Origin of the sequence: Flavobacterium sp., from assembly GCF_017985075.1 — a bacterium.
Lineage (GTDB): Bacteria > Bacteroidota > Bacteroidia > Flavobacteriales > Flavobacteriaceae > Flavobacterium.
In genome coordinates, this window is sequence record NZ_JAGNYF010000008.1 from 1 (window position 1) to 55,858 (window position 55,858).

Annotated in this window: 70 protein-coding genes (1 of these 70 cut by a window edge); 6 read left to right on the top strand and 64 right to left on the bottom strand. The window is 31.9% G+C overall.

Features of this window, described 5'->3' with window-relative positions; translation table 11 throughout:
- Positions 1-631: 631 nt before the first annotated feature.
- Entirely contained in the window at positions 632-1,864 is a 1,233-nt protein-coding gene (locus tag KA468_RS02950) for an FtsX-like permease family protein (RefSeq protein WP_291241458.1), read from the bottom strand.
- Positions 1,865-1,875: 11 nt separating this feature from the next.
- Here KA468_RS02950 and KA468_RS02955 point away from each other — a divergent pair, with 11 nt between their 5' ends.
- Positions 1,876-3,108, top strand: coding sequence for a DUF1343 domain-containing protein (locus KA468_RS02955; protein WP_291241459.1), 1,233 nt, complete (start codon positions 1,876-1,878; stop codon positions 3,106-3,108).
- 1 nt (position 3,109) lies between these two features.
- Here KA468_RS02955 and KA468_RS02960 read toward each other — a convergent pair whose 3' ends face one another.
- Positions 3,110-3,604 (bottom strand): YkgJ family cysteine cluster protein, encoded by a 495-nt coding sequence (locus KA468_RS02960; RefSeq protein WP_291241460.1) that lies wholly within the window; start codon positions 3,602-3,604, stop codon positions 3,110-3,112.
- Positions 3,605-3,688: 84 nt separating this feature from the next.
- Here KA468_RS02960 and KA468_RS02965 point away from each other — a divergent pair, with 84 nt between their 5' ends.
- Entirely contained in the window at positions 3,689-4,396 is a 708-nt protein-coding gene (locus KA468_RS02965; protein WP_291241461.1) for a class I SAM-dependent methyltransferase, read from the top strand.
- Positions 4,397-4,567: 171 nt separating this feature from the next.
- On the opposite strand, the gene KA468_RS02970 is transcribed toward KA468_RS02965, so the two are convergent.
- The 48 genes from KA468_RS02970 to rpsL form a co-directional block, all read right to left on the bottom strand.
- On the bottom strand, positions 4,568-5,200 hold the full coding sequence (locus KA468_RS02970) for a 7-carboxy-7-deazaguanine synthase QueE (RefSeq protein ID WP_291241462.1): 633 nt from the start codon (positions 5,198-5,200) through the stop codon (positions 4,568-4,570).
- Positions 5,201-5,338: 138 nt separating this feature from the next.
- Positions 5,339-7,030: a hypothetical protein gene (locus tag KA468_RS02975; RefSeq protein WP_291241463.1), complete on the bottom strand. Its 1,692-nt coding sequence runs from the start codon at positions 7,028-7,030 to the stop codon at positions 5,339-5,341.
- Positions 7,031-7,040: 10 nt separating this feature from the next.
- Entirely contained in the window at positions 7,041-7,937 is an 897-nt protein-coding gene (locus KA468_RS02980) for a PstS family phosphate ABC transporter substrate-binding protein (RefSeq protein WP_291241464.1), read from the bottom strand.
- Positions 7,938-7,941: 4 nt separating this feature from the next.
- On the bottom strand, positions 7,942-8,448 hold the full coding sequence (locus KA468_RS02985) for an energy transducer TonB (RefSeq protein ID WP_291241465.1): 507 nt from the start codon (positions 8,446-8,448) through the stop codon (positions 7,942-7,944).
- Between the two features lie 227 nt (positions 8,449-8,675).
- A complete protein-coding gene (locus tag KA468_RS02990) occupies positions 8,676-9,494 on the bottom strand; it encodes an energy transducer TonB (RefSeq protein ID WP_291241466.1) in 819 nt (272 codons plus the stop codon).
- Positions 9,495-9,510: 16 nt separating this feature from the next.
- The gene (locus KA468_RS02995) at positions 9,511-10,080 is read right to left on the bottom strand and encodes a biopolymer transporter ExbD (RefSeq protein ID WP_291241467.1); all 570 of its coding nucleotides are present in this window, start codon (positions 10,078-10,080) and stop codon (positions 9,511-9,513) included.
- A gap of 19 nt (positions 10,081-10,099) precedes the next feature.
- Positions 10,100-10,741: a biopolymer transporter ExbD gene (locus KA468_RS03000; RefSeq protein ID WP_291241468.1), complete on the bottom strand. Its 642-nt coding sequence runs from the start codon at positions 10,739-10,741 to the stop codon at positions 10,100-10,102.
- A gap of 38 nt (positions 10,742-10,779) precedes the next feature.
- Positions 10,780-11,604 carry a MotA/TolQ/ExbB proton channel family protein gene (locus KA468_RS03005; protein WP_291241469.1) on the bottom strand — a complete coding sequence of 275 codons (825 nt, stop codon included), beginning with the start codon at positions 11,602-11,604 and terminating at the stop codon, positions 10,780-10,782.
- 388 nt (positions 11,605-11,992) lie between these two features.
- Entirely contained in the window at positions 11,993-13,342 is a 1,350-nt protein-coding gene (locus KA468_RS03010) for an NAD(P)/FAD-dependent oxidoreductase (protein WP_291241470.1), read from the bottom strand.
- A gap of 51 nt (positions 13,343-13,393) precedes the next feature.
- Positions 13,394-14,473, bottom strand: coding sequence for an agmatinase family protein (locus KA468_RS03015; RefSeq protein ID WP_291241471.1), 1,080 nt, complete (start codon positions 14,471-14,473; stop codon positions 13,394-13,396).
- 44 nt (positions 14,474-14,517) lie between these two features.
- Positions 14,518-14,877 carry a four helix bundle protein gene (locus KA468_RS03020; protein WP_291241472.1) on the bottom strand — a complete coding sequence of 120 codons (360 nt, stop codon included), beginning with the start codon at positions 14,875-14,877 and terminating at the stop codon, positions 14,518-14,520.
- 58 nt (positions 14,878-14,935) lie between these two features.
- Positions 14,936-16,213: a kynureninase gene (gene kynU, locus KA468_RS03025; protein WP_291241473.1), complete on the bottom strand. Its 1,278-nt coding sequence runs from the start codon at positions 16,211-16,213 to the stop codon at positions 14,936-14,938.
- A gap of 121 nt (positions 16,214-16,334) precedes the next feature.
- The gene (gene queA / locus KA468_RS03030) at positions 16,335-17,384 is read right to left on the bottom strand and encodes a tRNA preQ1(34) S-adenosylmethionine ribosyltransferase-isomerase QueA (protein ID WP_291241474.1); all 1,050 of its coding nucleotides are present in this window, start codon (positions 17,382-17,384) and stop codon (positions 16,335-16,337) included.
- 256 nt (positions 17,385-17,640) lie between these two features.
- Complete coding sequence (locus tag KA468_RS03035; RefSeq protein ID WP_291241475.1) at positions 17,641-18,927, bottom strand: citrate synthase; 1,287 nt, start codon at positions 18,925-18,927, stop codon at positions 17,641-17,643.
- A 299-nt stretch (positions 18,928-19,226) separates the two neighbouring features.
- A complete protein-coding gene (gene eno, locus KA468_RS03040; RefSeq protein WP_291241476.1) occupies positions 19,227-20,519 on the bottom strand; it encodes a phosphopyruvate hydratase in 1,293 nt (430 codons plus the stop codon).
- 99 nt (positions 20,520-20,618) lie between these two features.
- Positions 20,619-21,728, bottom strand: coding sequence for a glutamine-hydrolyzing carbamoyl-phosphate synthase small subunit (gene carA, locus KA468_RS03045; RefSeq protein ID WP_291241477.1), 1,110 nt, complete (start codon positions 21,726-21,728; stop codon positions 20,619-20,621).
- Positions 21,729-21,879: 151 nt separating this feature from the next.
- Positions 21,880-22,368 (bottom strand): 50S ribosomal protein L17, encoded by a 489-nt coding sequence (rplQ, locus tag KA468_RS03050; protein ID WP_291241478.1) that lies wholly within the window; start codon positions 22,366-22,368, stop codon positions 21,880-21,882.
- 61 nt (positions 22,369-22,429) lie between these two features.
- Positions 22,430-23,422 (bottom strand): DNA-directed RNA polymerase subunit alpha, encoded by a 993-nt coding sequence (locus KA468_RS03055; protein WP_291241516.1) that lies wholly within the window; start codon positions 23,420-23,422, stop codon positions 22,430-22,432.
- 21 nt (positions 23,423-23,443) lie between these two features.
- Entirely contained in the window at positions 23,444-24,049 is a 606-nt protein-coding gene (gene rpsD, locus KA468_RS03060) for a 30S ribosomal protein S4 (RefSeq protein WP_291241479.1), read from the bottom strand.
- An 87-nt stretch (positions 24,050-24,136) separates the two neighbouring features.
- Positions 24,137-24,520, bottom strand: a complete 384-nt coding sequence (rpsK, locus tag KA468_RS03065; RefSeq protein ID WP_291241480.1) for a 30S ribosomal protein S11 — start codon at positions 24,518-24,520, stop codon at positions 24,137-24,139.
- 8 nt (positions 24,521-24,528) lie between these two features.
- Entirely contained in the window at positions 24,529-24,903 is a 375-nt protein-coding gene (gene rpsM, locus KA468_RS03070; RefSeq protein ID WP_291241481.1) for a 30S ribosomal protein S13, read from the bottom strand.
- 2 nt (positions 24,904-24,905) lie between these two features.
- Positions 24,906-25,022: a type B 50S ribosomal protein L36 gene (gene ykgO / locus KA468_RS03075; protein ID WP_002987490.1), complete on the bottom strand. Its 117-nt coding sequence runs from the start codon at positions 25,020-25,022 to the stop codon at positions 24,906-24,908.
- Between the two features lie 70 nt (positions 25,023-25,092).
- The gene (infA, locus tag KA468_RS03080; RefSeq protein WP_091314296.1) at positions 25,093-25,308 is read right to left on the bottom strand and encodes a translation initiation factor IF-1; all 216 of its coding nucleotides are present in this window, start codon (positions 25,306-25,308) and stop codon (positions 25,093-25,095) included.
- A gap of 6 nt (positions 25,309-25,314) precedes the next feature.
- Complete coding sequence (secY, locus tag KA468_RS03085; RefSeq protein ID WP_291241482.1) at positions 25,315-26,658, bottom strand: preprotein translocase subunit SecY; 1,344 nt, start codon at positions 26,656-26,658, stop codon at positions 25,315-25,317.
- An 11-nt stretch (positions 26,659-26,669) separates the two neighbouring features.
- On the bottom strand, positions 26,670-27,122 hold the full coding sequence (rplO, locus tag KA468_RS03090; protein WP_291241483.1) for a 50S ribosomal protein L15: 453 nt from the start codon (positions 27,120-27,122) through the stop codon (positions 26,670-26,672).
- 11 nt (positions 27,123-27,133) lie between these two features.
- On the bottom strand, positions 27,134-27,313 hold the full coding sequence (gene rpmD / locus KA468_RS03095; protein WP_091314305.1) for a 50S ribosomal protein L30: 180 nt from the start codon (positions 27,311-27,313) through the stop codon (positions 27,134-27,136).
- A gap of 11 nt (positions 27,314-27,324) precedes the next feature.
- Positions 27,325-27,849, bottom strand: coding sequence for a 30S ribosomal protein S5 (gene rpsE / locus KA468_RS03100; RefSeq protein ID WP_091314308.1), 525 nt, complete (start codon positions 27,847-27,849; stop codon positions 27,325-27,327).
- Between the two features lie 3 nt (positions 27,850-27,852).
- On the bottom strand, positions 27,853-28,203 hold the full coding sequence (rplR, locus tag KA468_RS03105) for a 50S ribosomal protein L18 (protein WP_291241484.1): 351 nt from the start codon (positions 28,201-28,203) through the stop codon (positions 27,853-27,855).
- An 11-nt stretch (positions 28,204-28,214) separates the two neighbouring features.
- Positions 28,215-28,757 carry a 50S ribosomal protein L6 gene (gene rplF, locus KA468_RS03110; protein ID WP_291241485.1) on the bottom strand — a complete coding sequence of 181 codons (543 nt, stop codon included), beginning with the start codon at positions 28,755-28,757 and terminating at the stop codon, positions 28,215-28,217.
- 18 nt (positions 28,758-28,775) lie between these two features.
- Positions 28,776-29,174 carry a 30S ribosomal protein S8 gene (gene rpsH, locus KA468_RS03115; RefSeq protein ID WP_291241486.1) on the bottom strand — a complete coding sequence of 133 codons (399 nt, stop codon included), beginning with the start codon at positions 29,172-29,174 and terminating at the stop codon, positions 28,776-28,778.
- 104 nt (positions 29,175-29,278) lie between these two features.
- On the bottom strand, positions 29,279-29,548 hold the full coding sequence (gene rpsN / locus KA468_RS03120) for a 30S ribosomal protein S14 (protein ID WP_091314321.1): 270 nt from the start codon (positions 29,546-29,548) through the stop codon (positions 29,279-29,281).
- A 3-nt stretch (positions 29,549-29,551) separates the two neighbouring features.
- Positions 29,552-30,103 carry a 50S ribosomal protein L5 gene (rplE, locus tag KA468_RS03125; RefSeq protein WP_291241487.1) on the bottom strand — a complete coding sequence of 184 codons (552 nt, stop codon included), beginning with the start codon at positions 30,101-30,103 and terminating at the stop codon, positions 29,552-29,554.
- Between the two features lie 2 nt (positions 30,104-30,105).
- Positions 30,106-30,420 carry a 50S ribosomal protein L24 gene (gene rplX, locus KA468_RS03130; protein WP_091314328.1) on the bottom strand — a complete coding sequence of 105 codons (315 nt, stop codon included), beginning with the start codon at positions 30,418-30,420 and terminating at the stop codon, positions 30,106-30,108.
- Between the two features lie 11 nt (positions 30,421-30,431).
- Entirely contained in the window at positions 30,432-30,800 is a 369-nt protein-coding gene (gene rplN / locus KA468_RS03135) for a 50S ribosomal protein L14 (protein ID WP_091314332.1), read from the bottom strand.
- Between the two features lie 2 nt (positions 30,801-30,802).
- Positions 30,803-31,060 (bottom strand): 30S ribosomal protein S17, encoded by a 258-nt coding sequence (rpsQ, locus tag KA468_RS03140; protein WP_291241488.1) that lies wholly within the window; start codon positions 31,058-31,060, stop codon positions 30,803-30,805.
- A gap of 17 nt (positions 31,061-31,077) precedes the next feature.
- Positions 31,078-31,269, bottom strand: a complete 192-nt coding sequence (rpmC, locus tag KA468_RS03145; protein WP_291241489.1) for a 50S ribosomal protein L29 — start codon at positions 31,267-31,269, stop codon at positions 31,078-31,080.
- Positions 31,270-31,281: 12 nt separating this feature from the next.
- Positions 31,282-31,701 carry a 50S ribosomal protein L16 gene (gene rplP, locus KA468_RS03150; protein ID WP_291241490.1) on the bottom strand — a complete coding sequence of 140 codons (420 nt, stop codon included), beginning with the start codon at positions 31,699-31,701 and terminating at the stop codon, positions 31,282-31,284.
- Positions 31,702-31,721: 20 nt separating this feature from the next.
- Positions 31,722-32,462, bottom strand: a complete 741-nt coding sequence (rpsC, locus tag KA468_RS03155; protein ID WP_166077005.1) for a 30S ribosomal protein S3 — start codon at positions 32,460-32,462, stop codon at positions 31,722-31,724.
- 8 nt (positions 32,463-32,470) lie between these two features.
- Positions 32,471-32,881 (bottom strand): 50S ribosomal protein L22, encoded by a 411-nt coding sequence (gene rplV / locus KA468_RS03160; RefSeq protein ID WP_091314353.1) that lies wholly within the window; start codon positions 32,879-32,881, stop codon positions 32,471-32,473.
- A gap of 6 nt (positions 32,882-32,887) precedes the next feature.
- Positions 32,888-33,166, bottom strand: a complete 279-nt coding sequence (gene rpsS, locus KA468_RS03165) for a 30S ribosomal protein S19 (RefSeq protein WP_091314356.1) — start codon at positions 33,164-33,166, stop codon at positions 32,888-32,890.
- A gap of 6 nt (positions 33,167-33,172) precedes the next feature.
- Positions 33,173-33,997, bottom strand: a complete 825-nt coding sequence (gene rplB / locus KA468_RS03170; RefSeq protein WP_291241491.1) for a 50S ribosomal protein L2 — start codon at positions 33,995-33,997, stop codon at positions 33,173-33,175.
- Positions 33,998-34,006: 9 nt separating this feature from the next.
- The gene (rplW, locus tag KA468_RS03175) at positions 34,007-34,297 is read right to left on the bottom strand and encodes a 50S ribosomal protein L23 (protein WP_091314362.1); all 291 of its coding nucleotides are present in this window, start codon (positions 34,295-34,297) and stop codon (positions 34,007-34,009) included.
- 8 nt (positions 34,298-34,305) lie between these two features.
- Positions 34,306-34,935, bottom strand: coding sequence for a 50S ribosomal protein L4 (rplD, locus tag KA468_RS03180; protein ID WP_291241492.1), 630 nt, complete (start codon positions 34,933-34,935; stop codon positions 34,306-34,308).
- Positions 34,935-35,552 (bottom strand): 50S ribosomal protein L3, encoded by a 618-nt coding sequence (gene rplC / locus KA468_RS03185; RefSeq protein ID WP_291241493.1) that lies wholly within the window; start codon positions 35,550-35,552, stop codon positions 34,935-34,937. Before rplC ends, rplD begins: the two co-directional genes overlap by 1 nt.
- A gap of 204 nt (positions 35,553-35,756) precedes the next feature.
- The gene (gene rpsJ, locus KA468_RS03190) at positions 35,757-36,062 is read right to left on the bottom strand and encodes a 30S ribosomal protein S10 (protein ID WP_091314374.1); all 306 of its coding nucleotides are present in this window, start codon (positions 36,060-36,062) and stop codon (positions 35,757-35,759) included.
- A gap of 11 nt (positions 36,063-36,073) precedes the next feature.
- Complete coding sequence (gene fusA / locus KA468_RS03195; protein ID WP_291241494.1) at positions 36,074-38,230, bottom strand: elongation factor G; 2,157 nt, start codon at positions 38,228-38,230, stop codon at positions 36,074-36,076.
- Positions 38,231-38,241: 11 nt separating this feature from the next.
- Complete coding sequence (rpsG, locus tag KA468_RS03200; protein ID WP_091314380.1) at positions 38,242-38,718, bottom strand: 30S ribosomal protein S7; 477 nt, start codon at positions 38,716-38,718, stop codon at positions 38,242-38,244.
- A 26-nt stretch (positions 38,719-38,744) separates the two neighbouring features.
- Positions 38,745-39,131: a 30S ribosomal protein S12 gene (gene rpsL / locus KA468_RS03205; protein ID WP_091314384.1), complete on the bottom strand. Its 387-nt coding sequence runs from the start codon at positions 39,129-39,131 to the stop codon at positions 38,745-38,747.
- Positions 39,132-39,363: 232 nt separating this feature from the next.
- On the opposite strand from rpsL, the gene KA468_RS03210 reads away from it, so the two are divergent.
- Together KA468_RS03210 and rlmB are read left to right on the top strand one after the other, a co-directional pair.
- A complete protein-coding gene (locus KA468_RS03210; RefSeq protein ID WP_291241495.1) occupies positions 39,364-41,019 on the top strand; it encodes a hypothetical protein in 1,656 nt (551 codons plus the stop codon).
- 35 nt (positions 41,020-41,054) lie between these two features.
- Positions 41,055-41,792, top strand: a complete 738-nt coding sequence (gene rlmB / locus KA468_RS03215; protein ID WP_291241496.1) for a 23S rRNA (guanosine(2251)-2'-O)-methyltransferase RlmB — start codon at positions 41,055-41,057, stop codon at positions 41,790-41,792.
- 28 nt (positions 41,793-41,820) lie between these two features.
- Here rlmB and KA468_RS03220 read toward each other — a convergent pair whose 3' ends face one another.
- Positions 41,821-42,597, bottom strand: coding sequence for a rhomboid family intramembrane serine protease (locus KA468_RS03220; RefSeq protein WP_291241497.1), 777 nt, complete (start codon positions 42,595-42,597; stop codon positions 41,821-41,823).
- 110 nt (positions 42,598-42,707) lie between these two features.
- Here KA468_RS03220 and KA468_RS03225 point away from each other — a divergent pair, with 110 nt between their 5' ends.
- Positions 42,708-43,985, top strand: coding sequence for a replication-associated recombination protein A (locus KA468_RS03225; protein WP_291241498.1), 1,278 nt, complete (start codon positions 42,708-42,710; stop codon positions 43,983-43,985).
- A gap of 47 nt (positions 43,986-44,032) precedes the next feature.
- Here the strand turns inward: KA468_RS03225 and KA468_RS03230 are convergent, their stop codons facing one another.
- From KA468_RS03230 to radC, 7 genes are all read right to left on the bottom strand, one after another.
- Positions 44,033-44,758 (bottom strand): hypothetical protein, encoded by a 726-nt coding sequence (locus tag KA468_RS03230; RefSeq protein WP_291241499.1) that lies wholly within the window; start codon positions 44,756-44,758, stop codon positions 44,033-44,035.
- Entirely contained in the window at positions 44,758-45,444 is a 687-nt protein-coding gene (locus KA468_RS03235; RefSeq protein ID WP_291241500.1) for a YjjG family noncanonical pyrimidine nucleotidase, read from the bottom strand. Before KA468_RS03235 ends, KA468_RS03230 begins: the two co-directional genes overlap by 1 nt.
- 1 nt (position 45,445) lies before the next feature.
- Entirely contained in the window at positions 45,446-45,934 is a 489-nt protein-coding gene (locus KA468_RS03240) for a hypothetical protein (protein WP_291241501.1), read from the bottom strand.
- Positions 45,927-47,219: an FtsX-like permease family protein gene (locus KA468_RS03245; RefSeq protein ID WP_291241502.1), complete on the bottom strand. Its 1,293-nt coding sequence runs from the start codon at positions 47,217-47,219 to the stop codon at positions 45,927-45,929. The genes KA468_RS03240 and KA468_RS03245 overlap by 8 nt, the downstream gene beginning before the upstream one ends.
- The gene (locus tag KA468_RS03250; RefSeq protein ID WP_291241503.1) at positions 47,216-47,845 is read right to left on the bottom strand and encodes an ABC transporter ATP-binding protein; all 630 of its coding nucleotides are present in this window, start codon (positions 47,843-47,845) and stop codon (positions 47,216-47,218) included. Before KA468_RS03250 ends, KA468_RS03245 begins: the two co-directional genes overlap by 4 nt.
- An 89-nt stretch (positions 47,846-47,934) precedes the next feature.
- Entirely contained in the window at positions 47,935-48,405 is a 471-nt protein-coding gene (locus KA468_RS03255; RefSeq protein WP_291241504.1) for a hypothetical protein, read from the bottom strand.
- Between the two features lie 116 nt (positions 48,406-48,521).
- Complete coding sequence (gene radC, locus KA468_RS03260) at positions 48,522-49,205, bottom strand: DNA repair protein RadC (protein ID WP_291241505.1); 684 nt, start codon at positions 49,203-49,205, stop codon at positions 48,522-48,524.
- Positions 49,206-49,306: 101 nt separating this feature from the next.
- Between radC and KA468_RS03265 the strand changes: the two genes are divergently transcribed.
- A complete protein-coding gene (locus KA468_RS03265) occupies positions 49,307-49,957 on the top strand; it encodes a DUF1287 domain-containing protein (protein ID WP_291241506.1) in 651 nt (216 codons plus the stop codon).
- A gap of 67 nt (positions 49,958-50,024) precedes the next feature.
- Here KA468_RS03265 and KA468_RS03270 read toward each other — a convergent pair whose 3' ends face one another.
- The 6 genes from KA468_RS03270 to KA468_RS03295 all read right to left on the bottom strand — a co-directional run.
- Positions 50,025-51,380 carry a Mur ligase family protein gene (locus tag KA468_RS03270; protein ID WP_291241507.1) on the bottom strand — a complete coding sequence of 452 codons (1,356 nt, stop codon included), beginning with the start codon at positions 51,378-51,380 and terminating at the stop codon, positions 50,025-50,027.
- Between the two features lie 72 nt (positions 51,381-51,452).
- The gene (locus tag KA468_RS03275) at positions 51,453-52,127 is read right to left on the bottom strand and encodes a tetratricopeptide repeat protein (protein WP_291241508.1); all 675 of its coding nucleotides are present in this window, start codon (positions 52,125-52,127) and stop codon (positions 51,453-51,455) included.
- Between the two features lie 77 nt (positions 52,128-52,204).
- Positions 52,205-53,350 (bottom strand): 8-amino-7-oxononanoate synthase, encoded by a 1,146-nt coding sequence (locus KA468_RS03280; RefSeq protein WP_291241509.1) that lies wholly within the window; start codon positions 53,348-53,350, stop codon positions 52,205-52,207.
- Between the two features lie 53 nt (positions 53,351-53,403).
- Positions 53,404-53,886 (bottom strand): DUF1761 domain-containing protein, encoded by a 483-nt coding sequence (locus KA468_RS03285; protein ID WP_291241510.1) that lies wholly within the window; start codon positions 53,884-53,886, stop codon positions 53,404-53,406.
- Positions 53,887-53,937: 51 nt separating this feature from the next.
- Complete coding sequence (locus tag KA468_RS03290) at positions 53,938-54,291, bottom strand: metal transporter (protein ID WP_291241517.1); 354 nt, start codon at positions 54,289-54,291, stop codon at positions 53,938-53,940.
- Positions 54,292-54,301: 10 nt separating this feature from the next.
- A protein-coding gene (locus tag KA468_RS03295) for a TonB-dependent receptor (protein WP_291241511.1) crosses the window boundary here: on the bottom strand, positions 54,302-55,858 show its 3' portion. The gene runs 714 nt beyond the window's last position; only the last 1,557 of its 2,271 coding nucleotides appear in the window; the start codon falls outside the window, past its right edge; its stop codon occupies positions 54,302-54,304.

The window sequence follows — 55,858 nt, forward strand, 5'->3', positions numbered from 1 at the left end:
CTAATTATTTTATCGACGATAATCATTTTGCTAGGTATTCAATTCTTTATAATACTCGAAAAAGATATTACTCTTATTCTTATATGCTGTCAATCCAATATGTCTATGAACTTGTTCTCTTATTTTTGCCTTCACTTCAATTACTCTCTGAGTTAGCGGGTGCAAAAGTAGAACCTTTTTTTTTATTACCAAAACTTTAATACACTTTTTTTTGAGAAAATTTTATCTCCGTTTTGCTAACCAATATATAAAAAGAACTATTCCTCTTGCGGGGTGCAAAGATAACAACTTTATTTTTTAAATACCAAATCTTTTTTATCCTTTTATCAAAAATAAAATTCGTAGGATATTGGTACTAATTAATAAAGAACGTCGCTCTCAATGCGGTGCAAAACTAGTAACTTTATTCGGATTTCCTAACCTTATACTAATCTTTTTTTAAAGTATTTTCTTAACTATTGAACTACAAGACGTTACATAACAGAATTTCTTGATAAAAAAGTTTTGCAGGGGAATTCAACTGAAAAAATAAGGCCCTAGCCCTGATCGTAGCGGCATCCTTTTTGTATAGTGGGCTTTATTTTCAAAGTCCACTATACAAAAAGATATAGCGGAGAGCAGGAAATAGCTGCTAAAAAAACTTCAACGCCTTAATTGGAGATATTTTTGTAATTAGGTAAGATGGAATTAATAAAATCAAGACACAAATAAGAATTGTTCCTGCATTTAAAAGTGCGATATGCAGAAAATTAATATCAACCGGAGCCGATGACACATAGTAACTTTCTGGATTAAGCGTAATAATTTCGAACTTCTTTTGGATAAATAATAATATAATTGCCGTTCCATTTCCCCAAAGCAAACCTCTTGAAATTAAATGTGCTGCGTTATATAAAAATATTTTTCGAATGGACCAATTGTTAGCGCCAAGTGCTTTTAACATTCCAATTAGTTGGGTGCGTTCGAGAATTAAAACCAAAAGTGCTACCACCATATTTATGGTTGCAACGGCAATCATTATGATTAAAATGACTAAAATATTGAAATCGAAAAGTTTTAGCCATTCGAAAATACTGAAATATTTTTCGGAAATGGATACACTGTTAAATGTTGGCGGAATGGATTTGTAAATTTCTTGTGCGCGCTGGTCTAATTTTGAAAAATCGTCTATAAAAATTTCATACGCTCCAAATTGAGAAGAATCCCATTTATTGATACGTTGCAAATGTTGTATATTACCTATTATATAGGAAGAATCGAATTCTTGAAAGCCAGAGTTATAAATTCCGGAAATGGTGAACTTTCGAACACTTGGCAATTTACCTTGTGTTTTCATGAAAAAGGTAGTAAACGAATTTCCTACTTTTAATTTTAATCGATTGGCTAAAAACTGAGAAATCAATACTTGATTGATGTCGCCTTCTTTATAGGTAGAAATTTTTCCTTCGACTAAAAAATCTTCTATATTTTTCCATTGATACGATGTATCTACTCCTTTAAAAACAACGCCTTCAACATCCGTTTTAGTTCTAATTAATGCGCCTTTAGTGATGATGGGCTGCACATGAGTAATGTATTTGTTTTTTCTTAATTGCGAAATAGGCAATATTTTAGAATCGAAGGGTTCGGCAGTAACTTGAGATTGGTTGTCATCAAAATTTGATACGATTATATGCCCGTTAAACGCTGCGATTTTTTCGCGTATTTTTTGCTGCAAACCAATACCTGTTGCTACTGAAAGCACCATCATAAAAATACTTAAAGCAATAGCCCAAATAGCAATTTTTATAATTGGTGAAGAAACACTACTTTTATAACTTTTAGAAACAATAAGTCGTTTCGCAATAAAATATTCTAAATTCAAAATATATACTTATGAAATTTGAGTTCAAAAATACGTTTTTATTTATTTTAATACTATTATTTTCTTTTGGATGTTCAACTGTGAAAAAATCAAAAGTCGAAAGTCAAAAGTCAAAAGCAATAGCAACCGAAACATCAAGTCATAAACTCAAAAATTCAGCCCTAAAAACAGGTGCTGAAAATTATGTCGCCTATTTACCATTATTGGCGAATAAAAAAATTGGGATTGTTACGAATCCGACTGGAATTGTTGAAAACAGAAAACACTTGGTGGATTTTCTTTTAGAAAAAAAAGTTGCTTTACAAAAAATATATGCTCCAGAACACGGATTTAGAGGAACTGCTGATGCCGGGGAAGTAATTAAAGATGGGAAAGACACCAAAACCAATTTACCCATTATTTCATTATACGGAAATAACAAAAAGCCAAAGCCCGAACAATTGACAGATATTGATGTTATTGTTTTTGATATTCAAGATGTAGGTGCTAGATTTTACACCTATATTTCTACGCTACACTATATAATGGAAGCTTGCGCAGAAAACAATATTGAACTTTTAGTTTTAGACAGACCCAATCCGAATGGCACTATAGTGGATGGGCCGATTTTAGAAATAGAACATACAAGTTTTGTAGGCATGCACCCCATTCCTGTTTTACATGGTATGACTATTGGGGAATATGCTAAAATGATTAATGGAGAAAAGTGGCTTGCAAACGGAGTCATTTGTAATTTAACGGTAGTGCCCTGTACCAATTACAAAAGAGATATGCCGTATAGTTTACCCGTAAAACCCTCGCCAAATTTACCAAATGATCAATCGATAAATTTATATGCTAGCTTGTGTTTTTTTGAAGGCACGAATGTTAGTGTGGGAAGAGGCACGGAAAAACAATTTCAAATATACGGTTCGCCATTTTTACTGAAAACAGAATTTTCATTTATGCCACAACCTAATTTTGGAGCAAAAGAACCGATGCATAAAGACATTTTATGTTATGGAGAAGATTTAAGTAAAATCAAAAAAGTGAGTCGTTTAGAGTTGAAATGGCTAATAAAAACATATGCCAATACTTCCGACAAAACTGTTTTTTTTAATGATTTTTTTACGAAATTAGCAGGAACCAAAAAACTTCAAGAGCAAATAATTGAAGGTGTTTCTGAAAAAGAAATTAGAAAAAGTTGGGAAGCTGATTTGAATGCTTTTAAAGAAATGAGAAATAAATATTTAATTTACAACTAAATTACAAAGGCATTTTCACTTTCATTTTCTCTACAATATTAAACGCAGCTGGACAAATCGCAACATTCAACAAAGTCAAATCGGTAATTTGATTGAACTTTTTTCTATCTGTATGCGGAAATTCTCTACACGCTTTTGGGCGCACATCGTAAATAAAACATTTATTGTCCGACTCTAAAAACGTACACGGCACTGATTTTAACACATAATCATTATCTTCGTCTATTCGTAAAAACTGACTGATAAACTGTTGTGGTTTTTGCTTAAAATGTTTTGCGATGCGTTCCACATCAGCATCTGTAAATAATGGCCCAGTAGTTTTACAACAATTCGCACAATCGAGACAGTCGGTTTTTTTAAATTCAGCATCGTGTAAATCTTGCATTACATAATCTAAATTTTTTGGAACCCGTTTTTTTAACTTATCGAAATATTTTTTAGTTTCAATATGTGTATCTTTGGCTAACTTTTGAATTTCGTTTAACGATGGCTTCATTATTAATTTGTCTGAATGAACTACAAAGTTACGATTTTGAACATAGATTTAAGAATAACGAATGTTGAATTTTGAAATATAACGATGAAAGACCTTTTTGGAAAAGCCATATTAGATTACCAAACGAATAATTCCCCAGAAGATTTAGTTACTGAAACTTCGATTTCAGAAGCTGATGAAATGCCGGTTTCTTATTTGTTTAGAACCTATAATGAAATGCCAGAATTGGAACAAAAAGCGTTACAATTAGCAAAGGGAAGCGTTTTAGATGTAGGATGTGGTGCTGGAAGTCATACTTTAGCATTACAAAACGAAAGAAAACTGGATGTTACTGCTATAGATATTTCGGAAAATGCTGTGAAAGCTTGTCAACTTCGTGGCATAGAAAATGTGAAAGTTGCCAATATTTTAGATTTAGATGTAAAAAATAAATTCGATACGATTCTTCTTTTGATGAATGGAACTGGGATTTTCGGCACCCTAAAAGAAACTGACAAGTATTTACAGAAATTAAAATCGTTATTGAAAGATGAAGGTCAGATTTTAATTGATTCCTCAGATTTAATTTATATGTATGATCAAGATGAAGATGGCGCCTACTGTATTCCTGCAGAAGGATATTATGGCGAATTGACTTTTACTGTTCAATATAAAGGAGATACGGAAGATACTTTTCCTTGGTTGTATTTGGATTACAACACACTTCAAAATGCAGCTATTGCAAATGGTTTAAAATGCGAATTACTTTTAGAAGGTGAACATTTTGATTATTTGGCAAAACTTTCAATATAAATTTCAAAAATTAAATTCCAAATTCCAATATTTAAAATCCCAAAAAACACAAAATCTATTTTTTGAAACACAGATCAAAGAAATTTTAAAAATCTGTTAAATCCGTGTTGAAAAATAGTAAATAATTTAAGTTTCAATTTTGGGATTTGGAATTTTTAACATTGGAATTTATTACGGTATATTCAAATATTTATGAGTTTGCAAAGAAACTCGCCATTTTGGGTTATTCATAACATACTCTACAATTAACGGTGTCATTTCTTCTTTTTTGCTCCATTCGGGTTGTAAGAATAAAATGGCATTTTTATTTGTTTTTTCTGCTTGTTCTTCTGCGAAAATAAAATCGTGTTTGTTGTGTATTATAACTTTCAATTCGTTGGCGATGGCATAAGCTGAAGGTACTGGCAATTTGTTTTTCTTAGGCGATAAACAAAACCAATCCCAAGTTCCTGTTACCTCGTAAGCACCAGAAGTTTCAATATGAACATTTAATCCTGCATTTTTTAATTGTGTTGTTATTGGATTCATATCCCAAGTTAGGGGTTCGCCTCCGGTAATTACAATGGTTTCTGCATAAGATTTTGCATTCGAAACTATTTTCTCTACAGCTGTTGGAGGATGTAAATCCGCATTCCAGCTTTCTTTAACATCACACCAATGACAACCTACATCACAACCACCTACACGAATAAAGTAGGCTGCAGTTCCGGTATGAAACCCTTCGCCCTGTATGGTATAAAACTCTTCCATCAAAGGAAGCATTTCGCCTTTGTCTACTAATATTTGGGTGTCTTTGTTAAGCATATATTTTTTATTGAGTGCAAAGGTAATTTATTTAGGGTAAAAGGTAAAGGGTAAACGGTAAAACTTTATGAGTTGAAAATAGTGCATAAAAAAACCGATAACTTTCGCTATCGGTATTTAAAATTTTAATTGTGTTTTTTATTTATTTAATGCTTGTAAAGATTCTTTTACGAAAACATCATTTGGATTAATTTCAGCTGCTTTTTTGAAATTTTCTATTGCTTTAGCTTTATCAGTAGTAGCATAATTTGCGCCAATAAATGAATACGTTTCAAATAAGTTTTCTTTTACTGCTGCTTTTGCCATTTCTGTTTCTCCTTTTGAAGTTACTGTTTTTACATAACCTTCATAATCTAAAACAGCTTGTGCATTGGCTTCTGGAGTTCCAATAACTCTGTTTAATTGTCCTTTGTAAAAATAAACATCTTGTGTGTTTGGAGAGATTCTGATTGCTTCTGCATATGCGTTATTAGCTTTTACAAATTCCGCAGTTAATGTTGCTTTTTGAGCTGCTGTTTTACTTTCAGCATAGAACAAAATTGAATTTCCTAATAAAAAATTATCGCGGCTGTAACTTTTTGAATTTGTGTTTTTAACTGCTAATTCAAATAATTTTGCAGCTTCTAAATACGCTTTTCCAGAATATAATTTAATTCCAATTTCAGTAAATTCTGTATTTAAATTTGGATTTAATTCTGCTGCTTTTGTTAAATCTGAAATGGCTTCATTAAACTTAATTTGATTAGAAATAATACCTTTATCGTCCATTGAAGTAGCTAATTTTGCTTTTGCTAAATACAAATAATCTTTACCATTAATTTTTTTAGCATCAACTTTTGTCATATAGTCCGTTAATGACTTAATAGCCCCTTCAGAATTTCCGTTTTCAGAATAAGCATATCCTAAATATTTAAATACTTTTGGATTCACTTTATCTAATTTTTGAATCGCCAAAGCTTCCGCTTCTAATTCTTTCCATTTTTTTGATAAGATTAAGAAATCAGCATATTTAATTTTAGCATCTGTAGAAACATCAGTTAAACTCATATACTTTTTATAATCTTCTAAAGCAGCAGCAATTTTTTCTTCGAAAAGTGATTTTTTTGCATACGCCCAAGCCAAGTTGGTTTCTGCTTTTTCACGAAAAGCTGGTCCGTAACTTGGATTAATTGCTAAGATATCATTAAATGCTTTTAATGCTTCTGGAAAAGCTTGTGCATTTCTTGTGATAATTGCCAATTGCAAAGGCGCTCTTAATGATGTTTTATCTAATTCTCCAGCTGTTCTGTATGCTACATATGCATCATTAATATTTTTGTTTGCTACTAATGCATCTCCCAAAGCAATTTGCGCTAATGCCGATTTTGGATCACTTGCTACAGCTAATTTTGCTGCCGCTAATGCTTTTGAAACATCTGGGTTAGTCGCTTTTAAATAAGCTTGCGTAATAAAAATTTGTTCTTCCGTATTTTTCTTTTTAGCTATTGCTAATGCAGAAGTGAAATTAGTTTCTGCTGCAGATGAATTCCCTTCTAATAAATTTAATTGCCCTAAACCAATTAAATTTAGATGTCCTGCATCTTTAGCTACTTTACCTTTTTCAAAATATACTTTTGCCGAATCTTGTTTTTCTAACGCTAAATATACTTGACCAAGATAAAAGTAATTTTTACCTTTATCTGGCGCTGTTTCAACCATTGACTTTAATGATTTTCTAGCTTCTGAAAATTTTTCGGCATCGATAGTTTTTTTAACTTGCTCTAAATCTTGAGCATTTACTGCAACTGCAGATAAAATAGTGACAAAACTTGATAAAATAATTGTTCTCATTTCTTCTTTTTTATTTCTTTTTATTACTTTTTACAATTCTTATTTCTCGGGTTGGTATTTTTACTGGTGCTAATCCTGATTTAAGAATGATACGCTGACCAACCTCGCTTTTTACAAAAGAAGCAAATCCCATGCCTAAACCTGTTCTACCCTGATAATTTAACAAATAAATTTTTCTTGTAAATGGATATTCTTTTGTTTCAATATATGACTGAGTAGGTTTTACTGCTTTTTGTATGCTTTCGCCAACAGCTAAAACTTTAACATTTTTTATTGTACTTTCCAATTCAATTGAAGGATTCAGGAGCCAATTTACTCCAACAAAACCTATTGAATTATTGTTTTCGGAAACAAATTTAATAACTTCTAAATTACTTTTTAATGCCGTTATATTTTTTGAGAGTGATTTAACACTCGCTTTATTCATTAAAAAACTTAATGTACTTGAATTTTGATTATCAAAAACAAATTGAACCTCAGAATTTTTACCTTTCAGTATATCAAAAACTTCAGATACTGTAATTGCAGTTTTTGAAGATTTTTGATTTACCACTAGCGCAATAGCATCTGAACAAAAAGGCGTGATTTTACCAATTACATCAAAAGCTTTTAATTTATCTTCTTGTGATTTAGTCAATTCGTGTGAAAGAACGGCAATGTCAATTTTACGTTGTAATACTAAATTTACTATATCCGAATCTGATTTTGGAATAAGTGTTATGTCAGCTTTTTGATATTTACTTTCAAAAACCATTTCTTGATCTTCCACAATTGGCAATAAAGATTCATCAACATAAATTTCAGCTTTGCCTTTTACGTAAGATTCGTCTTCATTGCTATTTTCAGATTTTTTACAAGAGAAAATTACTAAAATCAGTAGAACTAATATGTAAATTATTTTTTTCATTAAATTAATCTTTTTTAGGTGGCGCTTCAGTTTCTTGAATTGGCTGAACAACTTTATCTACAGGAGCTATTTGTAATGAAATTGGAATGGTATAATATTGTTTTATACTTCTACCATTGTATTGACCTGGAGTCCATTTTGCAGAATTAGTTAATACTCTAACTGCCTCTTTTCCCAAACCTAAACCTACAGGATTTTCTTTAATAATATTAATATCTCTAATTGAACCATCATCCCAAACTACAAATTTCACAATTATTGTTCCAAGTGTTTTCTCAGAAACTTCTGGTAATCTAAAAGAAGAAGCAATATATTTTCTAAAAGCATTCATTCCGCCTGGAGGAACCGCTTGAACTTGTACGGAAGTATATATTTGATCATAATCCGTTTCATCACTTTTTTCAGTTGTGTTTTCTTTAATCAATTTTGCGTCTTCTTTTGGTGCGTCATTATTCTGTCCAAAACCAACTGCCAAACTTAAAAACAAAAGTATTATAAAACCATTTTTCATCTTATTCCTCTTCTTTATTTATTAATCTGTAAAATCTGAAACTAGCGTATAAAACTAATAAGCCTCCAAATATTCTTCTTCTTATCATCGATACTTCTAGTGGAAAATTATCCCAAAAAGTAACCAAATAAGCCAAAACTAAATAAAAGCAAAATATTAAAAGTCCTAAAATAAACAGAAATCGCTGTTTGGGCGATTTCTGTTTTAAATTATTTAACCAGTTCATATTATTCTGAAGCAGTAATCTGAATTGAAATAGGTAATGTATAGTATTGTTTTACACTTCTACCATTGTATATACCTGGTGTCCATTTTGGAGACTTAGTTAAAATTCTTGTAGCTTCTTTTCCTAAACCTAAACCAGCAGGACTTTCTTTTACAATTACAATATCTCTAATAGATCCATCATCCCAAACTACGAATTTAGCTACAACAGTTCCTGTAGTTGTTTCATCTACTTCTGGCAAACGGAATGAACTTCCAATTTGCTTTCTAAAAGCATTCATACCACCTGGAGGTGATGCTTGAACTTGAACTGAAGTAAAAATTTGATTGTAATCTGTATCATCTCCTTTTTGTTCTTCTTGCGCTAATTCACCAGTTTTTTCAAGACTTGCATTTGCATCCCCTTTAGCTGTTTCTGAACCCGATTTTTTATCTGGATCAACTGGAGGGATTTCATTTTCAACGGTTTTCTTATTTACAACAACTGGAGGCACATTTTTTACAATGTCAACCACAGATTTCACTTTTTTAATAGGTTCCACCTTTTTTTGTTCTAAAATTTTCTTTTCCTCCTTTTTAATAGGAGTTTTTACTTTCTTAAGTTCTACCTTGGTGATTTTGGTTTCCTCTTTATCTTTACTTTTCATTGAAAGATATAAAGCAAAAACCAATCCGATAAAAAATATTGAAGAAATAATTAATGCTAAAACAGTTCTCTTTGAACTATTTGTTCTTAATTCGTATGCTCCATAACTTTTATTACGTCCTTCGAATATATTGTCAATTAAACTAGCGTCGCTAAGGTTTACATTTCCACTCATTTTTCTATAATTAAAGTTATTTTATCTTTTTGTCTTCAAGCATTTTTAAATCGCCTGGAGTTACATCAACAATTGAATACGAAAATGGTTTAACAATTGCCATTTCATCTAGAATATCAACTAAATTTTTATAATTAGCTGATTTACTTGCTTTAATAAGCACCATCATCCCTTGTGTTTTTTGATTATCCACATGATCCATCACATATTTATTATGAGAAATAAGTGCTTTTCTGATACCTTTACCTCCATAGTTCTCCAATTTTGGAACACCATTTATTTCGGCATCAACATAAGGTTTGTCTGTTGTACCAATATAATATACTAACTTATCATTTTTACCTAAAACAACAGTTAAAGTCCTCCAAGCTGGAGTTTCTGGTGGGTTAGGATCATCCTGTTTTGTATTATCTGGTAAAGCTAAATCCATAGATTGTGGCTTAGACAATGTGGTTGTTAGGATAAAGAAAGTAATCAACAAGAAAGCTAAATCTACCATTGCTGTTAAATCAACACCTGGATTCGATTTTTTACTTCTTACTTTACCGCCTTTACCGCCACCGCCACCGGTATTTAATTCTGCCATGTTATTTTTTTTATTTTAATTAAAAATCTTCATCTCTTAGTGAAGTTACTAAATAAAAATCATTCATGTTTTGCTTTTGAAGGATATCAAAAACATTCTTAACAACTGGATATTTTTCTTTAGAACTACCTTTTATAGCTATTTCAATTTCCTTGATTTTCTCTACACCTTTGGCTTGTTGTTCCATAACAACCGCTGCATTTGCATAATAAATCCAGTAAGACAATTCATTTTCAGAAATATCTCCTTTGAAAGGAATACCAGATTGCGTACCTGGTTTATTTCTTTGAGCATTTTTTAAAGCTAATAAAGACTTTAATTGCTCCAAAGGAACACCGAATGAATCTAATAAAGAAAACTCATTTATTTCTTGAGGCGTGAAAGCAATATCATATTTTAACGACATAGCTTCTAATGCAGCAATTCTGGTTTCTCTTTCAGACATTCCAATATATACTGCACTATCACCAACTGTAATAGTAAGTAAGTTTCTTTCTGGCAATTTAGCTTTTATGGTTGACGCAGGCGTATCTACTGGCTTAGGCTCAGGTACTTTTGATGTTGCTGTCATGATAAAAAAGGACAATAACAAAAACGCAACGTCACACATGGCCGTCATGTCGATTCTTGTGCTTTTTTTAGATGTTTTTATATTTGCCATTTTACTTTATTTTAACTTTATAATTATTTTATGAAATCTTAGTTGCTTCCTTTAGCTCTTTTGTAAGCTTGAGAAATTGCGAAACCAGCTTCGTCAATAAAATAAGTTAAAGTATCAATTTTTGAAGTAAAATAGTTGTATGCAATAACTGCTAAAGTAGAAGTTGAGATACCAGTAGCCGTGTTAATTAACGCCTCAGAAATACCATTTGCTAATTCTGCTTGATCTGGAGTACCTTCTGCTAATCCAGCGAAAGCTTTAATCATACCAGATACTGTCCCTAATAAACCTAATAATGTACCAATAGATACTAAAGTAGAAATAATAGTTAAGTGTTTTTCTAACATTGGCATTTCTAATGATGTAGCTTGCTCTACTTCTTTAGTAATGTTTTCGGTAGCTGTATCAACATCTAAACCGTCTTTTTTAACTTGCTCAGATTTTAATAAACCTGCTTTTATAACATTTGCAACAGAACCTTCTTGTTCATCACAAGCAGCAATAGCTCCTTGAACATCTCCAGTTTTAATTTGAGATAACACTCCTTTTACGAAATTATCTAAATTTCCTTTTCCAGCTGCTTTTTTCAAAACGATAAATCTTTCTACAGAGAAAACGATAGTCATTAATAATAATCCCATTAACACAGGAACAATCATACCTCCTTTAAAAACCATACCTAAATAGTTTCCTGGTAAAGGTTGTCCAGCTGGATCACCTTTAACGAAGTTTGCTGGTGCTCCCATTACAAATTTCCATAATAAAGCTCCAATAACTATACAAATAACAATAGTTAAAGATGCAAAAACACTACTTCCTTTGCTTCCTTTGTTCTCTACAGAAACGTTTAAATCCTGTCCCATTTTTTTAAAATTTTTAGTTTGAATTGATTAATTATTTGATTTCAATTTTATTTTGATAGTCGCAAATTTATGTGAATTAGATTTGAAAAAAAAACTAATTTAATAAAATTTACATTAACTTTTTGAAATTATGCAACAATCATACCAAAAAAGAGATATAGTAAGATTATTTTCAATATTAAACGTTATTATTTAATAATTATTCAATAAAATTATGATATTTATTGTTATTCTAATGTTAAGAGATTGTAAAGTTTTCCCGATTTTGTTTTATTTTAATGAAATCAAATACATTTAATGCTAAGAAACAATGTAATGAAGCTTGTTTTTACGCTTTGAAAACAGAAAAAACGTTTTCTGAAAATGATTTCTGAAAAATCGGAAGAAATTATTTTTTTAATAGTTCAATAATTTTATTTTCAACAATATGGCTGTTCCAATTTTGGTCAATATTTTCCATTTTCAATACTTCTTGCATAATTTCGTTTTGTCTATCTCCAATAGCTAATGCTTCTGAATAAGGTTGGTGACTAAACGTAACACGAGAATATAACGGCACCCATAATTGAGGATGTTTGTCTGAAAACCATTTTTCGATTTTCTTTTGCAATAAAAAATTGGTATCTGCTGTTTTTGAGCTCATTTCCATAAAATTTCTGTATGAAAGTTCGGCAATTGCATCTGCATTTGGTTTACGAGAATTTTCGTAATCATTTAATAAATTAGCCCAATCATCACCATATTTTTCAAACATTTCCTCCAAAACGGTAATATCCTCAAAGCCCGCATTCATTCCATGACCATAAAAAGGTACTATTGCATGACAAGCATCGCCAATCAACGCTACTTTATCACTAAATGTCCAAGGAAAACACTTCATGGTTACTAAATAACTTGTAGGATTTTTAAAGAAATCTTCTACTAAATTTGGAATAACTTCTTTTGTATCAGGAAAGTGATTCGCAAAGAAACCAACCAATTGTTCCTTGCTTTTAATGGATTCGAATGAATTTTCTCCATCATGCGGCATAAAAAGTGTGCAAGTAAAACTTCCATCTAAATTAGCCAAAGCCATTAACATAAAATTACCTCGAGGCCAAATATGCAAGGACTTTTTATCTAATTTATGTGTACCATCTGGGTTGGCAGGAATATTTAATTCTTTATAGCCAATATTTAAAAATTCTTGCGAATAATTAAACATACTCTGGCGTTGCATTTTATGTCTGATTCGAGAAAAAGCACCATCGGCTCCAAAAGTAATATCATAATCATGTGTAGTCCATTCGCCTTTTTCAGAATCTCCTATTGAAATCGTTGCTGTTGTCAAATCGACATCCCAAACTTTTTCTTCAAAGAAAAAAACAACTCCAGCTTTTTCAGCTAAATCGACCATTTTTTTATTCAACAAACCTCTTGAAAGCGAATAAATTACTTCGCCATCTTTTCCATAAAACTGTTCATTAACGGTGTCTTTTTCGGTATGAATGGCACGTTTTTCAACAGGAATTCCTATACTTAAAACTTCTTGGTCCAAACCAACATCGCGTAACGCTTTCACACCTCTATCAGACAAAACAAGATTAATAGAACGTCCTGTAAAATTCATTTTTCGAATATCCGGACTTCTGTCGTACACATGAACGGTATGACCTCGTTTTCTTAGATAAATTCCTAATAAAGTTCCCACTAATCCAGAACCTACTATTGCAATTTTTTTTGGTGTTTGATTTGACATAAACTATGTACTACATATGTAGTTTAAAAAAATTTCGTTTTTGTTTGATTGTTAAAACTGAACTCGATTTCCAACATTCAGTTTTTGAGATTTAGCAAGAATTCCGCACATATGAAATAACATTCTTGCACCTACATTTCCATCCCAATCGTCATTTTCTCCTGGCGCTACTTCCACTAAATCAAAACCAATTATTTCTTTACCAGAATTAGCTAATAAATTAAATAAATAAGTAGCTTGTTCGAATGAAAAACCGCCCGGAACAGGTGTTCCTGTATTTGGACAATACCATGGATACATTCCATCAATATCAAAAGAAATAGTGACTTTTTGTGGTAACTGCGAAATGATTTCTTCACATTGTTGTTTCCAAGTTTGTCCTTCAAACGCTTTTGCTTTCATATCAGCATCTGTATGGACAAGCACTCTACCATTTGATTTTTTTACGACAGCCACTTCTTGTTCGCAAAAATCTCTAATTCCAACTTGAATAATTTTTGATACTTGAGGAATTTGTAATGTATTATACATTATAGAAGCATGAGAATAGGTGAATCCTTCATAAGCCACTCGCAAATCCATATGAGCATCCAAATGCAGGATACCAAAATCATCGTGTTGTGTAGCTAAAGCTTCATAATAACCAAGTGGCGTGCTGTGATCTCCGCCTAAAAGTGCTACTTTTTTTCCTTTATTTTGCCAAAATAACACTTTTTCTTTCACTTCCGTATGAAGTGTTCTACAAGCTGTATTAATTTTATGCAAATCTTCCATTAAAGCAGGAAACGTTTCTACATCTTCGCCATTTTCAAGAGCTTCAATAATAGGTTGTGCTATGTTTTTATATTTTTCAGAGTTTTTTGCCCATTGTTCAGGCGCTTCATCCATATAAATTCCAAGTTTCCATAATTCTGGAAAATCTTGATGTAATAAATCTACTTGAAATGAGGCATCAAAAATAGCAGCAGGACCTTCAGAGGCACCCGCACCATAACTCACTGTTACTTCCCAAGGTACAGGAATAATAATAATTTCAGATTCTTCGGCTGTAAAAGGCAATCCAAAAATGGTAGCATCTGCTAAACCAGGTTGTGACGGATCGAAATTTTCTATTTTTTGTTGTTTGCTCATTTTAGATGTTCGGATATTTGATATTCAGATTTTAGATTATTACGTTATAATTTATTCTGAAGATATTTTATAAATTTAATGATCATTTTAATAATTTGAGTTAATTCTTCAGATAACAAAATTAAATCATCTGATGAAATATAACCTAATTCTGATGAAACTAATAACTGCGTCTCTATTTCATAACAAGAACCTAAAGCGTTTTCTAAATAAATTATGAAATGCTTATCCGATGATTTCGAAGAACCTTCTGCAATATTTGAAGGAACCGAAACCACGGCTCTATTTAATTGACTTACTAAACCAAATTTTTCTTCTTTTGGAAATGTATTTGTTGTTAAATAAATCTTTGGACAAAACTTTACTCCTAATTTCCAAATCTCTAATTCTTTATAATTATGCATATTGTAAATCTGTTTTTTCTGAAAATCCGAAAATCTGAAAATCCGAAAATCAATATTTCTATTTTAAAATTCCTTTTTTCAAAATTTGTCCAAAATTATAAATATCTTCAAAAGACGTATAAAATGGAACGGGTGCTAAACGAATAACATTAGGCTCACGCCAATCTGTAATTACTCCATTTTGCATTAAATAAGTGAATAATTCTTTGCCTTGTCCGTGTAAATATACTGATAACTGACAACCTCTTTCAGATTGATTAGAAGGCGTGATAACTTCAAAATTCGCTTGTGGAATTTCTTTATCGATTTCATGTAGAATAAATTCTAAATAAGAAGTGATACGATTTCTTTTCGCAATTAGTTTTTCCATACCTACTTGAGCAAACATTTCAACAGTTGCTAAATAGGGTGCTAAAGATAAAACGGGTAAATTACTAACTTGCCAACCGTTAGCGCCTTCAACCGCATCAAAATTTGGTTCCATTAAAAATCTACGGGATTTATTATGTCCGTACCAACCTGCAAATCGATCTAAATCTTTGTTAGTATGATGTTTTTCGTGGACAAAATATCCAGAAGCATTTCCTGGTCCTGAATTCATATATTTATAACTACACCACGCGGCAAAATCGACATCCCAATCGTGTAAATTTAATTTAATATTTCCTGCAGCATGAGCCAAATCCCAACCAACAATTGCCCCTGCCTTATGCCCGGCTGCCGTGATGGTTTTCATATCGAAAACTTGACCTGTATAATAATTAACACCACCAATAAAAACAAGTGCTAACTCGTCTCCTAATTCTTCAATTTTTGCTAAAATATCTTCTGGTCGGGTAGTTAATTCACCTTCTCTTCTTTTGATTTCAACAATTGCATCTTCTGGATCAAAACCGTGAAATTTCACTTGACTTTGCAACATATATTGATCGGAAGGAAATGCTTTTTCTTCGCATAAAATTTTAATTCTCTTGCCTTTTGGTTGGTAAAAAGAAACTAAAAGTAAATGTAAATTGACTGTTAATGTATTCATCACACCAACTTCTGATGGTTTCGCACCAACAATTTTTGATAATGGTTCGCAAAATCTTTCATGATAATCCCACCATGGTTTTTCTGAATAAAAATGACCTTCTACAGCCATATTTGCCCAATCATCCATAATGTCATCAACATATTTTTTGGTGATTTTTGGTTGTAAACCTAATGAGTTTCCTGTAAAATAAATTACATTTTGATTGTTATGTTGTGGAAAATAAAATTCGTTTTTATACGATTTTAATTCATCTTGAGCATCTAAGCTTATTGCGAATTCTTTAGTATTTTGAAAGTTCATTTTTAGTAGGTTTTAAAGCGTAAAAGTAACAAAAAAATAAGATATAAAAAAACCCAACTACATGTTGGGTTTATATTTTAAGAATCTGAAATAGGTTCAGATAATCAATTATTTAATTTGATTATAAAATTAACATCGCATCACCATAAGAATAGAAATTATATTTTTCTTTTATGGCAATTTCGTATGCTTTTTTCATTAAATCGTGTCCACAAAAAGCAGAAACCATCATTAATAAAGTTGATTTTGGTGTATGGAAATTAGAAACCATCGCATCCGCTAAACTAAAATCGTAGGGTGGATAAATAAATTTGTTTGTCCAACCTGAATATGGATTTAACGTTCGCATAGAAGAAACTGTACTTTCCATGGCACGCATAGAAGTAGTTCCGATACAACAAACTTTATTTTTCTTAGTTCTGGCTCCGTTGATAATATCACACGCTTCTTGTGTAACTACCATTTCTTCCGAATCCATTTTGTGTTTAGATAGATCTTCTACTTCAACAGGATTAAAAGTACCTAAACCTACATGTAAAGTAACTTCAGCAAAATTAATTCCTTTGATTTCCAAACGTTTCATTAAATGCTTAGAGAAATGTAATCCGGCAGTTGGTGCTGCTACAGATCCTTCTTCTTTTGCATAAATAGTTTGGTAACGCTCCGCATCTTCTGGAGTAACTTCACGATTAATGAATTTTGGGATAGGCGTTTCACCTAATTCTATTAATTTTTCTCTAAATTCTTCATAAGAACCGTCATACAAAAAACGTAATGTTCTTCCACGAGAAGTTGTATTATCGATAACTTCGGCAACTAACGAATCGTCATCACCAAAATATAATTTATTTCCAATTCTAATTTTACGCGCTGGATCTACTAAAACATCCCACAAACGTTGTTCCGCATTTAATTCTCTTAATAAGAAAACTTCAATTCTTGCACCTGTTTTTTCTTTATTACCATACAAACGAGCTGGAAAAACCTTAGAATTATTAAGCACCATTACATCTCCATCATCAAAATAGTCAATAATATCTTTAAACATCTTATGTTCAATTTCACCTGTTTTTCTGTGAATCACCATTAAACGAGATTCATCTCTGTTTTCTGAAGGAAATTCGGCTAATAATTCTTCTGGCAAATTAAACTGGAAGTGTGATAATTTCATATTTTGAGTTTAAAAGTTTAAGGTTTAAAAGTTTATGCTTTTCAAACCGTGTGCAAATATACGATTGTGAGATAGGCGTTGTCAAGTAAAAACGTATATATTTTTAAATTCATCGCAAAGACGGCAATTCGCAACGTATTTTTAATGAATAAAGTAAGAGAAACTTTAAGAAACTCAAATTTTACCTATAAACGACTCCTTAGAAATTACAAATAAGTTGAAATAAAAAAGTCCCGAATAATCGGGACTTTTAATTTTATTTTCTGTCTTCAAACTTTACAAAGTCTCTTAACGGATGACCTGTATATACTTGTCTTGGACGACCAATTGGTTCTTTATTAACACGCATTTCTTTCCATTGAGCAATCCATCCTGGTAAACGACCAATTGCGAATAAAACAGTAAACATATCTGTAGGAATTCCTAATGCACGGTAAATAATACCTGAATAGAAGTCAACGTTTGGATATAATTTTCTTTCTACGAAATACGGATCAACTAAAGCAGATTCTTCTAATTTTTTTGCAATGGCTAAAATTGGGTCATTTACTCCTAATTCTGCTAAAACTTCGTCTGCCGCTTTTTTGATGATTTTTGCTCTCGGATCGAAATTTTTATAAACTCTATGTCCAAAACCCATTAAACGGAATTCGTCATTTTTATCTTTTGCTTTTGCTAAATATTTATCGGCATCACCACCATCTTTTTGAATGGCTTCTAACATTTCCAATACGGCTTGATTTGCACCACCGTGTAATGGACCCCAAAGTGCTGAAACTCCAGCAGAGATTGAAGCAAATAATCCGGCATGTGAAGAACCTACCATACGAACTGTTGAAGTTGAACAGTTTTGCTCATGATCTGCATGTAAAATAAATAATTTATCTAAAGCAGCCACTACTGTAGGATTCACATTGTATGGTCCTGTAGGTAATTTAAACATTAATTGCATGAAATTATCTACATATCCAATAGTATTGTCGTAATAATTTAATGGGAATCCCATACTTTTTCTGTATGTCCAAGTTGCTAAAACTAAGAATTTACCCATAGTTTTACAAATCGCTTCATACATTTCTTTTTCGTTTTCTACATTTACTACTTTTGGATTAAAAGCAGTAAGCGCACTTGTTAATGCAGATAAAACGCCCATTGGGTGAGCTGTTTTTGGAAAACCATCAATGATGTTTTTCATTTCTTCATTAACTAATGTATATTTTCGGATGTTGGTTTCGAAATCCGCTAATTGTACTTTTGTTGGTAATTCACCAAAAATAACCAAGTAAGAAACTTCTAAAAAGTCAGCCTTATCTGCTAAATCTTCAATAGAATAACCACGGTATCTTAAAATTCCTTCTTCACCATCAAGAAACGTAATATCACTTTTACATACTCCTGAATTTTTATATCCTGGATCGTAAGTAATTGCACCTGTTAAATCTCTTAATTTACTAATATCAATAGCTGTTTCATTTTCACTTCCCACCATAACAGGAAGTTCAAATTTGTTACCATTAATTTCTATAATTGCATTTTTCGACATGATAATATGTATATTTTGTATGTGTAATAATCTTAGTTGCGAATTTAATAATTATTTCTTGAATTTTAAAATTAATGTATAGATAAATTGCACAATAGGTATATATAAAATTTATAGTGAATATAGAACCTAAGAAACTTTTCTAACAAATTAAAATATAAACAAATATAACATTCTAAAATACTTAATATCCCGTAAAAAAAAGTACAAAAAAAACACCTAATTGGTTTTTGAAACCATTCAGGTGTTATATTTAATAAAATTATGAAATACTAAACGAGTTCAGTATGACAAAAGTATTATTTTACTTTAAAAGCATTTGCGCCTGGAAAGTAAGCTACTTCGTTTAATTCTTCTTCAATTCGTAATAATTGATTGTATTTTGCCATACGATCTGAACGAGAAGCTGAACCTGTTTTAATTTGTCCACAGTTTAATGCTACTGCTAAATCTGCAATGGTATTGTCTTCGGTTTCTCCAGAACGGTGAGACATTACTGAAGTATAACCTGCATTATGTGCCATATTAACAGCTGCAATAGTTTCAGATAACGTACCAATTTGGTTTACTTTTATTAAAATTGAATTAGCTATGCCTTCTTTGATACCACGAGAAAGTCTTTCTACATTCGTAACAAATAAATCATCACCAACTAATTGTACTTTATTACCAATTTTATCGGTTAAGTATTTCCAACCTTTCCAATCATCTTCGTACATTCCATCTTCAATAGAAATAATTGGATATTTTGAAGCCAATTCAGCTAAATAATCTGCTTGTTCTTCAGACGTTCTAATTTTTCCACCAGCACCTTCAAACTTTGTGTAATCGTATTTTCCGTCTACATAAAATTCCGAAGCCGCACAATCTAAAGCAATCATAACATCATCTCCAAAAGAATATCCCGCTTTCTCAACCGCTAATTTAATTGTATCTAAAGCATCTTCCGTTCCACCGGCTAAATTAGGTGCAAAACCACCTTCATCACCAACAGCAGTTGATAAATTTCTATCGTGTAATACTTTTTTCAGGTTGTGAAAAATTTCAGTACCCATTTGCATAGCGTGCGTAAAAGAAGTTGCTTTTACTGGAATAATCATAAATTCTTGAAATGCAATAGGCGCATCTGAATGTGAACCACCATTGATAATATTCATCATTGGAACGGGTAACGTATTTCCAGAAACACCACCAACATATCTATATAAAGGCATACCTAATTCGTTTGCAGCAGCTTTCGCGACAGCTAAAGACACACCTAAAATGGCATTAGCTCCAAGATTTGATTTATTTGGCGTACCGTCTAATTCAATCATCATTTTATCGATAGCGTTTTGTTCAAAAACGGACATACCAACTAATTCTGATGCAATAGTTGCGTTTACATTTTCAACGGCTTTTAAAACACCTTTACCCATATAGGCTTTTCCTCCGTCACGTAATTCAACTGCTTCATGTTCACCAGTAGAAGCGCCAGATGGAACTGCTGCTCTACCTAAAATTCCATTTTCTGTAATTACATCTACTTCAACAGTAGGATTACCTCTTGAATCTAATATTTGTCGTGCGTGAACTTTAATTATTATGCTCATATTTATTATTTTTTTAATTCTAAATTATTAACTAAACAAAGTTAAATATATTTTATTTCGAATTTCGTAATTACGATAAAACTTATAAACGATAACGTTTTAGTTTTTAGAAGTTTTTATGTTCGTAATAAAATCATCGAATAAATAACTAGAATCATGTGGTCCAGGACTTGCTTCTGGATGATATTGTACTGAAAAACAGTTTTTTGTTTTCATTTTCATTCCAGCAACAGTAGCGTCATTTAGATGAACATGTGTTAATTCAAAATCTGGGTGTTTTTCTAATTCTACTTTATTTACAGCAAAACCGTGATTTTGAGACGTAATTTCGCCTTTACCTGTTACCAGATTTTTTACAGGATGATTAATTCCTCTGTGTCCATTAAACATTTTATACGTTGAAATTCCATTTGCTAAAGCAATTACTTGATGACCTAAACAAATTCCGAATAATGGTTTGTTTTCAGCTAAAATATTTCTTGCCACTTCTTGCGCTGATGCTAATGGATCTGGATCTCCAGGGCCGTTTGATAAAAAATACCCATCCGGATTAAACGCTTTCATTTCGTTAAAAGTAGCATTATAAGGATACACTTTAATATAACAATCACGTTTTGCTAAATTTCTTAAGATGTTTGTTTTGATTCCTAAATCTAAAGCTGCAATTTTATATGTAGCATTCTCATTTCCGAAAAAATAAGGTTCTTTAGTCGAAACCACAGAAGCTAAATCCAAACCTTCCATATTAGGCGTTTGACCTAATTTCACTTTTAAATCTTCAATTGAAGTTCCATCAGTAGAAATAATTGCATTCATAGCACCATTATCTCTAATATAACTAACTAAAGCACGTGTATCAACATCTGAAATCACAATTAAATTTTGTTTTTCAAGATAATCATACAAACTTTCAGATGCATCTTCGCGAGAATAGTTCATACTAAAATTTTTACAAACTAATCCAGAAATTTTTACAGAATCTGATTCCACTTCTTTTGAATTTACACCATAATTTCCAATATGCGCATTGGTTGTAACCATAATTTGCCCATAATAAGATGGATCTGTAAATATTTCTTGATAGCCAGTTGTTCCGGTATTAAAAGCAATTTCCCCAAAAGTTGTACCTGAAATTCCAATTGATTTTCCGTAAAAAATAGTTCCGTCTTTAAGTAAAAGAACTGCTTGTTGTTTGTTGTTGTATTTCATCAGTTGTTGTAGTTTTTAAAAAAGAGATAAGCATCAAATTTTGAGTTACCTTATTTATATTGCAAAATTACGTTATAGTATTTATAAAAAAAAAGGATAAACAAAAATTTGTTTATCCTTTTTTAATTATTTTAAATCAATCGTTTCATGATTATTCAGAAGCTTCTGTTGTATCAGTTGATTCAGCAGCAGGAGTTTCCGCTACAGTTTCATCTGCTTTTTTAGATTTACCTCTACGAGTAGATGCTTTTTTAACTTCTTTTTTAGCAGTTGAATAAATAGTATTAAAATCTACTAGTTCAATCATAGCCATATCAGCGTTATCCCCTAAACGGTTTCCTAACTTAATAATACGAGTATAACCTCCTGGACGATCCGCTACTTTATCAGCTACTTCTCTGAACAATTCAGTAACAGCATATTTACTTCTTAAATAAGAAAAACAAATACGTCTGTTGTGCGTTGTATCTTCTTTTGATTTTGTTACAAGAGGCTCAATAAATTGTTTTAAAGCTTTTGCTTTTGCAACAGTTGTATTGATACGCTTGTGTTCAATTAGAGAACATGCCATATTAGCAAGCATTGCTTTTCTATGACCTGTTTGTCTACTTAAATGATTGAATTTTTTTCCGTGTCTCATGACGTAATTATTTTATCTTCATCTTGCATCAATCCGCTTTGGAGAGCAAAATATGAATGAATTATTCTTTATCTAATTTGTATTTTGCTAAATCCATTCCGAATGTAAGGTTTTTATTCGCCACTAACTCATCTAATTCAGTTAGAGATTTTTTACCGAAATTACGGAATTTCATTAAATCGTTTTTGTTGAAAGAAACTAAGTCTCCTAAAGTGTCAACTTCAGCCGCTTTTAAGCAGTTTAATGCTCTAACTGATAAATCCATATCAACTAATTTAGTTTTCAATAGTTGTCTCATATGTAATGATTCTTCATCATATGATTCAGTTTGAGCAATTTCATCAGCCTCTAGTGTGATTCTTTCGTCAGAAAACAACATAAAATGGTGAATCAACGTTTTAGCTGCTTCTGTTAATGCGTCTTTTGGATTTATTGAACCATCAGTTTTGATTTCGAAAACTAATTTTTCGTAATCTGTTTTTTGTTCAACACGGAAGTTTTCAATAGAATACTTCACATTTTTTACAGGCGTATAAATAGAGTCTGTAAAAATTGTTCCAATAGGAGCATTTGGTTTTTTATTTTCTTCAGCAGGAACATATCCTCTACCTTTTTCGATAGAAAGTTCCATGTTGATAGTTGTTTTGCTGTCTAAATTACAAATTACTAAATCTGGATTTAAAACTTGAAAACCAGAAATAAATTTTTGGAAATCACCAGCTGTAATTTGATCTTTACCAGAAAGAGAGATAGAAACTGATTCGTTATCTACATCTTCAATTTGACGTTTAAAACGTACTTGTTTCAGATTTAAGATAATTTCAGTTACATCTTCTACTACACCAGAAATTGTTGAAAATTCATGTTCAACCCCTTCTATTCTTACAGATGTAATAGCAAAACCTTCCAATGCAGAAAGTAAAACTCTTCTTAAAGCGTTACCAACTGTCAATCCATAACCAGGTTCTAAAGGTCTAAATTCGAATTTACCTTCAAAATCGGTTGAATCGATCATGATAACTTTATCGGGCTTTTGAAAATTAAATATTGCCATATCTTCGACTAATGTCAATTATTATTTGTTATACAACTCAACGATTAGTTGCTCTTTAATATTTTCTGGAATTTGAAGTCTTTGAGGAACCGTTACAAACGTACCTTGTTTCGTATCATTATTCCAAGTAATCCACTCATATACAGAAGAATTATTAGCTAAAGAGCTTTCAATTGCTTCAAGAGATTTAGATTTTTCACGTACTGCAACAATATCGCCAGGTTTTAAATGGTAAGAAGGTACATTTACCAATTCACCATTTACTGTGATATGTCTGTGAGAAACGAATTGACGAGCAGATCTACGAGTAGGTGCAATACCCATTCTGTAAACTACATTATCTAAACGAGCTTCACAAAGTTGTAACAAGATTTCACCTGTTACACCTGAAGCAGCAGCTGCTTTTTCAAATAAATTTCTGAACTGACGCTCTAAAATACCATAGGTATATTTCGCTTTTTGCTTTTCCATTAACTGGACAGCATATTCAGATTTTTTACCTCTTCTTTTTGCCAAACCATGTTGACCAGGAGGATAATTTCTTCTTTCGAAAGCTTTATCTTCTCCGAAAATTGCTTCACCAAACTTACGGGCGATTCTTGTTTTTGGACCAGTATATCTTGCCATTTTACAAATTTTAATTTAAGGTAGGGATTATGAATTAAGGTCTTTCCTTCGATAATCTAAATTCCTACCTTTGTTTTATACTAATTGTTATACTCTTCTTCTCTTTGGAGGACGACATCCATTATGAGGCATTGGAGTAACATCAATAATTTCAGTTACTTCAATTCCACTGTTATGGATTGATCTAATAGCAGATTCTCTACCATTTCCTGGACCTTTTACGTAAACTTTTACTTTTTTAAGTCCAGCTTCAAGAGCTACTTTTCCACAATCTTCAGCAGCCATTTGGGCAGCGTATGGAGTGTTCTTTTTAGAACCTCTGAAACCCATTTTACCAGCTGATGACCAAGAAATAACTTCACCTTTCTTGTTTGTCAAGGAAATAATGATGTTGTTGAAAGTAGCGCTAATATGTGCTTCTCCAGAAGACTCTATTATAACTTTACGTTTTTTTGTAGTTGCCTTAGCCATATTACTTACTATTTAGTTGCTTTTTTCTTGTTAGCAACAGTTTTTCTTTTACCTTTTCTTGTTCTCGAATTGTTTTTCGTTCTTTGACCTCTTAAAGGTAATCCCGCTCTGTGGCGAATACCTCTTTGACATCCAATATCCATTAAACGTTTGATGTTTAATGTTATTTCTGAACGTAATTCACCTTCGATTTTAAATGATGAAACCGCTTCACGGATTGCTCCGATTTCGTCATCATTCCAATCAGATACTTTTTTATCTTGGCTTACTTTGGCTTTTTCTAAAACCTCAATAGCTCTACTTTTACCCATACCAAAAATGTATGTTAAAGCGATAACTCCTCTTTTGTTTTTTGGGATATCAACCCCTGCTATTCTTGCCATAATTATCCTTGTCTTTGTTTAAATCTAGGATTCTTTTTGTTAATAACGTATAATCTTCCTTTTCTACGCACGATAATACATTCTGCGCTTCTTTTTTTAACTGATGCTCTTACTTTCATCTTAATTTGCTTTATGCTATATGCTTTATGCTTTAAGCTTATTGCTCACTGCGTATCGCCTATTGCTTATTTAATATCTATAAGTAATTCTAGCTTTAGACAAATCATAAGGGCTCATTTCAAGTTTAACCTTGTCTCCTGGTAACAACTTAATGTAATGCATACGCATTTTACCTGAGATGTGAGCAATTACAACATGTCCGTTTTCTAATTCCACTCGAAACATTGCATTAGATAATGCTTCTACAATGCTTCCGTCTTGTTCTATTGCTGATTGTTTTGCCATAATTAATTAAGCGACAGCTTTTCTATTTTTACCACTTTTCATTAAACCATCATAATGTTTGTTTAACAAGTATGAATTGATTTGTTGAATCGTATCGATTGCAACTCCGACCATAATAATTAACGAAGTACCACCATAAAAGTAAGCCCATGCACCTTGAACATCTAACAATCCGTGGATAATAGCAGGGAACACTGCAATTAAAGCCAAGAATAATGAACCTGGAAATGTGATTAGCGACATTAACTTATCTAAGAAATCTCCTGTTTCTGCACCTGGTTTAATACCTGGAATGAAACCTCCACTTCTCTTTAAGTCGTCTGCCATTTTATTTGTTGGCACCGTAATAGCGGTGTAAAAATACGTAAAAATAACAATTAATAAAGCAAAAACCACATTATAAACTAAACCAAATGGATCTTTAAACATATTTGAAATGCTTAAAGCCGTGTCAGACTTAGATAATCCAGCTAATGCAGCAGGTATAAACATAATTGCTTGCGCAAAAATAATTGGCATAACACCTGCAGAATTCAATTTTAATGGGATAAATTGTCTATTATCATCCATTGAATCCGATTCGAAATCGCCAGAAACTGATCTTCTTGCATATTGAACCTGAACTTTTCTCAAAGCCATTACTAATAATATTGTAGCTATAATAACTAATAACCAAATAATTATTTCTATAATGATCTTCATTGGACCACCATTGTTAATTGCAGTTGCAAATTCTTGCATAAATGCTTCAGGCATTCTAGCTAAAATTCCTACCATAATTAATAACGATATTCCATTACCAATTCCTTTTTCTGTTATTCTTTCTCCTAACCACATTGCGAAAATAGTTCCCGAAACGATGATTAATACGGACCCAAATAGAGGGAAGAAAGTAAAGAAATCAGGATTTACAAATGCTTCAGCAGGTAAGGTTTGTTTTAAATTAAAAATATAACCTGGACCTTGCACTAAAGTAATTGCAATTGTTAACCAACGTGTAATTTGGTTAAGCGTTTTTCTACCACTTTCACCATCTTTTTGAAGTTTTTGTAAATAAGGAATAGCAATTCCCATTAATTGAACTACAATCGATGCAGAGATGTAAGGCATAATTCCCAATGCGAAGATAGAAGCTTCCGAGAAAGCACCACCTGTAAACACATTAATTAACCAACCAATTCCACCTTCTGTTTGATTAGAAAGACTTTGCAATTTTGTTGAATCAATACCTGGTAATGTTACTTGTGAACCAAAACGATACACAAGTAAAATTCCAAGAGTAACTAAAATTTTATTTTTTAGTTCTTCTATTTTCCAAACATTGATAAATGATTCTATAAATTTCTTCATAGTAATGATAATTAAAGAATTACTACTTCTCCTCCAGCAGCCTCGATAGCCGCTTTTGCAGTTGCAGTAAATTTGTGAGCACTAACTTTTAATTTTGTTTTTAGCTCACCTCTTCCTAAAATCTTTACTAAGCTATTTTTGGTAGCCAAACGTGTATCTACAAATACTGTAAAATCTACAGCTTCTGAGATTACACCGTTTTCTACTAAACCTTGTAAAGTATCAAGATTTATACCTTGATATTCTACTCTATTGATGTTTTTGAAACCAAATTTTGGTACTCTTCGTTGAAGAGGCATTTGACCTCCTTCAAAACCAATTTTCTTTGAATAACCAGAACGAGATTTGGCTCCTTTGTGACCTCTTGTTGAGGTTCCACCTTTACCAGATCCTTCACCTCTACCTACTCTTTTGTTTTGGTTGTGAACAGAACCTTCTGCTGGTTGTAAATTACTTAAATTCATAACATGTATTGTTATTTAGTTTCTTCTACAGAAACTAAGTGTTTAACTTTATTTACCATTCCAAGGACAGCAGGACTTGCATCGTGCTCAACAACTTGACCCATTTTTCTAATACCAAGAGCGATTAATGTTCTCTTTTGGTCTAATGGACAGTTGATTTTACTTCTAACTTGTTTTACTAATATTTTCATATCTCCTTGATTTATCCTTTAAATACTTTATCTAAAGATACTCCTCTTTGTTTTGCAACAGTAAGAGCACTTCTCATTTGTAACAAAGCATCAAAAGTTGCTTTTACAACGTTGTGAGGATTTGATGAACCTTGAGATTTAGATAATACATCGTGTACACCAACTGATTCTAATACCGCACGTACAGCACCACCAGCGATAACTCCAGTACCGTGTGAAGCTGGCATTAAGAATACTCTAGCACCACCAAATTTACCTTTTTGCTCATGAGGAACAGATTGTCCACTTAAAGGAATTTTTACTAAATTTTTCTTAGCATCTTCTACTGCTTTCGCAATTGCTTCAGAAACATCTTTAGATTTTCCTAAACCGTGACCTACTACTCCGTTTTCATCTCCAACTACAACAATAGCTGAAAAACCAAAAGCTCTACCACCTTTAGTTACTTTAGTAACACGATTAACACTAACCAAACGATCTTTTAATTCAAGACCTGCTGGTTTCACTAATTCTACGTTTTTATAATTTTGATACATACCTTAGAATTTAAGTCCCGCTTCTCTAGCTCCTTCAGCTAACGATTTTACACGTCCATGGTATAAGTTTCCTCCTCTATCAAAAGTGATAGTAGAAACACCAGCTTTAAGCGCTTTTTCAGCGATCAATTTACCAACTGCGCTTGCAGTTTCGATTTTAGTACCTGTAGTAACTCCTTTATCTCTCGATGAAGCAGAAACTAAAGTAACACCGTTTACATCATCTATGATTTGCGCATAGATTTCCTTATTACTTCTAAAAACAGAAAGTCTAGGTTGAGCAGCAGTTCCGCTTACAGTCTTTCTGATTCTGAACTGTATTCTTTGTCTTCTTTCAGATTTTGTTAATGACATAACTTTATATTTTAAGCTGATTTACCTGCTTTTCTTCTTACTTCCTCACCAACAAACTTAACACCTTTACCTTTGTACGGTTCTGGTTTACGGAAAGCTCTGATTTTAGCAGCAACCTGTCCTAATAATTGTTTGTCAAATGAAGTTAATTTCACTATCGGATTTTTACCTTTTTCCGAGATTGTTTCAACATTTACTTCAGATACTACTTCTAGTACGATATTGTGTGAAAAACCTAAAGCTAAATCTAATTTTTGCCCTTGGTTTGATGCTCTATATCCTACTCCAACTAATTCTAATTGTTTTGTGAAACCTTCTGCTACTCCAATAATCATGTTATTGATTAATGAACGATAAAGTCCGTGTTTCGCTCTCTCATTCTTATGATCTGTTGCACGTTCAACGATAACATTGTTATCTTCAATTTTGATCGTTACATCAGAATATTCCTGAGTAAGCTCGCCTAATTTTCCTTTTACTGTAACTACAGCGTCTTTCACTTCTACAGTTACTCCTGCTGGAATTGCAATTGGATTTTTACCTATTCTTGACATCTTATATAGTCTTTAAAATTAGTATACGTAACAAATTACTTCACCACCTACATTTAACTGCTTAGCCATTTTACCAGTCATAACTCCTTTAGAAGTTGACACGATAGCAATACCTAAACCATTTAAAATTCTTGGGATGTTTGTAGAACTTGCGTACTTACGTAAACCTGGTTTACTAATTCTTTGGATATCTCTAATTACTGACTCTTTAGTATCTTTATCATACTTTAAAGCAATTTTGATAGTACCTTGTACGGTAGCATCTTCAAATTTGTAACTTAAGATATATCCTTGATCGAATAAAATCTTTGTGATTTCTTTTTTCAAGTTCGAAGCAGGAATTTCAACCACTTTGTGATTTACTCTTGCTGCGTTTCTTACTCTAGTAAGATAATCGGCAATTGGATCTGTATACATATGTATAAAATTGCGATTATGGTTTTCAGGAAGCACTCGCTTCCTGAACCTTTAATCAATTAAAATTATTTTTTGGTTTGCAAAAGTAATAACTTTTTGCGAGATTACCAAGAAGCTTTTTTAACTCCTGGTATTAAACCTTGATTTGCCATTTCACGGAATGTTACACGTGAAAGACCAAATTGACGCATGTACCCTCTTGGTCTACCAGTTAATTTACAACGATTGTGTAAACGAATTGGCGAAGCGTTTTTAGGTAATTTTTGTAATGCTTCATAATCTCCGGCTTTTTTCAAAGCTTTTCTTTTTTCAGCATATTTATCTACAACAGCTTGTCTTTTAACCTCACGGGCTTTCATTGATTCTTTAGCCATAACTTAGTTCTTTTTGAAAGGTAAACCTAATTCAGTTAATAATGATTTTGCTTCTTTATCTGTTTGAGCAGAAGTAACAAAAGTAATATCCATTCCAGAAATTTTGTTTACTTTATCAATATCAATTTCAGGAAAAATGATTTGTTCTAAAACTCCTAAGTTATAATTACCTCTACCATCAAATCCTGTAGATTTAATTCCACCAAAATCTCTTACACGAGGTAAAGATGATGTAATAAGTCTATCTAAAAACTCATACATTCTTTCACCACGTAAAGTAACTTTAGCACCAATAGGCATACCTTTTCTTAGTTTAAATGATGCAACGTCTTTCTTTGAAATTGTAGCAACAGCTTTTTGACCAGTAATTTTAGTTAACTCATCAACAGCATAATCTACTAATTTTTTGTCAGACACAGCAGCACCTACACCACGGCTAATAACAATTTTTTCCAATTTTGGAACTTGCATTACATTTTTGTAACCAAATTCTTCTTTCAAAGCAGCAACTATTCTGCTTTTATATTCTTCCTTTAGTCTTGGTAAGTATCCCATAACTATATAACTTGATTAGATTTTTTTGAAAATCTTACTTTTGTTTCTCCATCCATTCTAAATCCTACTTTAGAAGTCTCTTTAGTTTTAGAGTCTACTAATGCTAAATTAGAAATATGGATAGGAGCTTCTTTTTTCACGATTCCACCTTGTGGGCTTTTTGCACTTGGTTTCGTATGTTTTGAAACCATGTTTAATCCTTCCACAACAGCTTTGTTTTTATCGCGAATTACTCGTAAAACTTTACCTTCTTGTCCTTTATGATCACCAGCATTAACTCTTACTAGGTCTCCTGATTTTATTTTAATTTTCATCATTTCTTTGAGAATTAAAGCACCTCAGGTGCTAATGATACAATTTTCATGAATTGTTTTTCACGAAGTTCTCTTGCTACTGGACCAAAAACACGAGTACCTCTCATTTCACCACCAGCATTTAATAATACGCAAGCGTTATCATCAAATCTAATGTATGAACCATCGGCTCTTCTCACTTCTTTTTTGGTACGTATTACAACTGCAGTTGAAACAGATCCTTTTTTAACATTACTGTTAGGAGCTGCATCTTTGATTGAAACTACAATTTTATCACCTACAGATGCGTAACGACGTTTCGTTCCACCTAGAACACGGATAGTTAAAACTTCTTTTGCTCCCGTGTTATCTGCTACTTTTAATCTTGATTCTTGTTGTACCATAATTACTTAGCTCTTTCAATGATTTCAACTAATCTCCAACATTTTGTTTTACTTAAAGGACGCGTTTCGCTAATTCTTACAGTATCACCAATATTACAGTCGTTTGTTTCGTCGTGTGCAACATATTTCTTAGTTTTCAACACGAACTTACCATACATAGGGTGTTTTACTCTTTTTGTTTCTGAAATAACAATAGATTTATCCATTTTATTACTAGTAACAACACCAACTCTTTCTTTTCTTAAATTTCTTTTTTCCATCTTTCAGCAGAATACAATTATTGTAACTCTCTTTTAGTAATTTCAGTAGCAATTCTTGCCACTGATCTTCTTAATGTTCTCATTTGAAGCGGATTCTCGATTGGAGAAATAGCATGAGCCATTTTAAGGTCGTTATACGTTTTCTTTACCTGAACAAGCTTTGCTTGTAAGTCAGCTACAGATAGATTTTTTATTTCAGATTGTTTCATAATTAATTTTTATTATGCTTCGAAATCTCTAGCAACGATAAACTTAGTTTTTACAGGAAGTTTTTGTGCTGCAAGACGTAACGCCTCTTTAGCTACTGAGATAGGCACTCCACCTACTTCAAACATAATTTTTCCTGGTTTTACAACAGCAGCCCAATATTCGACTGCTCCTTTTCCTTTACCCATACGTACCTCAAGTGGTTTCTTTGTAATAGGTTTGTCTGGAAATATTTTAATCCATAATTGACCCTCTCTTTTCATGTAACGAGTTGCAGCAATACGAGATGCTTCAATTTGACGAGACGTGATAAAAGAAGAATCCATAGATTTAATACCAAACATTCCGTTTGAAAGGATGTGCCCTCTTTGAGAGTTTCCTTTCATTCTTCCCTTTTGTACCTTACGATATTTTGTTCTTTTAGGTTGTAACATTTTGTCTTTAATTTAAAAAATTACTTTCTTTTGCGTGGAGCTGGTTTACCGCCTTTTCCTTTTGAATCAAAACCACCTCTTTCAGAAGATTTTGGACCTTTTTTGTCCATACCTACTAACGGAGATAAATCTCTTTTACCATAAACTTCACCCTTCATTATCCATACTTTGATACCCATTCTACCATAAGTAGTATGTGCTTCAGATAATGCATAATCAATGTCTGCTCTGAAAGTTGATAATGGAATTCTTCCTTCTTTGAAACCTTCAGAACGCGCCATCTCTGCACCATTTAAACGACCAGAAATAAGAACCTTAATTCCTTCTGCGTTCATTCTCATTGCTGCTGCGATAGCCATTTTGATAGCTCTTCTGTAAGAAATACGACTTTCGATTTGACGAGCGATAGAGTTACCGACTAAGTAAGCATCTAATTCAGGTCTTTTGATTTCGAAAATGTTGATTTGAATTTCCTTATCTGTAATTTTCTTAAGTTCTTCTTTTAACTTGTCTACCTCTTGTCCGCCTTTTCCGATAATAATACCAGGTCTAGCAGTAGTGATAGTAACGGTTACAAGTTTTAAAGTTCTCTCGATAATTATTTTTGATACACTAGCTTTCGTTAAACGTGCATGGATATACTTTCTGATTTTATAATCTTCGGCGATTTTATCACCGTAATCATTTCCACCATACCAGTTTGAGTCCCATCCTCTGATGATACCAAGTCTGTTTCCTATTGGATTTGTCTTTTGTCCCATACTGTTAATTAATTACTTTGTGTGTTATTGATAGCTCCTAAAACCACGGTTACGTGATTAGAACGTTTTCTAATTCTGTGTGCTCTACCTTGAGGTGCAGGACGTAATCTTTTTAACATCATACCACCATCAACTCTAATCTCTTTAATAAATAAGCCAGCGTCTTCCATACTAGATCCTTCGTTTTTAGCTGACCAATTGGCGATAGCTGATAAAACTAATTTCTCTAATTTTTTTGAAGCTTCTTTTGGACTGAATCTTAATATATTAAGAGCATTTTCTACCTTCTGACCTCTTACTTGATCCGCAACTAAGCGCATTTTTCTTGGTGAAGAAGGGCAGTTATTTAACTTTGCAAACGCAATTTGCTTATTAGCTTCTTTTCTTGCGTCAGCTGCTTCTCTTTTACGAACTCCCATGACTTCTTATTTTTTACCTTTATTTTTCGCACCCGCGTGACCTCTAAAAGATCTTGTTGGTGAGAATTCTCCTAATTTATGACCAACCATATTCTCAGTTACATAAACTGGAACAAATTGACGGCCATTGTGAACAGCGATAGTTTGTCCTACAAAATCTGGAATAATCATAGATGCTCTAGACCAAGTCTTCACAACATTTTTATTACCACCTTCTATATTCTCTTGTACTTTTTTCTCTAATTTAAAGTGTACAAATGGTCCTTTTTTTAATGAACGTGCCATATCTTATTATTTCTTTCTACGTTCTACAATATACTTGTTACTCGGGTTAACCTTAGAACGAGTTCTATAACCTTTAGCTGGTAAACCTTTTCTTGAACGTGGGTGACCTCCTGAAGAGCGTCCTTCTCCACCTCCCATAGGGTGATCAACTGGGTTCATAGCTACTGGTCTTGTTCTAGGTCTTCTTCCTAACCATCTAGTTCTACCTGCTTTACCAGATACTACTAATTGGTGGTCAGAGTTAGATACTGCTCCAATTGTAGCCGAGCAAGTTAACAAGATTAATCTTGTTTCTCCTGAAGGCATTTTAATTGTTGCATATTTTCCATCTCTAGCCATTAACTGAGCAAATGTACCTGCCGAACGTGCAATAACTGCACCTTGTCCAGGTCTTAATTCGATACAAGAAATAACTGTTCCTAATGGAATTTTACTTAAAGGTAACGCATTTCCAATTTCTGGTGAAGCATCTTCTCCAGAAACTATAGTTTGCCCAACTTGTAAACCATTCTGTGCAATAACGTAAGTTTTTGCTCCATCTGCATAATATAATAATGAGATGAATGCTGAACGGTTTGGATCGTATTCGATTGTTTTCACATTAGCAGGAATTCCAGCTTTTGTTCTTTTAAAATCAATAATACGATACTTTTGTTTATGACCACCACCTGTATAACGCATGGTCATTTTTCCTTGACTATTTCTACCTCCAGAGTTTTTTTTCGGTGCGATCAATGAACGCTCCGGCTTATCAGTTGTAATAGTGTCAAAGCTATTTACAACTCTAAAACGCTGACCTGGGGTAATAGGTTTTAATTTTCTAACTGACATTGTTGTATATTAGATATTAGTATAAAAATCTATCGATTCTCCTTCTTTAACTTGAACAACTGCTTTTTTGTAAGCATTTGTTTTTCCACTGATTAATCCGCTTTTAGTGTATTTTACACTTCTATCAGCTCTATAGTTCATTGTTCTTACAGCAACTACAGTAATACCAAATGCTGCTTCAACAGCTTTTTTGATTTGTACTTTATTAGCTGTTTTTTCAACTATAAAACCAAAACGGTTAAAAACTTCACCATCTTTAGTTAACTTTTCAGTTACAATTGGCTTGATAATAACACTCATGATCTGAATTATTTACTTAAATTAGCTTCTATCGCTTCAATTGAACCTTCTAAAAGAACTAAACTTTTTGCATTTAAAATAGCATAAGTACTTAATTCAGAACTAGTTACAACAGAAGTTGTTTTTAAATTACGCGACGACAAATATACATTTTTATTTGTATCACCTAATATAAATAGAGATTTTTTGTTTTCTAACCCTAAAGAACTCAATACATTAATGAATTTTTTAGTGTTTGGCGCGTCGAAAGTAAAATCTTCAACAACAAGAATATTTGATTCCAAAGCCTTTATAGAAAAAGCAGATTTACGTGCTAATCTTTTTAAGTTTTTATTCAATTTGAATGAATAACTTCTTGGTCTTGGTCCAAAAACAGTACCACCACCTTTAAATAAAGGAGATTTTTTTGATCCTGCACGAGCAGTACCTGTACCTTTTTGTTTTTTAATTTTACGTGTACTACCTGCAACTTCAGCTCTTTCTTTAGCTTTATGCGTTCCTTGTCTTTGGTTAGCCAAGTATTGCTTAACATCTAAATATACAGCATGTTTGTTAGGTTCTATAGCGAAAACGGTATCGTCAAGATTTACTTTACGACCTGTTTCTTTTCCGTTGATATCTAAAACTTTTACTTCCATTACTTCTGAATGATTACATAAGAGTTTTTGCACCCTGGTACACACCCTTTAATTACTAAAAGATTTTTCTCTGCAACAACTTTCAATACTTTTAAGTTTTGAACTGTTACATTATCTCCACCCATTCTTCCTGCCATTCTCATTCCTTTGAATACTCTAGAAGGATAAGATGACGCTCCAACAGATCCTGGCGCACGTAAACGATTATGTTGACCGTGAGTGGCTTGACCTACCCCACCGAAACCATGACGTTTTACAACACCTTGAAATCCTTTACCTTTTGAAGTTCCAACAACGTCAACAAATTCACCTTCAGTGAATAAGTTTACATCAATTGAATCTCCTAACTTAAACTCCTCATCAAAACCATGGAATTCAACAACTTTCTTCTTAGCAGCAGTTCCAGCTTTCTTGAAGTGACCTTCTTCAGCTTTTACTGTATGCTTTTCAGTTTTGTCATCGAAACCTAATTGAAGGGCTTCATACCCATCAACTGCATTGGTTCTGACTTGGGTCACAACGCATGGTCCAGCTTCAATAACAGTACATGGAACGTTTTTTCCATTCTCGTCAAAGATGCTAGTCATACCGATTTTTCTTCCGATTAACCCAGACATAAATACATTTTATTTAATTAAACATTGATTTTCAGCACGATTGCTGAATTTTTTCAAGGGTGCAAATATATAAATATTTTATTATTCTCAAAAATAAATGTTAACTTATTTTTAAAAACAACAAAAATCTAGTATTTTTCCCTTGAGAATATAAAAAAACCGAGTAGTATTTCAACTCGGTTTTTTAATTATATTGAAATAAAGTTATACTTTAATTTCTACTTCAACACCACTTGGTAATTCTAATTTCATTAACGCATCAATCGTTTTTGAAGAAGAACTATAAATATCTAGAAGTCTTTTGTATGACATTAATTCAAACTGCTCTCTAGATTTTTTGTTTACGTGTGGAGAACGTAATACTGTAAAAATTCTTTTGTGTGTTGGTAATGGAATTGGACCCGTTACTACAGCACCTGTGCTCTTTACAGTTTTTACAATCTTTTCAGCAGACTTGTCTACCAACATGTGATCGTAAGATTTCAATTTTATTCTGATTTTTTGACTCATTTTCTTAAGAATTAAGCGTTACCTTTTGCTTTTTTAATTACCGCTTCTGAAATATTAGCAGGTGTTTCAGCGTAGTGTGAGAACTCCATAGTTGAAGTTGCTCTACCTGAAGACAATGTTCTTAATGTAGTTACATAACCGAACATTTCTGATAATGGTACATCTGCTTTGATAGTTTTAGCTCCATTTCTGTCACCCATGTCATTCACCTGACCTCTACGACGGTTAATATCTCCTACGATATCTCCCATGTTTTCTTCTGGTGTAATAACTTCCATTTTCATGATAGGCTCTAATACGATAGCTCCAGCAGCTTTTGCTACTTCTCTATACCCCATTCTAGCTGCTAATTCGAAAGAAAGAGCATCTGAATCCACAGGGTGAAAAGATCCATCAGTTAATGTTACTTTTAAACTATCTACTTGGTATCCTGCTAAAGGACCTGTTTTCATAGCTTCACGGAAACCTTTTTCAACAGAAGGGATATATTCTTTAGGAACGTTACCACCTTTTACTGCATTGATAAACTGTAATCCTTTTGGAATTTTACCGTCCACTTCATCAGCAGGTTCTAATGTAAATACGATATCACCGAATTTACCACGACCTCCAGATTGTTTTTTGTATGTTTCTCTGTGTGTTGCAGTTTTTGTAAAAGCTTCTTTGTATTCAACTTGAGGCTCACCTTGGTTTACTTCAACTTTGAATTCACGTTTCATTCTATCTACAAGAATATCTAAGTGTAACTCACCCATTCCTGAAATAATAGTTTGTCCTGAAGCTTCATCAGTTCTTACTGTAAATGTTGGATCTTCTTCAGCTAATTTAGCTAAAGCCATACCCATTTTATCAACATCCGCTTTAGTTTTTGGTTCAATAGCGATACCAATTACTGGCGCAGGGAATTTCATTGACTCAAGAATAATTGGGTGTTTTTCATCACACAATGTATCTCCAGTTTTGATATCTTTAAAACCAACTGCCGCTCCAATATCTCCAGCCTCAATATATTCGATTGGATTTTGTTTGTTAGCGTGCATTTGATAGATACGAGAAATTCTTTCTTTACTTCCAGAACGTGTATTTAACACATAAGAACCAGCATCTAAACGACCTGAGTAAGCACGGAAGAATGCTAAACGACCTACGAATGGGTCAGTAGCAATTTTAAATGCTAAAGCTGCGAATGGCTCTTTAACATCTGGCTTACGTAATATTTTAGTCTGATCTTCTTCTAATAATTCAGCATCATCAGGGTGAATTCCCGTAATACCTTCTTTATCCATTGGAGATGGTAAGTATTTACATACTGCATCTAACATGAATTGAACTCCTTTGTTTTTGAAAGATGAACCTGCAATCATAGGAATAATAGCCATATCCATAGTAGCAGCTCTCAACGCATTGTTGATTTCTTCTTCTGTGATAGAATCTGGATCTTCCATGTATTTATCAAGTAAGTTTTCATCATAATCAGCAACTGCTTCAATAAGAATATCTCTATACTCTTTTACTTCAGCAACCATATCAGCTGGAATATCAACAATATCAAAAGTAGCACCTTGAGTAGCATCATGCCAAACGATAGCTTGGTTTTTCACTAAATCAACAACACCTTTAAAGTCGTTTTCTTCACCAATTGGCAATGTAATTGCCACTGCATTAGATTTTAACATATCTCTAACTTGCTGACATACCATCAAGAAGTTAGAACCTTGACGGTCCATTTTGTTTACGAATCCCATTCTTGGAACTCTATATTGATCCGCTAATCTCCAGTTCGTTTCAGATTGTGGTTCTACACCGTCCACTGCACTAAATAAGAAAACTAAACCATCCAATACACGTAAAGATCTATTTACTTCAACAGTAAAATCAACGTGTCCTGGAGTATCAATAATATTAAAGTGGTAAGATTCCGAAGTTGGCAATACCTTACCTTGCTCTGTTGGAAAATTCCATTCACAAGTTGTAGCAGCAGAAGTAATTGTAATACCTCTTTCTTGCTCTTGTGCCATCCAGTCCATTGTTGCAGCACCATCATGTACTTCACCAATTTTGTGTGATTTCCCAGTGTAGAACAAAATACGTTCTGTAGTTGTAGTTTTACCCGCATCAATGTGCGCAGCAATACCAATATTTCTCGTGAATTTTAAATCTCTAGCCATTTCTGTACGAATTAAAATCTAAAGTGAGAGAATGCTTTATTAGCATCTGCCATTTTGTGAGTATCCATTCTTTTCTTAACTGCTGCACCTTCTTCTTTGGCCGCTGCTAAAATTTCTGCAGCTAATTTACCAGCCATAGATTTTTCATTTCTTCTTCTTGTGTAAAGAATCAACCATTTAATTGCCATAGATACTTTTCTATCTGGGCGAATTTGCATAGGGATTTGGAATGTAGCTCCACCCACTCTACGTGAACGTACTTCTACGTGAGGCATAACATTTGTTAATGCATCTTTCCAAATTTCTAATGCTGATTTCTCTGCATCTTGTTTTTTTGTCTCAACTATATCTAAAGCATCATAAAATACTTTAAAAGCAACTGATTTTTTACCATCCCACATTAAGTTGTTTACGAAACGTGTTACCAACTGATCGTTGAATTTTGGATCTGGCAAAAGAGGTCTTTTTTTGGCCTGTCTTTTTCTCATGTCTTTTCTTTAAAAGTGTTAAATAATTACTTTTTAGCTGCTTCTTTAGGGCGTTTTGTACCGTATTTAGATCTACGTTGTGTTCTGTCTTTAACACCTGCGGTGTCTAAAGCACCACGCACAATGTGGTATCTAACTCCTGGTAAATCTTTTACCCTTCCACCTCTAACTAATACTATCGAGTGCTCTTGTAAATTATGCCCCTCTCCAGGAATGTATGCATTTACTTCGTTTCCGTTTGTTAAACGAACCCTAGCTACCTTTCTCATTGCTGAGTTTGGTTTTTTTGGAGTCGTTGTGTAAACACGAGTACATACACCTCTTCTTTGAGGACATGAATCTAAAGCCGCCGATTTACTCTTCTTAGTTATTTTGGTTCTTCCTGTTCTAACTAACTGCTGAATTGTTGGCATAATTAAATTTTAATTAAACTTTGTTTATTGTTACCTTATTTTAAGGGATGCAAAGGTAGAAATTATTTTTAATTATCCAAACTCTATATTATTTATTTTTAATTTTCTAACTTTTTGATAACCAGATATTGTCAAATGTCTTAAAGTTAAAATGTCCAAAGTCATAAATATGTGTTGTTTTTAAAATTAAACAACAAAATAAATATTATAAAAATTACGTTATATTTGAGCTATGAAATATTTGTTTTTTATTTTTTTTATTACTCCTTATATATATGGTCAGCAATTTTATTTAAAAATTGAAGGAAGTTCTTCAACTGAAAATAAAATAATTGATAGTATTGGCTACATTAAAAAACATACTGAAATAAAAAGCATTCTGGAAGCTCAAAAAAAATTTAATGAAACCATACTAACAATTGGCTATATTGAAAATGAATTGCTTGAAACCAAAAAAATCAACGATAGTAGCTTTACCTTTATATATAGATTAGGAAATCTAACACGAAATATTGAAATTAAAACCGAACATCTTTCTAATGAAATTAAAGCGTTATTAAACCTAACCAAATCTGAAATCATTCCACTTTCAAATACAGAAAATTTCATAAATGAAAAATTAGATATTCTTGAAAGAAACGGTTTTGCCCAATCGAAAATTAAATTAGATAATTTCATAAAATCAAATAATCAACTGCAGGCAAACTTATTGGTGGATGTAAACAAAATTAGAAAGATCAACCAATTGGTTTTTCAAGGATACAGCCAATTTCCAGAAGGTATTAAAAAAGTTTTTTTAAGAAAATACAATGCTAAACCTTTTAACAAAGACGTTATTAAAAAAATTCATTCCGATTTTAATGCTTTGCCTTTTGTATCGCAAATAAAGTATCCAGAAGTTTTACTCACCACAGATTCTACAAAAGTATATTTGTATCTTGAAAAAAGGAAAAACAACACTTTTGATGGTTTTTTAGGATTTGGAAATAAAGAAACCACTCAGAAATTACAATTTAATGGCTATTTGGATTTAAATTTATACAATAACTTAAATTCTGGAGAGCGCTTTAATTTGTATTGGAAAAATGACGGAAACAAACAAAGCACGTTCAATGTGAATTTAGATTTAGCCTATATTTTTAAAAGTCCGATGGCGTTGAAATCAAATTTAAGAATCTTTAAACAAGACACCATTTTTCAAAATAGTAGTTTTGATTTTGATTTGGGCTATATGATAAATTACAATACAAAAGTTTTTCTTGGGTATAAAGATAATGTTTCGGAAGCCATTCAAAAAATAGCATCATCTACCATTAAAGATTTAAAATCCACATTTATTACTTCTGTTTTTGAACATAAAAAAGTTAGTTTTGACGATTCTTTATTTCCAGATAAATTTACCGTTTTTACAAAATTCGGAATAGGCAACCGAACAACAAGCGCTATAAAAACGAATCAGTTTTTTGCTCAAATTCAACTGCAAAAATTGCTCGAACTCAACAAAAAAAACGTTATTCATATTAAAATAGATACCTATTATCTTCAAAGCAATGATTATTTCACTAATGAATTGTATCGATTTGGAGGCATTCAATCCATAAGAGGTTTTAACGAAAACAGCCTACAAGGAAACGTATTTACTGGTCTTTTTGCCGAATACCGATATGTCGCTTCTCCCAATTTATATTTTTACAGTATTACTGATTTCGGATATTATCAAGATAAAGCCAATAATACCGAAGACCAACTTTACGGACTGGGTTTTGGTTTTGGGTTACTAAGCAATGGAGGCTTATTTAATTTAGTGTATGCCAATGGAAATACAGGAAACCAAACCATAAAACTCTCAAATTCTATAGTTCAAATTAGTTTTAAAACGTATTTTTAAAATAAATTTGAATAAACTTACCTATATTTGCACCTATGAAAAACGACAATCAGATTTTTGGAATTAGAGCCATTATTGAAGCCATACATTCGGGCGCAGTTATAGATAAAGTATTTATTCAGAAAGAAGCTCAGGGCGACTTAATGAAAGATTTAATGAAAGCTATAAAGGCAAATAATGTCAATTTTAGCTATGTACCTGTAGAAAAACTGAATCGTTTTACTTCTTTAAATCATCAAGGAGCTGTGGCAACTATTTCGCCAATTGCTTTTCACGATTTAGATACTTTAATTGAACAAACTTTAGAAAGTGGTAAAACGCCTTTGTTTTTAATTTTAGACCAATTATCTGATGCGAGAAACTTTGGTGCGATTATTAGAACAGCTGAATGTGTTGGCGTTAATGGAATTATTGTTCAAAAACAAGGTTCTGCTCCAGTTAACGGCGATACTGTAAAAACAAGCGCAGGTGCTGTTTTTAATATTCCAATTTGTAAAGTAGATCATATTAAGGATGCCGTTTTTCATTTACAAAGTTGCGACATCAAAACCGTAGCTGCTACAGAAAAAACTGAAAACACCATTTATGACATCGATTTTAAAGTTCCTGTAGCCATTATTATGGGTAACGAAGAACGCGGTGTAAACCCTTCAGTTTTAAAAGTGGTTGATGAAAAAGCAAAATTACCAATGTATGGAACTATTGAATCTTTAAATGTTTCCGTTGCATGTGGTGCTTTTTTATATGAAGTTGTTAGACAGCGTCTTGTTTAATTAGGCAATTTGAAAATTAGTCAATTATCTAATTTTTCATTTTCAAAAAATCATAAATCACCTTTACTGATGATTTAAAATACGAATCTACTTCTGTTTCTTCTACAATTTCAGGTTTTGGTGGATTTATAAAATTGCCGTTTTCGTCAAATTGTTTAAAGAAAGGTTTGTCTGTTGGATCAAAATCAGGATGTTCCCAATCATAAAAAATTGGTGCCAAAAATTGAGGTGTTTTTATAAAAATTCCCATAATCAAACCCGTTACAAAACCAGCAAAATGTCCTTCCCAAGATACGCCTCCATTTAACGTTTCTGCATTGGGAAACATATACCATATAATTCCGCCATATAATAATACGATGGTTAATGACAAGGCGACTAATCGGTAATATTTGGTTAAAATTCCTTTAAAAAAAATAAAACTCACCAAACAATACACCAATCCACTTGCACCAATGTGATACGAGTTACTACCCAAAAGCCACGTTCCAAAGCCTGTAAATAATATACCTAAAAATAATACTTTAAAAAACTGTTGGCGGTAAAAGTATTTCAAAGCCATTACCAAAAAGAAAATCGGGATAGAATTATTAAGTAAATGTTTGAAATTTCCGTGAATAAAAATATGTAACGGAATACCACGTAAACCTTTAACCGTTTTGGGTAAAATTCCGTATTGATACAATTCTGGAAAATAATGCAAATTCAAATAATACGTGATCCATAACAACATTACAAAGAGTAACGGAAATAGCAGCACGGAAAGTGAAAAATAAAAATTTTTATCTATAGACGATTTAATCATATTTAAGAAAAGTCAAAAATGAAGCCAAAGTACAAGATATGAAAATTTGGCATATCATATTAAAATTAAAAAAAATTGTTTGAGAAGATTGCATTGTTTAAATTTGCTTTATGACAATACCTTTAGCAGAACGAATTCGTCCGAAAACTTTATCGGAATATATTAGTCAATCGCATTTAATTGGCAAAAGTGGCTCGTTAACCCAACAAATTGAGAAAGGAATTATTCCGAGTTTAATTTTATGGGGGCCTCCAGGAACGGGAAAAACTACCTTGGCACAAATTATGGCACAGGAAAGTAAATGCCCGTTTTACGAGTTGAGTGCTATTAATTCAGGTGTAAAAGACATTAGGGATGTTATTGAAAAAGCTAAACAAAGCGGTGGTTTATTCACAGCAAAAAATCCTATTTTATTTATTGACGAGATTCATCGTTTTAGCAAATCGCAACAAGATTCGCTTTTAGCGGCAGTAGAAAAAGGCTGGATAACTTTAATTGGCGCCACTACTGAAAACCCAAGTTTTGAAGTCATACCTGCACTTTTGTCACGATGTCAGGTATATGTTTTAAATGCGTTTACAAAAGAAGATTTAGAAAATATTTTACACCGAGCAATTGCGTCAGACGACTATCTAAAAACTAAAAATATTAGTTTAATTGAAACAGAAGCCTTACTAAGATTATCAGGTGGTGATGGTAGAAAACTACTAAACGTATTCGAATTAGTAATTAATGCCACAGAAGGCAATACTATCGAAATTACTAATGAAAAGGTAATGCAATTGGTTCAAAAAAATACAGTATTGTACGATAAAACAGGTGAACAACATTATGATATTGTTTCGGCATTTATAAAATCAATTCGTGGAAGCGACCCAAATGGGGCGGTTTATTGGTTAGCCCGAATGATTGAAGGTGGCGAAGATGTTAAATTTATCGCGCGTAGAATGTTGATTTTATCAAGTGAAGACATTGGAAACGCCAATCCAACAGCATTTATAATGGCGAATAATGCTTTTCAGGCGGTGAGTACAATTGGCTATCCAGAAAGTAGAATTATTTTAAGTCAATGTGCGATTTATTTAGCCACTTCCGCAAAGAGTAATGCCAGTTATATGGCCATTGGAAAAGCCCAACAAGTAGTAAAACAAACTGGTGATTTACCCGTTCCGATTCATTTACGAAATGCGCCGACAAAATTAATGAAGGAATTAGGTTATGGCGAGGAATACAAATATTCACACGATTTTGCCAATAATTTTGCTGAACAGGAATTTTTACCAACCGAAATTTCTGAAACCACTTTTTTTGAACCAGGTGAAAACGCCAGGGAAAAGGAAATTCGTCAGTTTTTAAAAAACAGATGGAAGAATAAATATGGGTATTGATTGGGTTTTGGGTTAAAGGTGTTGGGCGTAAGGAAAGTAACCTTTTACTAAAACAAATACTCCTCAACCATATATTTACCATCAATATAATATTCGAAAATACCTTTGTTATCTGTTTTTGTAAAAATACCATTTACACCTTCTTTGTATGCAATAAAAACATTAGGGGTTTTAGTTCTTTGCAAAAACAATAAAACATTTTGCTCAGTTCCTACAATTTCAAAATCACGTGTATCATCTAAACTTTTTTCAAAACTACAATTCAAAAACGTTTTAAACTCATTTACTAAAGGCTTTTCCGTTGATACAACACTTTCAACTTCAGTTGATTTTGTTTCTACAACAACTTCTTTTGCATTAGTTACAACAGGTTTGTATTTCTTTAATTCTGGGCTTAACAAACCTATAGCTTCAATATAAGCATTTTGTATGTCTTTTTCTCTTGTTTTTACTTCTGCCGTTTCAAACAACAAATTATTTTGACAATCTTTAATTTGGAATTTCATTTTTGTTAAAAACATATTGCTGTTATCTACTAAAACTCCAGCTAAAGCTTTACATCTGTTTTGCGCAATTTCTACAGGCAATATTTCATCTTCAAAAAATACTTGGTATTTATTTGAAACCAAAATAGCTTTAAGCATATTATTGATGTTATACGTGTTTTTTTCTTTTTGAAATTCGTATTTATTAGAAATAATAATTACCTTGTTTTGCTGAGCAAAAGAAGTAAAAGATAAAAAAACGAGTATTAAAATTGAGAAATTTTTCATTATAATATATTTTTTAATTGTGTTAAACTTTGAATTTGAAGAATTTCATTATTTGAAACCATTTCATTTGCTGGATTGAAAAACACAGCTTTTATTCCGAAATTCATAGCTCCTAAAACATCTGCTTCAATACTATCTCCAATCATAATACTTTCATTTTTAGACGCATTTGCAATAGTTAACGCGTGATTAAAAATATTTTCATGTGGTTTTTTATGCCCCGCTGCTTCCGAATTGGTGATGGTAACGAAATATTTATCCAAATTACTTTTTTGCAATTTTACATCTTGAACAAATGAAAATCCGTTTGTAATAATATGCAATATATATTTATCTTTTAAATAGTCTAATGTTTCAATTGTACCTTCTATCAAATGATTATTTGAAGTCAGATATTCAATAAATAAATTCGAAATGATGTTAATTTCATCTAATGTAATAGAATAATTCAACGCTTCAAAAGCATCTTTAACGCGACTCACACGAAGGGTTTCTTGGTCAATTTCGTTTTTCTCATATAATTTCCAATACGCAACATTAATTGGATTATAAATATCCATAAATTGTTGAGAATTGATATCGAAATTTAGTTCTTGAAATATTTTTTCAAAAGCTAAAGCCGAATTTTTTTCAAAATCCCAAAGCGTATGATCTAAATCGAAAAAAATATGTTTTATAGCCTCCAATTTATTTTCCGTTTACAATTTCCGCATTTTCACAGTTATAAATCCAATTTTCTACGTCATCTTCATTTGGACGAAATGTACCTTTTATTGTTAAATACGTATCGGTTTTTAATTTTGGTGTAGCGCCTTTAAATTTTATTCCCATAATAGTTTCTGGTCCTGATTTTCCGCAGAAAAAACAAGAAGCAAAAACGTTCTTACTCAATGCGTAATTTTTGTTATCAATAGGCACAATAAATCCACTCATTACAATTGTTTTCTTAGCTAATTTTTTCAATTTTGTGTTAATAATTGGAAAATCAACTTCGCCATACGAGGCATGCTTTTTCTTCATATATTTAATTTCTCCCAACAATTTCCAAGTTAGTGTGTCAGCTGCAACAACTACTCTTTTTGAAGATGTATAAGTAGTTACTTCTCCTTGATTTTGAAAACTAAATAAAAAAACACCTATTAAAAAGGCCATTACTGTTTTTACTGAATTACGCATTTGCTAAAGTTTTAGATATATTTATAGTGTAAGCTTTTATGGCTGGAATTAAAGCAGCTAACAACCCAATCAAAAGGGTTAGACCAAATAAAAGCCCTTCTTTTTCCCAGATAATTTCCATAGGATTAAATCCTAATTTAAAATCAGATTCTGATGCTTTTGATAACAAAACTATTCCTAGTCTACCCAGAACAGTTCCGAAAAAATACCCTACAATACAAAGTAAAATACTTTCAAGTAAAACAACCAAAAGCAGTTGATGTTTTTTGGCGCCATTAACGCGTAAAAGGGCAAATTCAGCTTTTCTTTCTTTTAAGGTATTAAATAAAGCAATGAAAATAGAAATTCCAGAAATTAGCATAATTCCGAATGCTAAATATTTCAACGCATTTAATCCCACTCCAAACATATCGAATAATCTATTCATTTGATACGTTGGCAAAGCGGCTTGCATTTTTGTATTCTGTGCGATAATATTTGGCCACATAAAAACGCCCATTTTGTTTTTAAACTCAATTAAAACAGAAGTTATTTCCATATTTGGCTCATCTATAGTCATATCCGTTTCGTGAGCATCATGATCACATTCCGCTGAATGAACATGCTCTTCTTCATCATGCATATGTCCAGGTTCTCCGTGAGCAGGATTTTCGGCAACTTCTTCGTGACCTTCTTCATGGTGCATTTGCCAAACGGTTGGAATATTTGACAGAATTAAATTATCAATTACTTTTCCTGTTTTAGATGCAATTCCTACCACAATATATTCACCGTGGTCGTGAACTTCACCTTCTGCAGCACTACCATGAGTTCCTTTAAAAGTATCTCCTAATTTTAAATTTAATTTTTCAGCAACTTCAGCACCTACTACTACTTCAAAATTATTTTTGAACACTTTACCTTCAGCAATTTTAGCTTGGTATTTTTCTATATAATCTGGAGTAGTTCCTACAATTTTAAATCCTACATAATTATCACCATATGCTAACGGAATGGCTTTTTTTACATACGGGTGTTGCATCCACACTTTTACCGAATCGTAACTAATATTACCTGTTGGATCATCAACTTGATATACTGATGACAAAACCAATTGCAACGGACTTCCTTGAGCTCCAAGGACCAAATCGACACCATCTAAATTGCTTTGGTATTTTTCTTCAAATTGTTTTTCAACTAATATCAAAACTGTTATTATAGCTACAGAAGCCGTTAATAACAAAATGCTCAAAATGGTATTTAATGGTTTAAACCAAATATTTTTCCATGCTAATTTTCCGATCATACCATTGTAATTTGATTGGTGAATTTGGCTTTAATACGACTATCGTGTGTAACAATAATTAAAGCGGCTTTGTATTCTTTAGATAATGATTCCAATAACTCAATTACATTGTCTGTATTTTTATCATCTAAACTTGATGTAGGTTCATCAGCTAATAATACTTTTGGCTCATTAATTAATGCACGAGCTATAGAAACACGTTGTTGTTGTCCGACACTCAATTGGCTTGGTTGTTTGTGCGCTTGTTCTAAAATATCTAATTTATTTAATAATTCTTTAGCGCGTTTGGTATGCTTTTTACCTGTAGCTAACCAACTTGCCATTTCTAAATTTTCTAAAACGGATAGCGAAGCAATAAAATGCGATTTTTGAAATACCACACCAATATTTTTACCTCTAAACTTATCTGCTTTGCTTCCTTTAAGATTTGTGAAATCTGTATTATCAATTAAAATTTCACCAGAATTGGGTTGCAACATACCTGCCAATATATGCAAATAGGTAGTTTTTCCTTTACCTGAATTTCCAGTTACTAAAATAGTACTTCCTGCCTGACAAAATAAATCAGGCATAATGAAATTTTGATCTTTATTATAAGAAAACGTGATGTTTTTAGTACTTATCATTTTGTTCTGTATTATGTGGCAAGATAAGAATATTGAAATAAGATAGAAAATGTATTAACAAAAATTTATCTCTATCAATTAAATGGCGGTTATGCTTCGTAATCTTCCACTAATAATCCTTTTTCTTCATTGTAATAAATTGCTAATGAACCATCAATAAAATCAAAATGAATAAAATTTTCGTTTCTGTTTTCGTAATCATTTACTGTATTTACAGATAAAAGAGGCGTTTTAATTTTATCTTTCCAAATAGTAGCTGCGCTCACATCTACTCTTTTTAACGAAAGCACTTCTTGAAATTTTTCGGCTAACATTTTTTGTTCCTCCTCAAAATTGTAGTTTGAAGAAATTGTATAACCATTATCTTCTTCATTAATTTTGAAAAAATAAGTAGTTGTTTTATCAAAAACAATTTCAATAGTATCCACAAAAACAAATTTTTCTTCAGGGTTGACTAAATTTATCCAAAAATGATAAAAAATAGCCGAAATATTTTGATGTTGTTTTATTTGTGAAACTAATCTTAAATCTTGTTTGGAAAATTGATATAATTCGTTCATTGTATTGATTGTAAATTTATTTTGCAAAAGTACATTAACTATTTTAAAGACATAGATACATAGATTTTTTTTATTTATGTTTTTGAAAACAAATCAAAAAAATCTGCGTACCCATACTAAAAAATACCCGAATCTTTAAAGCTTAAATATCCAAATTCAGTAACAATAATGTGGTCTAATACTAAAACATCTAAAGTTTGACCTGCAACTTTTAGCTTTTTAGTCAATTGCAAATCGGGTTCACTGGCTTGTAATTTGCCAGATGGATGATTATGGCATAAAATTATTGATGTGGCGTGATATTCAAAAGCAGTTTTGAAAACCATTCTATTATCTACAACAGTTCCTGTGATACCGCCTTTACTAATTTGCGATTTATGAATTACTTTATTTGAATTATTTAAATATAATACCCAAAATTCTTCGTGAGGTAATTCTCCAATTATGGGTTGCATAATTTCAAATATATTTTTACTTGATGTGATTTTTGGTAACTCTGTAGCTTCTTCTAATCTTCTTCTTCTCCCTAATTCTAAAGCAGCAACAATACTTATAGCTTTTGCTTCGCCGATACCTTTAAATTGAATTAATTGATGAACTGAGAGTTTACTAAGTTGATTGAGATTATTGTTTGATGCTGCTAAAATTCGCTGACACAATTGCACTGCGCTATCATTTCTTGAGCCTGAACCTATTAATATAGCTAATAATTCCGAATCGGATAAGGTTGACTTACCTTTAAGTTGAAGTTTTTCTCGTGGACGATCGTCTTCAGCCCACTGATTAATTGGCGTGTACATAAAAATTTATTTTGGCGTTTATAAAAATCAAATGTAAAATTATTTTTAAGTCTTTCAAAATAAAACGATTGTAATTGCGTTAATTATTAAAACCCAAACTTATGAATTACATTTTCATTATAACTTTTTTATTAAGTTTTACTTCTTGTAACAAACAAGAAACACTTTCTGATACAACAATTTTAATTTCCGAAAAACAAGAAATTTATTCAATTGAAAACCCAAATTCATTTGCAGAAAAGTTATCAAATGCAGCGATTCAAATTATTGATAAAGATGTTGTTTATACACCCGATTATGTGAAATTAAAATATCCAAATGGCGATGTTCCAGCAAAAACTGGCGTTTGCACAGACGTAATAATTCGTGCTTACAGAAAATTAAATATCGATTTACAAAAAGAAGTTCACGAAGATATGGTGGCGAATTTCACAAAATATCCTAACTTAAAAAAATGGGGATTAAAAACTACAGATAAAAATATCGACCACAGAAGAGTCCCAAATTTAGAAGTATTCTTTGGTAGAAAAGGAAAAACGTTATCAATTACTCAAAACGCAAACGATTATAAAACTGGCGAAATTGTAACTTGGATGATCCATGATAAATTGCCGCATATTGGAATTATTACCCATTTAAAATCGAAAGATGGAAAACGTAATTTAATTGTACACAATATTGGTAACGGACAAGTTTTAGAAGATTGTTTATTTAGTTATACGATAGTTGGACATTTTAAATATGGAAAATAATTTGAAGATTAATTAATTTGAGGATTTGAAAATGTCTACTCAATTTTCAAATCTTCAAATTATCAAATTAGTTCATCAAATTTTTCACTTCATCAAAATTCAATCCGCCATAATTTCCTGAACTCATTAAAAGTAAAGCAGAATTATTAAAATCTTGTGCAAATAAATAGTCTTTAAATTCTGCTGGGTTCGTATAAATAATTAAATCTTTTCTATTGAATGATTGTGCAATTTGTTCATAAGATACTTCGTCTAATTGTTTAATTTTTACCGCATCTGGTGAATAAAAAACAACAGCTACATCTGCTGCGTCTAATGCACCTTCGTATTCTTTTAAAAATTCGGCATTTAAACTACTGTACGTATGTAATTCTAAACAAGCAATTAATTTTCTATCAGGATATTGATCTTTAACTGCTTTTGTAGTGGCTGAAACTTTACTTGGCGAATGTGCAAAATCTTTGTAAGCGACTTTATTACTGCTTTCTGCAATTTTCTCTAAACGCTTACTTGCGCCTTTGAAAGTAGCTATCGCTTCGTAAAAATCAACCTCATCTACACCCATACATTGACAAATCCATTTGGCACCCGCTAAATTATTTAAATTATGTGCGCCAAAAACTTCAATTGGCATGGGGCCTTCTGGCGTGTCTAATAAAGTAGTTCCGTTTTCAACAGTATAACTTGGTGTTTGATAGGCAATTTTACGAATTGGGTTTGTAGTTTCTTCGGCTACTTGTTTTACGGTTGTGTCTTCTTCATTATACACTAAAATACCGCCATTTGTAATTTGCGAAGTGAAAATACTAAATTGTTCTACATAATTTTCAAACGTAGGAAACACATTAATATGGTCCCAAGCAATTCCTGAAAGCAAGGCAATATTTGGTTGATACAAATGAAATTTTGGTCGTCTATCCATAGGAGAAGATAAATATTCATCACCTTCTAAAACTATAAAATCGTTAGTTTCTGTTAGATGCACCATTGTGTCAAATCCTTCTAATTGTGCGCCAACCATATAATCTACTTCAATATTATGATAATGCATTACGTGTAAAATCATAGAAGTAATAGTTGTTTTCCCGTGAGAACCACCAATTACAACGCGAGTTTTGCTTTTAGATTGTTCATATAAAAATTCTGGATACGAATAAATTTTCAATCCTAATTCTTGTGCTTTCAACAATTCAGGATTATCTTCCTTAGCGTGCATTCCCAAAATAACAGCTTCAATATCAGTTGTGATTTTCTCAGGAAACCAACCCATTTCAACAGGTAATAATCCTTTCTTTTCTAATCGAGATTTAGAAGGTTCGAAAATAGCATCATCGCTACCTGTTATTTGATATCCTTTATTATGTAACGCTAATGCTAAATTGTGCATGGCTGCTCCGCCAATGGCTATGAAATGTGTACGCATGTGATATGGTTAATGGTGAAAGATATATGGCAAAAGGTAAAGTTTATCCTCTACCTAAAACCATTTACCTAATTACTTTTTAATGTTTTGTGCTTTATTTTTATCTTTTAACTTATACATATATAAATCGTATAATTTGGCATATGTTATGGCTGATTTCCCTATTTGATGTGCTTTTATTAAATTTACTTCTGCAGCTTTATATCTTTTGTAATATACATCAATATAGCCTTTTGCCAAATAACCCTCTACTTTTGAAATGGCCAAAAGCTCATCTGCATATTTCAATGCTTTAGTTTCGCTACCGCCAATAATACCAGGCAATTCAATATATAACATTACTAACGCCCATCGCGATTCAAGATGTTTTTTATCTAAATTAGCAGCCGTTAAAAAAGCGGTTTCTATATCTCCTATCATACCAACTGCTTTAAATTTATTTACAGATTTGGCTTTCATTCCTAATGCGCCGCCATATTTAAACCAATACGTAGCGCTATTTGGGTTTTGAAGTTTTAATTTTTTATAATAAGCAATTGCGACATCCCATTTTTTTGAATTTCCAGCAATATCACCTAAATATTCAATGGTTTTTAGATGGTTGGGATCTGATTTTAAGTAACTTTCAAATACCGCTTTGGCTTCTTCAAACTTTTTTTCTTTGTATAACTTTTCTGCTTTCTCAAACAAAGTCTGAGAAATTAAGCACTGTGAAAATAATAAGAAAAAGAAAAAGAGTTTTTTCATAAATTAAATTTATTTTCAAAAATAAGAAAACAATTCGTTTTTATCAATAAAAAAGAAATACTAAATACGTGATTTGTTTATTTAAATGGGTGACGTTGTTGCCAAACGGTTTCGGGTTCTAAATTTTTAAATATTTTTCCTAAAAATCTATTGACTAATGGATTACTATGGTAGATGAAACCCGACATCAAAACAGGTGTCGCTCCTATTGAACTTTTAATTTCTAAGGCTGTTCTACCAAATATAATTTTTTTGAAATTATGAGTAATTCCAAATTCTGTCATATTGTACAACATATTCAAATACAACATTTTATCTTTTTGAACTTGATCATCGTATCCTAAAAAATAGGTTTCTAAAACCGAATCATTTAACAAAACGGAATGAAATCCCACTAATTTTTCATTTAAAAAATAACCAAAAATTTTAAAACCATGACCACATTGTTTTTTAAATGTTGAAAAGTGGTTTTCTGCTAAAAAGAATGTATTAAATGGTGCGTTTTTCGCTACGTAATGATATAATTCATTGATTCGAGATTCAAATGAAACTACTTCATTTACGTCTAATTCTTTTACAGAAATTCCTTCAAATTTTTTATGCGCTCTTTTATATTGATCTCGATATTTTTTTGAAAAGGCATTAAAATAATCTTCATTTGATTTCCAATTCGTTGGTATTTCGAAAATCATATTGGGTTGCGTATTGAATTCGTATATTTTATCGAAAGCATATTTTTTAAATTCTACAGCACAATTCTGATAAAAATCTTTAAAAGAAATCAAATGAATTTTAATCCCTTTTTGTTTGAAATACGCTTCTAATTCTTTTGAACTTTGTTTTAAAATATAACTAACTTCCTCAAAACTGATTTCTTTCTGAAAAGCAAAAGCATTTTGACCGGTAATCATGTTATTTCCAATAAACAATGTATGTGAAGCAAAATTTCGAAAAATAAAATTTCGAATAAATTTTTTAAAAAAGTTATCTCTTTCTCCAAACGATTCTAATTTATTTAAATCTAAATATTGGGCTAAAGAAACACCTATTAGTTCTAAATCCTCATAAAATCCAATATAAAAACATTGCATATTTGTTGGCGCCGAACGTTCTAAAACTTCTAAATAAGGAAGTTGTAAGAAATGATTAGCAACGGCAACTGCATTCCAATTTTCTGGAACGTCTTTTATTGAATCGAATATTTTTAATGTAATTTTTTTCAAGGCATAAAAAAGTCCCACAAATGTAGGACTTCTATTTTATAAATAAATGTTAATTATTTCCAACCGCAAATTATTGCACCCATAATTGTTAATGAAACCATCCAATACCCTGAAGTAACTACTATATATTTCCAAGATTTTTGTTCAAATAAACTATTTATTGCTGTAATTGGTAAAACAAAAAATAATCCTGTAAAAAAACCATGAAGCGCACCATGTTGAAAACTTCTAAATGCATCTCCGTAATCTGCCATAAATGCTGCATACGACGGTAGCGCTTTTGTAGCATCTCCACCAACCATGCCTAACGCACCAAATTGATGAATTACTATTCCAGATAATGTAAATGAAATTAAAAAAGAATAAAAAATGGTTAATCCAAAAACTTTAAGCATGTTACTTTGACGGGCTTTTTCTTCAGTCATTCCTGTTTCGTTCATCCAAATTGTTCCAAAAACTTTCGGATTGTACCAAACAAAGCCTACAATTAATGAAACAAAAGTGGCTGCTAAAATTGCATAAAAATTAAAAGGCATAATGAAATTTTTAATTGGTTAATAAATCAAATATAATAATTTTTTATAAAATTAATGCTTTGCTTCTGTTCGATACAAACAACAACCGTGAATTTTGTCATAATCTTCATCTGTAGCTTTTATATCTTTAGTGTCATGACCTACTTTTGCAATGGCTTTTTCTATATCTAAAACAGTACATTTTGATTCATCTATAATTAAATGTAGGTCTTGATGGTCTGCGTGCCAAACAGCGCTTTTTACTCCTTTTACAGAAAACGCGGCTTTTTCAATACGTTTTTTACACATATCACAATTACCATTTACCTCAATTTCTACTTTTTTATTTTTATTAGGTTGTTCTTGTGCGTTTGCATTCATTCCAAAAAAGGCAAACACTACTACTAATACTATTTTTTTCATAATTTTTTGTTTTTTAATGATTTATATGATTTTGTTCTTTTTTATCTTTTATTTTAAATCGTATTCCTGCATAATACATCGTACCAAAAACGGGTCCATAAATCATGGTACTATCAAAATACGGACTGTTAGGATTATCCGATGCAATTATGGCATTCTTCTGTTTAAAGTTACCTAAATTTTCTGTTCCAAAATACATTTCAAATGTACTTGAAAACGTTCGCGTTATTTGCGCATTTACAAGCTGATAACTTGGCGTATATTCCGATAATTGATACAGAACTGGGTTTGCTTGTGTATTTGGCAATCTTTGTTGACCAATCCAATTAAAAGTAGCATCAAATTTCCATTGTTGTCCTTTTTCCAAAATATGCGTTTCATAAGCTATGTTAGCAAAGAAACGATTTTTAGCTTGTAATGGTTTATCTAATAATCCAGTCGCATAATCGGTTTTAACATTTAAATATTTATAGGCCGTTCTAACATTTAAATGCGTCATTAAATTAATATTCCATTCAATTTGAAATGATTCTGCAAAACTTTTTCCATTTAAGTTAGAAAAAGTCACTTGCCTTGCATTTTCCAAATCCACCACAATTTGATTACTGAAATCGGTTTTATAATAATCCACAACCAGTTCATGTTCTTTTCCAAAAAGATAGAATTTCTGAATAAAACTTGTTCCATAATTCCATGCTATTTCTGGATTTAAACCATATAATTTTCCGTTTTCATTTTTAATAATAATATCTCTTGAACTGGCCAAAATATTTATGTTTTCAGCAAAAATATTTGAGGCTCTTTTTCCTCTTCCTGCAGAAAAACGAAATGTAGTTTTTTCAAACGGATTATATTTAACATGGGCTCTTGGGGTAAAAAATAAGCCCAATCTGTTATGATTGTCCGCTCTGGCACCTAAAACGAAACTGAAATTATTTAAATTATCGTAAGAATATTCAAAAAACGAACCAATTGAAGTATCAATTCTGTCATATTCCGCCATAAAATTGGCTTCTAAATGTTCTTCAAATGTATCATAATTAAAATTCAACCCAGTTATAAATTTATGCTTTGTATTGTTAATAATCGAATTAAAAATAAGGTTTGAAAAATAATTTTTATGATGAATATGATGTGTTTTATCTCCAAATTCAGAATGCATTTTATTGTACTGAAAGGCTTGTTGAAAACCAATACTTTGAAAAGGCATATCTGGATAAACATATCCAATTTTGTTGGAAATTTCTATTTTATCTGTATTAACCAGACTCGTCCATAAATTGGGATTCATCACCATTTCATGCGAATTGTCGTTTATTGTACCACCCGTTTTTTCATCTTTAAAATATTTTATATTTAAAAACGAAATAATACCTTTTTCTGCATTATTGTATTGCCAACGATTTAAAATATTAACTTGATTTCCTAACGGATTATCCAAAAACCCATCGTGATTCATATCATTTTTAATAGTTCTGGTATTTCCGTGAACTAAAACTAATGAACTTAATTTATCTGAATATTTATTGCCAAAATGAGTGTTAATTTCATATCTGCCATCATTTGAGGC

What these genes read in the sequence shown, in the direction of transcription:
- rpmD (WP_091314305.1), bottom strand. Translation starts at nt 27,313, where the DNA reads ATGAAAATATTAGTAAAACAAGTTAGAAGTAAAATCAACTGTCCATTA.
- KA468_RS02960 (WP_291241460.1), bottom strand. Translation starts at nt 3,604, where the DNA reads ATGAAGCCATCGTTAAACGAAATTCAAAAGTTAGCCAAAGATACACAT.
- KA468_RS03220 (WP_291241497.1), bottom strand. Translation starts at nt 42,597, where the DNA reads ATGATTAAATCGTCTATAGATAAAAATTTTTATTTTTCACTTTCCGTG.
- rpsM (WP_291241481.1), bottom strand. Translation starts at nt 24,903, where the DNA reads ATGGCAAGAATAGCAGGGGTTGATATCCCAAAAAACAAAAGAGGAGTT.
- KA468_RS03020 (WP_291241472.1), bottom strand. Translation starts at nt 14,877, where the DNA reads ATGCATAATTATAAAGAATTAGAGATTTGGAAATTAGGAGTAAAGTTT.
- KA468_RS03010 (WP_291241470.1), bottom strand. Translation starts at nt 13,342, where the DNA reads ATGTCAAATCAAACACCAAAAAAAATTGCAATAGTAGGTTCTGGATTA.
- rplO (WP_291241483.1), bottom strand. Translation starts at nt 27,122, where the DNA reads ATGAATTTAAGTAATTTACAACCAGCAGAAGGTTCTGTTCACAACCAA.
- rpsL (WP_091314384.1), bottom strand. Translation starts at nt 39,131, where the DNA reads ATGCCAACAATTCAGCAGTTAGTTAGAACAGGAAGAACCAAAATAACT.
- ykgO (WP_002987490.1), bottom strand. Translation starts at nt 25,022, where the DNA reads ATGAAAGTAAGAGCATCAGTTAAAAAAAGAAGCGCAGAATGTATTATC.
- rplX (WP_091314328.1), bottom strand. Translation starts at nt 30,420, where the DNA reads ATGATGAAAATTAAAATAAAATCAGGAGACCTAGTAAGAGTTAATGCT.
- rplF (WP_291241485.1), bottom strand. Translation starts at nt 28,757, where the DNA reads ATGTCAAGAATAGGTAAAAATCCAATTGCAATTCCAGCAGGAGTAACT.
- rpsE (WP_091314308.1), bottom strand. Translation starts at nt 27,849, where the DNA reads ATGTATCAAAATTATAAAAACGTAGAATTAGTGAAACCAGCAGGTCTT.
- KA468_RS03015 (WP_291241471.1), bottom strand. Translation starts at nt 14,473, where the DNA reads ATGAGCAAACAACAAAAAATAGAAAATTTCGATCCGTCACAACCTGGT.
- rpsN (WP_091314321.1), bottom strand. Translation starts at nt 29,548, where the DNA reads ATGGCTAAAGAATCAATGAAAGCCCGTGAGGTTAAAAGACAAGCTGTT.
- KA468_RS03250 (WP_291241503.1), bottom strand. Translation starts at nt 47,845, where the DNA reads ATGATAAGTACTAAAAACATCACGTTTTCTTATAATAAAGATCAAAAT.
- fusA (WP_291241494.1), bottom strand. Translation starts at nt 38,230, where the DNA reads ATGGCTAGAGATTTAAAATTCACGAGAAATATTGGTATTGCTGCGCAC.
- rlmB (WP_291241496.1), top strand. Translation starts at nt 41,055, where the DNA reads ATGAAAAACGACAATCAGATTTTTGGAATTAGAGCCATTATTGAAGCC.
- KA468_RS03265 (WP_291241506.1), top strand. Translation starts at nt 49,307, where the DNA reads ATGAATTACATTTTCATTATAACTTTTTTATTAAGTTTTACTTCTTGT.
- KA468_RS03210 (WP_291241495.1), top strand. Translation starts at nt 39,364, where the DNA reads ATGAAATATTTGTTTTTTATTTTTTTTATTACTCCTTATATATATGGT.
- KA468_RS03255 (WP_291241504.1), bottom strand. Translation starts at nt 48,405, where the DNA reads ATGAACGAATTATATCAATTTTCCAAACAAGATTTAAGATTAGTTTCA.
- rplP (WP_291241490.1), bottom strand. Translation starts at nt 31,701, where the DNA reads ATGTTACAACCTAAAAGAACAAAATATCGTAAGGTACAAAAGGGAAGA.
- KA468_RS03000 (WP_291241468.1), bottom strand. Translation starts at nt 10,741, where the DNA reads ATGGCAAATATAAAAACATCTAAAAAAAGCACAAGAATCGACATGACG.
- rplD (WP_291241492.1), bottom strand. Translation starts at nt 34,935, where the DNA reads ATGGAAGTAAAAGTTTTAGATATCAACGGAAAAGAAACAGGTCGTAAA.
- rplB (WP_291241491.1), bottom strand. Translation starts at nt 33,997, where the DNA reads ATGTCAGTTAGAAAATTAAAACCTATTACCCCAGGTCAGCGTTTTAGA.
- rplC (WP_291241493.1), bottom strand. Translation starts at nt 35,552, where the DNA reads ATGTCTGGGTTAATCGGAAGAAAAATCGGTATGACTAGCATCTTTGAC.
- queA (WP_291241474.1), bottom strand. Translation starts at nt 17,384, where the DNA reads ATGAAATTATCACACTTCCAGTTTAATTTGCCAGAAGAATTATTAGCC.
- KA468_RS03240 (WP_291241501.1), bottom strand. Translation starts at nt 45,934, where the DNA reads ATGCGTAATTCAGTAAAAACAGTAATGGCCTTTTTAATAGGTGTTTTT.
- KA468_RS03055 (WP_291241516.1), bottom strand. Translation starts at nt 23,422, where the DNA reads ATGGCAATATTTAATTTTCAAAAGCCCGATAAAGTTATCATGATCGAT.
- KA468_RS02990 (WP_291241466.1), bottom strand. Translation starts at nt 9,494, where the DNA reads ATGAGTGGAAATGTAAACCTTAGCGACGCTAGTTTAATTGACAATATA.
- rpsD (WP_291241479.1), bottom strand. Translation starts at nt 24,049, where the DNA reads ATGGCAAGATATACTGGTCCAAAAACAAGAATCGCCCGTAAGTTTGGT.
- KA468_RS02975 (WP_291241463.1), bottom strand. Translation starts at nt 7,030, where the DNA reads ATGAGAACAATTATTTTATCAAGTTTTGTCACTATTTTATCTGCAGTT.
- secY (WP_291241482.1), bottom strand. Translation starts at nt 26,658, where the DNA reads ATGAAGAAATTTATAGAATCATTTATCAATGTTTGGAAAATAGAAGAA.
- KA468_RS03275 (WP_291241508.1), bottom strand. Translation starts at nt 52,127, where the DNA reads ATGAAAAAACTCTTTTTCTTTTTCTTATTATTTTCACAGTGCTTAATT.
- eno (WP_291241476.1), bottom strand. Translation starts at nt 20,519, where the DNA reads ATGAGCATAATAATTAAAGTTCACGCACGACAAATATTAGATTCAAGA.
- KA468_RS03230 (WP_291241499.1), bottom strand. Translation starts at nt 44,758, where the DNA reads ATGAAAAATTTCTCAATTTTAATACTCGTTTTTTTATCTTTTACTTCT.
- rplN (WP_091314332.1), bottom strand. Translation starts at nt 30,800, where the DNA reads ATGGTACAACAAGAATCAAGATTAAAAGTAGCAGATAACACGGGAGCA.
- rpmC (WP_291241489.1), bottom strand. Translation starts at nt 31,269, where the DNA reads ATGAAACAATCTGAAATAAAAAATCTATCTGTAGCTGACTTACAAGCA.
- rplE (WP_291241487.1), bottom strand. Translation starts at nt 30,103, where the DNA reads ATGGGATACTTACCAAGACTAAAGGAAGAATATAAAAGCAGAATAGTT.
- KA468_RS03225 (WP_291241498.1), top strand. Translation starts at nt 42,708, where the DNA reads ATGACAATACCTTTAGCAGAACGAATTCGTCCGAAAACTTTATCGGAA.
- rplR (WP_291241484.1), bottom strand. Translation starts at nt 28,203, where the DNA reads ATGTCATTAACAAAATCTGAAAGAAGACAAAGAATACAGTTCAGAATC.
- rpsJ (WP_091314374.1), bottom strand. Translation starts at nt 36,062, where the DNA reads ATGAGTCAAAAAATCAGAATAAAATTGAAATCTTACGATCACATGTTG.
- KA468_RS02995 (WP_291241467.1), bottom strand. Translation starts at nt 10,080, where the DNA reads ATGGCAGAATTAAATACCGGTGGCGGTGGCGGTAAAGGCGGTAAAGTA.
- KA468_RS03270 (WP_291241507.1), bottom strand. Translation starts at nt 51,380, where the DNA reads ATGCGTACACATTTCATAGCCATTGGCGGAGCAGCCATGCACAATTTA.
- rplQ (WP_291241478.1), bottom strand. Translation starts at nt 22,368, where the DNA reads ATGAGACACGGAAAAAAATTCAATCATTTAAGTAGACAAACAGGTCAT.
- KA468_RS03005 (WP_291241469.1), bottom strand. Translation starts at nt 11,604, where the DNA reads ATGGGACAGGATTTAAACGTTTCTGTAGAGAACAAAGGAAGCAAAGGA.
- KA468_RS02970 (WP_291241462.1), bottom strand. Translation starts at nt 5,200, where the DNA reads ATGCTTAACAAAGACACCCAAATATTAGTAGACAAAGGCGAAATGCTT.
- carA (WP_291241477.1), bottom strand. Translation starts at nt 21,728, where the DNA reads ATGAAATACAACAACAAACAACAAGCAGTTCTTTTACTTAAAGACGGA.
- KA468_RS02980 (WP_291241464.1), bottom strand. Translation starts at nt 7,937, where the DNA reads ATGAAAAAAATAATTTACATATTAGTTCTACTGATTTTAGTAATTTTC.
- KA468_RS03245 (WP_291241502.1), bottom strand. Translation starts at nt 47,219, where the DNA reads ATGATCGGAAAATTAGCATGGAAAAATATTTGGTTTAAACCATTAAAT.
- rplV (WP_091314353.1), bottom strand. Translation starts at nt 32,881, where the DNA reads ATGGGAGTTCGTAAAAGAGAAGCAGCTGACGCAAGAAAAGAAGCTAAT.
- KA468_RS02955 (WP_291241459.1), top strand. Translation starts at nt 1,876, where the DNA reads ATGAAATTTGAGTTCAAAAATACGTTTTTATTTATTTTAATACTATTA.
- infA (WP_091314296.1), bottom strand. Translation starts at nt 25,308, where the DNA reads ATGGCAAAACAATCAGCAATAGAACAAGACGGAAGCATTGTAGAAGCA.
- radC (WP_291241505.1), bottom strand. Translation starts at nt 49,205, where the DNA reads ATGTACACGCCAATTAATCAGTGGGCTGAAGACGATCGTCCACGAGAA.
- KA468_RS02965 (WP_291241461.1), top strand. Translation starts at nt 3,689, where the DNA reads ATGAAAGACCTTTTTGGAAAAGCCATATTAGATTACCAAACGAATAAT.
- KA468_RS03035 (WP_291241475.1), bottom strand. Translation starts at nt 18,927, where the DNA reads ATGTCGAAAAATGCAATTATAGAAATTAATGGTAACAAATTTGAACTT.
- rpsK (WP_291241480.1), bottom strand. Translation starts at nt 24,520, where the DNA reads ATGGCTAAGGCAACTACAAAAAAACGTAAAGTTATAATAGAGTCTTCT.
- rpsH (WP_291241486.1), bottom strand. Translation starts at nt 29,174, where the DNA reads ATGTATACAGATCCAATTGCCGATTATCTTACTAGAGTAAGAAACGCA.
- rpsC (WP_166077005.1), bottom strand. Translation starts at nt 32,462, where the DNA reads ATGGGACAAAAGACAAATCCAATAGGAAACAGACTTGGTATCATCAGA.
- KA468_RS03285 (WP_291241510.1), bottom strand. Translation starts at nt 53,886, where the DNA reads ATGCCTTTTAATTTTTATGCAATTTTAGCAGCCACTTTTGTTTCATTA.
- KA468_RS02985 (WP_291241465.1), bottom strand. Translation starts at nt 8,448, where the DNA reads ATGAAAAATGGTTTTATAATACTTTTGTTTTTAAGTTTGGCAGTTGGT.
- rpsG (WP_091314380.1), bottom strand. Translation starts at nt 38,718, where the DNA reads ATGAGAAAAAGACAGGCCAAAAAAAGACCTCTTTTGCCAGATCCAAAA.
- rpsS (WP_091314356.1), bottom strand. Translation starts at nt 33,166, where the DNA reads ATGGCACGTTCATTAAAAAAAGGACCATTTGTACACTTTAAATTAGAG.
- rpsQ (WP_291241488.1), bottom strand. Translation starts at nt 31,060, where the DNA reads ATGGAAAAAAGAAATTTAAGAAAAGAAAGAGTTGGTGTTGTTACTAGT.
- kynU (WP_291241473.1), bottom strand. Translation starts at nt 16,213, where the DNA reads ATGAACTTTCAAAATACTAAAGAATTCGCAATAAGCTTAGATGCTCAA.
- rplW (WP_091314362.1), bottom strand. Translation starts at nt 34,297, where the DNA reads ATGAGTGTTATTATCAAGCCAATTGTAACTGAAAAGTTAACTAAAGAT.